40 protein-coding genes, 1 tRNA gene and 1 pseudogene (1 of these 42 only partly in view) are annotated in these 52,925 nt (G+C 43.5%); 15 read left to right on the top strand and 27 right to left on the bottom strand.

The features are described 5' to 3' along the window. The 5 genes and pseudogenes from MJ764_RS07905 to MJ764_RS07885 all read right to left on the bottom strand — a co-directional run. Positions 1–234, bottom strand: a pseudogene (locus tag MJ764_RS07905) (helix-turn-helix domain-containing protein); the annotation flags it as partial. 298 nt (positions 235–532) lie between these two features. Then, positions 533–964, bottom strand: a complete 432-nt coding sequence (locus MJ764_RS07900) for a M15 family metallopeptidase (protein ID WP_239326037.1) — start codon at positions 962–964, stop codon at positions 533–535. Positions 965–1,016: 52 nt separating this feature from the next. Further along, the gene (locus MJ764_RS07895) at positions 1,017–1,358 is read right to left on the bottom strand and encodes a hypothetical protein (RefSeq protein ID WP_174828468.1); all 342 of its coding nucleotides are present in this window, start codon (positions 1,356–1,358) and stop codon (positions 1,017–1,019) included. Positions 1,359–1,361: 3 nt separating this feature from the next. Continuing rightward, complete coding sequence (locus tag MJ764_RS07890) at positions 1,362–1,850, bottom strand: hypothetical protein (protein ID WP_239326036.1); 489 nt, start codon at positions 1,848–1,850, stop codon at positions 1,362–1,364. A 341-nt stretch (positions 1,851–2,191) separates the two neighbouring features. Beyond that, positions 2,192–3,094 carry a phage antirepressor N-terminal domain-containing protein gene (locus MJ764_RS07885; RefSeq protein WP_239326035.1) on the bottom strand — a complete coding sequence of 301 codons (903 nt, stop codon included), beginning with the start codon at positions 3,092–3,094 and terminating at the stop codon, positions 2,192–2,194. A gap of 366 nt (positions 3,095–3,460) precedes the next feature. On the opposite strand from MJ764_RS07885, the gene MJ764_RS07880 reads away from it, so the two are divergent. After that, positions 3,461–4,051, top strand: a complete 591-nt coding sequence (locus MJ764_RS07880; protein ID WP_239326034.1) for a helix-turn-helix domain-containing protein — start codon at positions 3,461–3,463, stop codon at positions 4,049–4,051. Positions 4,052–4,760: 709 nt separating this feature from the next. On the opposite strand, the gene MJ764_RS07875 is transcribed toward MJ764_RS07880, so the two are convergent. Continuing rightward, positions 4,761–5,189, bottom strand: a complete 429-nt coding sequence (locus MJ764_RS07875; RefSeq protein WP_239326033.1) for a hypothetical protein — start codon at positions 5,187–5,189, stop codon at positions 4,761–4,763. Between the two features lie 395 nt (positions 5,190–5,584). Here MJ764_RS07875 and MJ764_RS07870 point away from each other — a divergent pair, with 395 nt between their 5' ends. Beyond that, positions 5,585–6,202, top strand: coding sequence for a LexA family protein (locus MJ764_RS07870; protein ID WP_239326032.1), 618 nt, complete (start codon positions 5,585–5,587; stop codon positions 6,200–6,202). 258 nt (positions 6,203–6,460) lie between these two features. On the opposite strand, the gene narI is transcribed toward MJ764_RS07870, so the two are convergent. From narI to MJ764_RS07830, 8 genes are all read right to left on the bottom strand, one after another. Continuing rightward, the gene (gene narI, locus MJ764_RS07865) at positions 6,461–7,150 is read right to left on the bottom strand and encodes a respiratory nitrate reductase subunit gamma (RefSeq protein WP_239326031.1); all 690 of its coding nucleotides are present in this window, start codon (positions 7,148–7,150) and stop codon (positions 6,461–6,463) included. Between the two features lie 13 nt (positions 7,151–7,163). Next, positions 7,164–7,799 (bottom strand): nitrate reductase molybdenum cofactor assembly chaperone, encoded by a 636-nt coding sequence (gene narJ / locus MJ764_RS07860; protein WP_239326030.1) that lies wholly within the window; start codon positions 7,797–7,799, stop codon positions 7,164–7,166. 10 nt (positions 7,800–7,809) lie between these two features. Continuing rightward, on the bottom strand, positions 7,810–9,360 hold the full coding sequence (gene narH / locus MJ764_RS07855) for a nitrate reductase subunit beta (RefSeq protein WP_100089846.1): 1,551 nt from the start codon (positions 9,358–9,360) through the stop codon (positions 7,810–7,812). A gap of 15 nt (positions 9,361–9,375) precedes the next feature. Continuing rightward, positions 9,376–13,071, bottom strand: a complete 3,696-nt coding sequence (locus MJ764_RS07850; protein ID WP_239326029.1) for a nitrate reductase subunit alpha — start codon at positions 13,069–13,071, stop codon at positions 9,376–9,378. Between the two features lie 98 nt (positions 13,072–13,169). Next, complete coding sequence (locus MJ764_RS07845; RefSeq protein WP_239326028.1) at positions 13,170–14,540, bottom strand: MFS transporter; 1,371 nt, start codon at positions 14,538–14,540, stop codon at positions 13,170–13,172. 12 nt (positions 14,541–14,552) lie between these two features. Beyond that, a complete protein-coding gene (locus MJ764_RS07840; protein ID WP_239326027.1) occupies positions 14,553–15,776 on the bottom strand; it encodes an MFS transporter in 1,224 nt (407 codons plus the stop codon). A 188-nt stretch (positions 15,777–15,964) separates the two neighbouring features. Continuing rightward, positions 15,965–16,618, bottom strand: coding sequence for a response regulator (locus MJ764_RS07835; RefSeq protein ID WP_239326026.1), 654 nt, complete (start codon positions 16,616–16,618; stop codon positions 15,965–15,967). Positions 16,619–16,636: 18 nt separating this feature from the next. Continuing rightward, positions 16,637–18,568, bottom strand: a complete 1,932-nt coding sequence (locus MJ764_RS07830; RefSeq protein WP_239326025.1) for a histidine kinase — start codon at positions 18,566–18,568, stop codon at positions 16,637–16,639. 598 nt (positions 18,569–19,166) lie between these two features. Between MJ764_RS07830 and MJ764_RS07825 the strand changes: the two genes are divergently transcribed. After that, complete coding sequence (locus MJ764_RS07825) at positions 19,167–19,508, top strand: hypothetical protein (RefSeq protein ID WP_239326024.1); 342 nt, start codon at positions 19,167–19,169, stop codon at positions 19,506–19,508. A gap of 751 nt (positions 19,509–20,259) precedes the next feature. On the opposite strand, the gene MJ764_RS07820 is transcribed toward MJ764_RS07825, so the two are convergent. The 3 genes from MJ764_RS07820 to panC all read right to left on the bottom strand — a co-directional run bounded on the left by MJ764_RS07820 (position 20,260) and on the right by panC (position 25,735). Beyond that, positions 20,260–20,532, bottom strand: a complete 273-nt coding sequence (locus tag MJ764_RS07820) for a DUF805 domain-containing protein (protein ID WP_239326023.1) — start codon at positions 20,530–20,532, stop codon at positions 20,260–20,262. Between the two features lie 610 nt (positions 20,533–21,142). Beyond that, positions 21,143–24,841: a DNA translocase FtsK gene (locus MJ764_RS07815; protein WP_239326022.1), complete on the bottom strand. Its 3,699-nt coding sequence runs from the start codon at positions 24,839–24,841 to the stop codon at positions 21,143–21,145. Positions 24,842–24,895: 54 nt separating this feature from the next. Further along, the gene (panC, locus tag MJ764_RS07810; RefSeq protein WP_239326021.1) at positions 24,896–25,735 is read right to left on the bottom strand and encodes a pantoate--beta-alanine ligase; all 840 of its coding nucleotides are present in this window, start codon (positions 25,733–25,735) and stop codon (positions 24,896–24,898) included. A gap of 209 nt (positions 25,736–25,944) precedes the next feature. On the opposite strand from panC, the gene MJ764_RS07805 reads away from it, so the two are divergent. From MJ764_RS07805 to MJ764_RS07795, 3 genes are all read left to right on the top strand, one after another. Beyond that, complete coding sequence (locus MJ764_RS07805; protein ID WP_239326020.1) at positions 25,945–26,736, top strand: basic amino acid ABC transporter substrate-binding protein; 792 nt, start codon at positions 25,945–25,947, stop codon at positions 26,734–26,736. 180 nt (positions 26,737–26,916) lie between these two features. After that, positions 26,917–27,918, top strand: a complete 1,002-nt coding sequence (locus MJ764_RS07800) for a 2Fe-2S iron-sulfur cluster-binding protein (protein WP_239326019.1) — start codon at positions 26,917–26,919, stop codon at positions 27,916–27,918. Positions 27,919–27,925: 7 nt separating this feature from the next. After that, positions 27,926–29,509 carry a phosphoethanolamine transferase gene (locus MJ764_RS07795; protein WP_239326018.1) on the top strand — a complete coding sequence of 528 codons (1,584 nt, stop codon included), beginning with the start codon at positions 27,926–27,928 and terminating at the stop codon, positions 29,507–29,509. Between the two features lie 245 nt (positions 29,510–29,754). Here the strand turns inward: MJ764_RS07795 and clpA are convergent, their stop codons facing one another. Beyond that, entirely contained in the window at positions 29,755–32,049 is a 2,295-nt protein-coding gene (gene clpA, locus MJ764_RS07790) for an ATP-dependent Clp protease ATP-binding subunit ClpA (RefSeq protein ID WP_239326017.1), read from the bottom strand. A gap of 140 nt (positions 32,050–32,189) precedes the next feature. Further along, positions 32,190–32,495 carry an ATP-dependent Clp protease adapter ClpS gene (gene clpS / locus MJ764_RS07785; RefSeq protein WP_239326016.1) on the bottom strand — a complete coding sequence of 102 codons (306 nt, stop codon included), beginning with the start codon at positions 32,493–32,495 and terminating at the stop codon, positions 32,190–32,192. A 226-nt stretch (positions 32,496–32,721) separates the two neighbouring features. Between clpS and MJ764_RS07780 the strand changes: the two genes are divergently transcribed. Beyond that, on the top strand, positions 32,722–32,925 hold the full coding sequence (locus MJ764_RS07780) for a cold-shock protein (RefSeq protein ID WP_025330479.1): 204 nt from the start codon (positions 32,722–32,724) through the stop codon (positions 32,923–32,925). Positions 32,926–33,376: 451 nt separating this feature from the next. Here MJ764_RS07780 and MJ764_RS07775 read toward each other — a convergent pair whose 3' ends face one another. After that, positions 33,377–34,600 (bottom strand): uracil-xanthine permease family protein, encoded by a 1,224-nt coding sequence (locus MJ764_RS07775; RefSeq protein ID WP_275415288.1) that lies wholly within the window; start codon positions 34,598–34,600, stop codon positions 33,377–33,379. A 203-nt stretch (positions 34,601–34,803) separates the two neighbouring features. On the opposite strand from MJ764_RS07775, the gene MJ764_RS07770 reads away from it, so the two are divergent. The 7 genes from MJ764_RS07770 to MJ764_RS07740 all read left to right on the top strand — a co-directional run bounded on the left by MJ764_RS07770 (position 34,804) and on the right by MJ764_RS07740 (position 42,084). After that, positions 34,804–34,879, top strand: a tRNA-Thr gene (locus MJ764_RS07770). A 607-nt stretch (positions 34,880–35,486) separates the two neighbouring features. Next, on the top strand, positions 35,487–35,672 hold the full coding sequence (locus MJ764_RS07765; protein ID WP_239326015.1) for a hypothetical protein: 186 nt from the start codon (positions 35,487–35,489) through the stop codon (positions 35,670–35,672). A 547-nt stretch (positions 35,673–36,219) separates the two neighbouring features. Next, positions 36,220–37,899 (top strand): MFS transporter, encoded by a 1,680-nt coding sequence (locus MJ764_RS07760; protein ID WP_239326014.1) that lies wholly within the window; start codon positions 36,220–36,222, stop codon positions 37,897–37,899. Positions 37,900–37,913: 14 nt separating this feature from the next. Further along, positions 37,914–39,173 (top strand): HlyD family secretion protein, encoded by a 1,260-nt coding sequence (locus tag MJ764_RS07755; RefSeq protein WP_239326013.1) that lies wholly within the window; start codon positions 37,914–37,916, stop codon positions 39,171–39,173. Further along, on the top strand, positions 39,170–40,570 hold the full coding sequence (locus MJ764_RS07750) for an efflux transporter outer membrane subunit (protein WP_239326012.1): 1,401 nt from the start codon (positions 39,170–39,172) through the stop codon (positions 40,568–40,570). Before MJ764_RS07755 ends, MJ764_RS07750 begins: the two co-directional genes overlap by 4 nt. A 147-nt stretch (positions 40,571–40,717) precedes the next feature. Continuing rightward, positions 40,718–41,557 (top strand): RnfABCDGE type electron transport complex subunit B, encoded by an 840-nt coding sequence (locus MJ764_RS07745; protein ID WP_239326011.1) that lies wholly within the window; start codon positions 40,718–40,720, stop codon positions 41,555–41,557. An 83-nt stretch (positions 41,558–41,640) separates the two neighbouring features. After that, positions 41,641–42,084, top strand: coding sequence for an META domain-containing protein (locus MJ764_RS07740; RefSeq protein WP_239326010.1), 444 nt, complete (start codon positions 41,641–41,643; stop codon positions 42,082–42,084). A 128-nt stretch (positions 42,085–42,212) separates the two neighbouring features. Here the strand turns inward: MJ764_RS07740 and fumC are convergent, their stop codons facing one another. Further along, entirely contained in the window at positions 42,213–43,601 is a 1,389-nt protein-coding gene (gene fumC, locus MJ764_RS07735) for a class II fumarate hydratase (protein WP_239326009.1), read from the bottom strand. Positions 43,602–43,984: 383 nt separating this feature from the next. Here fumC and MJ764_RS07730 point away from each other — a divergent pair, with 383 nt between their 5' ends. Next, complete coding sequence (locus MJ764_RS07730; protein WP_239326008.1) at positions 43,985–45,751, top strand: cation:proton antiporter; 1,767 nt, start codon at positions 43,985–43,987, stop codon at positions 45,749–45,751. A gap of 341 nt (positions 45,752–46,092) precedes the next feature. On the opposite strand, the gene sbmA is transcribed toward MJ764_RS07730, so the two are convergent. From sbmA to MJ764_RS07700, 6 genes are all read right to left on the bottom strand, one after another. Continuing rightward, positions 46,093–47,295: a peptide antibiotic transporter SbmA gene (gene sbmA, locus MJ764_RS07725; protein WP_174828495.1), complete on the bottom strand. Its 1,203-nt coding sequence runs from the start codon at positions 47,293–47,295 to the stop codon at positions 46,093–46,095. Between the two features lie 160 nt (positions 47,296–47,455). After that, a complete protein-coding gene (locus MJ764_RS07720; RefSeq protein WP_239326007.1) occupies positions 47,456–49,048 on the bottom strand; it encodes a phosphoethanolamine transferase in 1,593 nt (530 codons plus the stop codon). 255 nt (positions 49,049–49,303) lie between these two features. Further along, positions 49,304–50,011, bottom strand: a complete 708-nt coding sequence (locus MJ764_RS07715; RefSeq protein ID WP_239326006.1) for a 5'-methylthioadenosine/adenosylhomocysteine nucleosidase — start codon at positions 50,009–50,011, stop codon at positions 49,304–49,306. Positions 50,012–50,157: 146 nt separating this feature from the next. After that, positions 50,158–51,942 (bottom strand): exodeoxyribonuclease V subunit alpha, encoded by a 1,785-nt coding sequence (gene recD / locus MJ764_RS07710; RefSeq protein ID WP_239326005.1) that lies wholly within the window; start codon positions 51,940–51,942, stop codon positions 50,158–50,160. 37 nt (positions 51,943–51,979) lie between these two features. Beyond that, on the bottom strand, positions 51,980–52,675 hold the full coding sequence (lolD, locus tag MJ764_RS07705) for a lipoprotein-releasing ABC transporter ATP-binding protein LolD (RefSeq protein WP_239326004.1): 696 nt from the start codon (positions 52,673–52,675) through the stop codon (positions 51,980–51,982). Further along, positions 52,668–52,925, bottom strand: the end of a protein-coding gene (locus MJ764_RS07700; protein WP_239326003.1) for a lipoprotein-releasing ABC transporter permease subunit. Its footprint extends 993 nt past the window's final position; only the last 258 of its 1,251 coding nucleotides appear in the window; the start codon falls outside the window, past its right edge — the gene reads right to left on this strand; the stop codon is at positions 52,668–52,670. Before MJ764_RS07700 ends, lolD begins: the two co-directional genes overlap by 8 nt.

Raw genomic sequence — 52,925 nt, 5'->3', positions numbered from 1 at the left:
CCATATTAACGACAGCCTGCTCAATATGAGGCTCTACGCGATTTTTCTCTATAGGTTTTTTACGACTTATTTCCTGAAGAGCTAATTCTCCGCCCTGTTCATAGAGTTTTTGAAGCGATAATAGCTGTCGCGACTATAACCCAAGACTTTACAGGCTTGCTGAACATTACCTAACTGTTTAGCGAGTTCTAAAAGTCCTAATTTTGGTTTAATTATTTTTGCAGATTGATTCATTACTGACACTCCATTATTGGTTTAAAATACACTAAATGTCAGATTAAATAAAGACTACTACAGATTAAATCAATTTTATAGCCATCTGAATATCATTCACTCCTTGCCACTTGTCCTATCAGAATCAACCTATTTAGAAAAACTCAGTTTACGGCCAGATTAACAAAATCTCATCCGACATTTATCAGAGTTCGAATCTATAGCAGATTCACGCAACGGACAATATAATAAACTTATATGTAGCAGATAATCTCAACAAGCTTGAAAACAGTGGCCAGATACAAGCTAAACCAACCTGTTATACCTCAAAATGCGGGTAATCCTTACTGCTTTTCCAGTCACCACCCCACATAATTCTCACTCCTAGCTCAGCAGCCGCCTGTTTCATGGCCGCGGCAATCAAGTGAAATTTTTTTAAATCATTCCAGTCAACCGGATATGGAATCAAATCAATAGCCCTGCCGGTAACATGTTTACTGGCAAACGGATTATTTAACCAGGTTACCTTACTCAAGTCTGGCTGCGCATATTTGGCTGGCACCCCTTTCAAACTGCATTGCTGTGCGGTTCGACCCTTGCCATAATTAATACAGCACTGTTCATGCGTGCGCAGACCTTCCGTCACCATAAAATCCTGTCTAGTCAACTCAATTGCCCGCTTGACTACCCTAACCAAACCAGCATCCACCCCATATAAACGTTGCAATGATCGATTACTCAATTTATACATTTTTTATAATCCAAAAAAAGCAGCCCTGAGGCTGCCAGACACTTATTTATAATTATTCTTTTGTTGACTCATCACTACCAACAAACTGCTCTGCTTTTTTGCTTACAATATTAATTATGCGCTGTGCCAGTTTCGGTGCAGCTGCCTTGAACGCATCTAAAAATGACGTCGTTGACATACCGGCAAACACCCCGACGCTGGCAAAAAGCCATGGATGATTTTGCGGGAAAAAATAATCGGTTACTGCCGCAGCAAATATCATTCCCAACAAAACAAACAAAATCGTCATAAACCAGCCATAACGTTTGTAATCTGTAACCAGTAAAGAACCAGCCAGCCCACCCATTAGCGCAAATAAAATACAGACCGAAAAAGCATCTTTCACTAACTCCATACTTTATCGTCCTTTATGTTTCAAATCTTCAACCCGTTTTGTGTAGTTGATCAAATTACGCCCCGCCAGAGCACACACCACAGTTAATACAGGATACGTAGTCATGCCCGTTGTCAACGGCGGGTATGATGCCCAGAATGTAGCTGATATTACAGCCCATATCAGTGCAGATAAAATCAGTAAATAGCCAGAAAGCACACTACAACGATTGGATTTAAATATCGCTATAATGAGCTGTAACAATGCCACCCCAATCAGTAACATCGATAAAGTATAAGGATGTAATAACAAAAAACCTTTATACAGTTTAAGATTAAAAACTTCACTGCCACCCAGTAGAAACATCCCAGCAAAACCGATCATAATCAGTGCACTGGTAACTGTAATTACCCGTGTACCTGTACAAAATAACCATTTTTGCAATTTATCCGGCAAAAATCTTAAGTCTAGCAGTGAATGAAGTAACTGCAATGCCAATTCCACATTTTTCATAAATCAACCATCAAATCCTCAAAAACAAAAAAACTGGCTCAAAAACCAGTTTCAATACCCATTAATATTTAAAATATTCATTTATTAATTCTTCAAAAATTTAAATTTTCTTTTCTTCCCTTACTCTGATATAAAAAATCGTTTCTTAGCAAATAATCATCACTAACTTATAAGTAATTTAATAATTTTTTAATATGAAACACAGGCTAAACTTTATAGTTATAGCAATTTACAACTAAGTTTCAGCCAAATATTAGCCACACCGTAAACAGCCAGATTTCCAGATACTTTCAAGATGTGGCTAAAGCTTACAACTACTTTTATCCAAACCAACCAGATTTTTACATCAGTTTGGCCAGATAATTACGTGCTGATTCTTTGGCCTCAGATTCTGGCATTTTTTCGAACAATGGTAAAAAAGCCTTGTGACATTTATTGAATATCCGATCCATCTCATACGCAAATTCATGAATCTGCGCTTCATATTTACTACCCAAAATACGAAAAGTCGGAAATAAATGCTCATACATCAGACGCATCTTCTGCGAACAGGCAAATGATTCATACAGGCTAACCAGCACTGTAGATGGAACATTAAGTTTATCACTACAATCTTTATCTGATTCCAAGTTACAGATACTGGCTTTCTTAACTGCAACGCGGCTTAACAGGCAGATCACATCTACGAACTTGGATGAAGGTACTTTCTCATAACTGACACCATAACGTGCTTGCACAGCCTGCCATAAGGTCATCGCCAGCTCAGCCTGTTTTTCTTTGGCAACAGCTAACACCAACTGCCTATGCAAGGCCTTGATTATAGAAATCTGGTTAGGCAACAAACCAGTACAACCATTCTTATCAGCCACATCAGCATAACGCGGCTTTTTCACAGTTCGAGGCTTACGCCAGTGAGCCTGAATAGCCTCAGCACATTCGCGCTGATAAACCAGCACCAGCTCTTTCACGCTATCCTTAACTTTTTTCGGATTGATACTTTGTAGCCAATTAGTCAACTTTTTTAATGGAGTCACCAGAATTTTTTTAGTACCGTTTTTACCCGGGATAGACAAAAATCCGCATCCATATTTTTGATAACATCCTCTTAATTTACGATGTTGGGTTGACCAGTCCAGACCAATCCCATTAATCACCGATTTCATACATACGTAAACCGTATTTTTAACTTTAACTGTAGCGAGGCTACTCCCATAAAAAGAAACAAATGTGATACTATTATTCATTCAAAACTCCTTTTTCAATCTTGGGATTTTTGTTTACTTAATACCTCAAAGGTGGCAGCCTTTGAGGTATTTCCATTTCAGATACTAATATTGTTAAATATATTTAAAAAATTTTATTTTTACCTTGCATCGATCAATCGTTAATTTAAGTTGAATTTATTTACAAATACTTTCAGTTAAAATTTAGTAACAGTTTTGACTCTATATAATTTAAGGTAATATACCCCTAACTGGTTATCAGCTATAGCCATATCTGGCTATATTAAAATCTATAAAAGATAATTACAAGCATTTTATGGCCAATTATGACCAATTCTTTATCATTTATGAATTAAATTTTATTTCTTAACATCTTATTTTTCTACCATGAAATTTGCTAATCAACTCAAAGCAGCCAGACTGGCGGCCGGACTCTCCCAGAAAGAACTAGCTCAGAAAACCAATATCACCCCATCACTAATATCCAGATATGAATTGGGTAAAATCACCCCCAGATTAGAAACAGTTAATAAAATCATGAAAATACTTAATTTTCAGCAAACTGTTACTACATCCCAAATTAATAGCAACGACGATGCTTTCATTAATATTCCTCCACTCGTTAATCAGAGTAGCACTCTGTGGAATACCCAATTATCTATTTTAAAAGCAGAACTAAATCTACATAATTTGCAAATAGATAACCTAGTTTGTGCCACCATGAGTGGCAATTCCATGCAAAACCTGTTGAATGATGGAGATAAATTCATTATTGATATTTCCAAGAAAAATCCGGTAGATGGCAATATCTATGCCTTTAATCAGGGAGAACTGTTCAGAATCAAAATCCTACAAAATTTACCAAATCAGCAAATACGCATGAAAAGTTATAACAACTATGAATACCCCGATGAAACTGCGGCATTAAGTGATATAGAAATTATCGGACAAATCGTTTACAAAGCTGGATTTTTATAAGTACATTAATGGCTACTAGTAATCTTAATAGGCATCATTTTATTGCAGATGATTAGCTGGATACAAAACAAAGTATCCAGCCCAATACTTAAATATTCTTAGCTTTAAAAATCATTGTAAAATAACCTATTATCATTTCATATTTAACAATTTATTTTGCAATATATCTATATCTAAACGTAGCAGGCAGTTCACCTTAGTATAACCACCGGCTATAGCTAGCAGTAGGGTTAAATAGTAAATCTCACTATTTAGAGTACGAATATACATTGAAGCTTTTAATTACCATTAACGCTGTGTCTTTATGTGATTAAAATGATTCCATCCGCTATTCAATCACAAGCAGCATGAGTTCACAGATTTAAATATGCACTAATAATCAGACCAAAATTGAAACACATCTCGTTTAAAAGATGAATTTTATCATTAAATATTTGTAAAATAAATTTAAACAATATCCTTCACCTTATGGATGTAAGTTTCCGTAATTTGCAAAAAGAAAGTTCTTAATAAAAACCGGCTTCATGGAAACAGAATCCGGTTAAAAAAATAGTCACTTACTTCTAATAATCAAAATGATATTCAACATTCACATACGAAGTATTTATTAAGACGCAAAAAAGCTCCCTTTCGGGAACTTTTTAATCAGCTGTTTAAGGTGAAGCATACCTGTAATTTATAAATTATTATAATTTTTGTACAGAATTTGTCAAGTAGTATAACGAAAATATTTTTCAAACTGAGGTTGAAGTTTCATTTCCTGCCAGAAAAGCCACAGGCTTTGTTCAATGGCCTGATTCCAGTCTTTACTGGAATAGCGCCGGCGCTGGTTACGTTTAACACTATGCTGGTTCTGACGCTTATATAAAGGACTTATTTTGCAATATTTACTCGATAATGTAGCAAATGCTTCACGATTTTTGTAAAACAGGTTTCCCAGCGTGATTTTTACCATATCATACACTTCTGGCTGATAAGTCGGATAAAGTGCCTGCTGATTATTTTTGGCAGGTGTAGTAGCCTGATATTTCCATTCAATACTGCGGCAATGCCCTTTTTTAATGGTATCTCTCATACAGTATTCATAAGCACGCAATACATTTTCTGCCAAATCAACTTCTACTTTATAGTCTGTCATAGATACACCTTAACTAAGTGATGTGCTAAAAACATTTAAGTTATACTTAACAATTTCATGAAGTATTTAACCAAATGTGGATTTATCTTCGATTCGTTAATACCTTAGATATATAATAAGATTAAATGCTTATTTAACAGATATTTAGCAAAATCATACTCTTCCCTTTTCTTAGATTGCCATTGATATATTTTTAAATTAAAATTTGTAATAGGTATTGTATTGTAGCTTAGTAAATATATTTGCTACTTGCCTAACAAAAATTGGATATTAATTAATAAAAGTACAGTTACACATTAAAATAAGCGCAATAATAAGCTAATAGCTAATAAATTGCAATTCACTGCCTAATCAAATAGCCACTAAATAAGATTAGGCAAAAACTAAGGATAATTATGTATACGGGTAAAAAATTAGGTGAAGCGATTAAAACCGCAATTGAGCTTAAAGGCGTACGCAAAGCTGATGTAGCCCGCGCTTTCGCAATTAAACCACCTTCTGTAACTAGCTGGATTCAGACCGGCCGTGTAGATAAAGCACATATTGACAAGCTGGTTTCATATTTTGCAGATGTAGTAAAGCCAGAACATTTTGGTATAGGTTCATTTGAAGCAAATGAAATTTTATTCAACGGTTACAAAGTACCCTTGCTATCGTGGATAGATGCAGCCAAACAACTCGACAGGGCTACTTTAACTGCGGCCAACAATATCTGGGTGCCCACATTACGCCAGCCGGGAACACAAGCATTTGCACTGGAAATCAAAGGTGACAGTATGGAGCCTGAATTTACGGCTGGAGACAAAATTATTGTTGAACCAGAACAGCCTGTACACCACGGCTGTTTTGTTGTAGTGCGTGAAAATGGCAGCGAAGCCATGTTTAAGCAGTATATCAACGAGGGTAGCCACCACTATTTGAAACCACTGAATAATCGCTATCCAATTATCGAAATGTCTCAACGTTTCGAGATATGCGGCGTGGTGATAGAAAAATTTAAAATATATATTTAATCCGCTATATACGGTTTTGATTAAATGTCGGCCTGATATAAAGAGATTGCAATACTGGTTAAATATTATGGCCATCTGGCTGAGATTAGCATCATGAATGCAATAAGATTGGTGTAATTATGCTTTATTAAGCTATACAAAATCAATAGTGATTAAAGCAATATGCATTCAATTACTTAAGTGCTTTATGCGGATTACAAATATTTTAAAGGCAGTACTGAATATCAGTACTGCCTTTCTGATCGTTAGCAGTGTATATCAATAACGTCTGCTTCTAACCAGTTGTGCCTTGCGTTTCAGATACACTAAGGTACCGAAACCACTCCAGATATGCACCAGACGGGTAAATGGGAAAATCACAAATACACTCATCCCCATAAACAGGTGTAATTTGAATATCGGATCAACATGGGCAATGATGGTTGCTGCACCACTTCTAAAAGTAACAATGTGCTGCGCCCACTGCATCAGGCTAATCATCTCCTCCCCATCCAAATGATGAGCGGAAACATGAATTGTGCCCAACCCCAAACAAAGCGTAATCAGCAGCCAGATTAAAACCAGCTTGTCACGCCAGCTGCTATTGGCCAGCAGGCGCGCACAACTGAAACGGCGATAGATAAGCATCAGCAGGCCAATCAGAGCCAGAGTACCCATAGTACCACCTGCAATCATGGCGGTAAGCTGTTTGGTTTCATGGCTGATTCCAAGAGTATCCCAGACGATAACCGGTGTCAGCAATCCAACCAGATGGCCGAAAAACAGCCCCAGTACACCGATGTGAAACAAAATGTTACCAACGCGCAACAGACGTGGATACAGTAGCTGGCTGGATTCGGATTTCCATGAATATTGATTGGTATCAAAACGAATCAGACTGCCCAGAAAAAAAATACTGGCGGCAATATACGGATAAATGCCGAAAATAAATTGATTGAGATAATACATGCTGTCTCCCGGCTTAACTAAGTTTTTTATTGCGGAAAAATTGCACTTCCTGCACTGATGGCTGGTTCAACAAGGGTTCCAGTCCTTCTGCGGTGGGGCCAAATTTTTCCAGTGCTTCATCCATATTGCGCACCGGTGCTGCCTGTAACGGTTCTGGAGCCACAGGGGACAGTGCCACTACAGCATCCATTACCGGTGCATAAACAGACTGGCTTTTATGCAAATTTTCTGCAATATAGCCAATCACATGTACAGCATCAGCAAGCAGATTCTCAGCCTCCTGAATGTCAATATTGGACAAAAACTCTAGAAATAAGGGCAGATAATCCGGCAATTCATTATTTTCCGGTTCCAGTCCGCGTGCCTGATATTCAGCCAGCAGATCTACCATTGCCTGTCCGCGGGCACGGTCTTCGCCATGCAGATGTTCAAACAGATGCAGGGCATGGCTGCGACTGCGATCAAAGGTATCGACATACACTTCCTGCAGACTGATTTCATCATGAGCACGCAAATGAGCAAAGAATGGCTGCATGGCCGCAGCCTGCTCAGCCGTAGCCTGCCTGCTGACAGCGTCAGACAGCTCTTCAGTATGGTTGAGCCATTCCTGCCGCGGATAGCTAAGTAAAATGGATAAAATCTTGTACATTTCTATCCTCTTAAATTGACTGGCGGTCATTTTTCTTGCGTAGACCATGAAAAACAATCGGCGCAGCTTTGCGGGTACCAAACAGACTTTCCTTGCTGTGGCCATTGTGGCAGCCATCACCAAAAGAGAAGCCGCAACTGGCTTTTTCTTCGAAGGTGTTGCTCACCAGTTCTTTATGCGCACTCGGAATGACGAAACGGTCTTCATAATTGGCAATGGCCATAATCTGATACATTTCTTCAATCTGTGTGGCACTGAGCCGATGGCCAGATAATTCCTGTAGTGCCTGCTCATCTGAGTAAATGGATTTACTGCGCATGTATTTACGCATATCAATCATGGTTTGTAGCGCATTCACAATTGGTTCAGTTTTACCGGCAGTCAGCAGGTTGGCCAGATACTCTAGCGGAATACGCATATCCTTGATTTCCGGAATCAAACCATTTTGCCCAATTACACCTGATTCAACTGCTGATTGTATGGGTGATAACGGCGGTATATACCATACCATCGGCAAGGTTCGGTATTCAGGATGCAGCGGAAACGCTACTTTCCACTCAACTGCCATTTTGTAAACCGGTGAATTTTGCGCAGCCTGTATCCAGTCGGCCGGAATACCTTGTGCCAGTGCTTCCTTAGCAATTTCTGGGTCGTTCGGGTCGAGGAAAATATCCAGTTGCTGCTCATATAAATCTTGCGGATTTTCTACTGCTGCGCTCTCACTGATACGATCGGCATCATAAAGCAGTACTCCAAGATAGCGGATTCGGCCAACACAGGTTTCCGAGCAGATGGTTGGCTGTCCGCCTTCAATGCGCGGATAGCAGAAAATACATTTTTCTGCTTTGCCAGCTACCCAATTGTAATATATCTTTTTATACGGACAACCGGATACACACATGCGCCAGCCACGGCATTTATCCTGATCAATCAGCACAATGCCATCTTCTTCACGCTTATAAATCGAACCAGACGGACAGCTAGCCACGCAGGCTGGATTCAAACAATGCTCACACAAACGTGGCAGATACATCATAAAGGTGTTTTCAAAAGCGGCATAAATGTCCTTTTGAATCCCATCGAAGAGTTTGTCTTTCGAACGTTTGGCAAACTCACCACCCAGATCATCTTCCCAGTTTGGCCCCCACTCGATTTTGTCCATTTTCTGGCCGGTCAATACCGAAACTGGCCGCGCCGTGGGCGGCGTCTGCATCAATGGTGCTTTTTGCAAATGCTCATAATCATAAGTGAATGGTTCGTAATACTGGTCAATAGCCGGCATATTCGGATTGGCAAAAATATTAGCCAATATTTTCAGTCTATTACCCTGTTTCAGCTTCAGCTTGCCAGATCGTTCGCGTACCCAGCCCCCTTTATACTGTTCCTGATCTTCCCAATTTTTCGGATAACCTATACCCGGCTTGGTTTCAACGTTGTTAAACCAGGCATATTCCACCCCATCACGACTGGTCCAAACATTTTTACAGGTAACAGAACAGGTATGGCAGCCAATACACTTGTCCAGATTTAACACCATTCCAATTTGTGCACGTATTTTCATGATTGTGTTCCTTACTTATTCTGCTACCGGTGTTTTGGCCGGTTGATCGAGCCAGTCCACCTTGTTCATTTTGCGTACCACTACTAATTCGTCACGATTAGTGCCTACCGTGCCATAGTAGTTAAAGCCCCATGAAAGTTGCGCATAGCCGCCAATCATATGGGTTGGCTTCATTACCACTTTAGTGACGGAATTATGAATACCGCCACGTTTGCCAGACAGCTCCGAACCAGGCACATTAACGATTTTTTCCTGCGCGTGATACATCAAAATCATAGTTTCCGGTACGCGCTGGCTCACTACCACACGAGCGGTTAAAGTACCGTTTACATTGAATACTTCTACCCAGTCGTTATCCTGTAAACCTGCACGTTTGGCATCAATTTCAGATACCCAGACATGCGGCCCACCGCGAGACAAAGTCAGCATACGCAGATTGTCAGAATAAGTACTGTGAATACCCCATTTCTGGTGTGGAGTAATGAAATTGAGCACAATTTCCGGATTGCCATTGCTGTGATGGCCTTGCACATTCAGCGTGGTTTTCAGATCAACCGCCGGACGATAGGAAACCAATCCCTCACCAAACAGCCGCATCCATTTATGATCCTGATAGAACTGCTGGCGGCCGGTAAGCGTGCGCCACGGTATCAATTCGTGCACGTTGGTATAACCGGCGTTGTAGCTGACTTTTTCACTTTCCAGACCAGACCATGTAGGCGAAGAAATAATCTTGCGTGGCTGTGCCTGCACATCGCGGAAGCGAATGGCATCATCTTCACGCGCAATTGCCAGATGAGTATGATCGATACCGGTATTTTTGGATAAAGCCTCCCATGCTTTAACCGCCACATGGCCATTAGTTTCCGGTGCCAGCGTCAAAATCATTTCTGCGGCATCAATAGCACTGTGCAGTTTCGGCTGCCCTTTGGCCACACCCTCAAGCTGGGTGTGGTTTAGCTTGCGCAACAAATCAACTTCCGCAGCAGTCTGCCAGCTAATGCCTTTACCGCCATTACCGATTTTTTCCAGTAATGGGCCAACAGAAGTAAACTTGTCGTAAATCGCACCATAATCGCGTTCCACTACCGTCATTTTCGGCATGGTTTTACCCGGCACCGGTTCACACTCACCCAATTTCCAGTCTTTCGGATCAAACGGTTGTGCCAGTTCTTCCGGGCTATCGTGCATCAATGGTGTTAATACCAAATCCTTACGTACGCCCAGATAATCTTTGGCGGTTTCCGAAAAAGCCTTGGCCAGACCACGGTAAATATCCCAATCAGTCCTGCTTTCCCATAATGGCTTCACCGCCTCGCTCAAAGGATGAATAAACGGATGCATATCCGAAGTATTCAAATCATCCTTTTCATACCAAGTAGCTGTTGGCAGCACAATATCGGCATACAAACAGGTTGTAGACATACGGAAATCCAGCACGGTAAGCAAATCCAGCTTGCCTTCAGCAGCCGGGCGTACCTTCACATCAATTGGCTTGATAGCAGTGCTTTCATCACTCATCAGCGCATTTTGAGTACCAAGCAGATATTTAAGGAAATATTCATGTCCCTTACCGGATGAACCAAGAATATTCGAGCGCCATACAAACAGATTGCGCGGGAAATTCTGCGGATTATCCGGATCGTTACACGCCATATCCAGCGTGCCAGCTTTCATCTGCTCAACAGCAAAAGCGATCGGGTCTTTACCTTGCGCTTCCGCATCACGGGTCACATCCAGCGGATTGCGTGCCAGCTGTGGAGCCGAGGGCAGCCAGCCCATACGTTCAGCTTTTACGTTAAAATCCAACTGACTCATATTCGCCATCTGGCCGGCATGAGTGGGCGCAATCACTTCCGCCATACTCAGCTTTTCATGTCGCCACTGACTGGTGTGCGCGTAAAAGAATGACGTACCATTCATCTGCCGTGATGGCCGGTTCCAGTCGGCTGCAAAAGCCAGTGGTGCCCAGCCGGTTTGCGGACGCAGTTTTTCCTGACCTACATAGTGACACCAGCCACCACCACTCTGACCGATACAGCCACACATCATCAGCATATTGATAATGCCGCGGTAAGCCATATCCATGTGATACCAGTGATTTAGACCGGCACCCACAATCACCATACTGCGACCGTGAGTTTCATGCGCATTCTGTGCAAACTCGCGTGCAACCTGAATCACCAGCTCAGGCTTCACGCCCGTGTGTTTCTGCTGCCACAACGGGGTATACGGCACATCGGCCATATAATCATCAGTAACACCATCACCACCAAAACCACGGTCAATACCATAATTGGCGCACATCAGATCAAATACCGTTGTCACCAGCATTTGTTCGCCATTGGCATTAATAATCCGTTTAACCGGAATATTTTTTACAAGCACTTCTGCCGCATCTTCACCACCAAAGTAGTCAAAAGACACGCCCATAATCTCATCATGATTCTTTTCAAGTGAAATCAGTGCTTTAATTTCCGCATTATCGGATTTTTCCGCGCGCAGATTCCATTTACCCTGTTCACCCCAGCGGAAACCAATCGAACCTTTCGGTGCCACGATATCACCAGTGTTTTCATCAATGACCAGTGTTTTCCATTCCGGATGATTGTCCTCATCCAGACCGCCGGCAATCTGGCTAGCTCGCAGGAAATAACCGGGCAACAAACGACCCTTATCCTGATTCAGTACCACCAGATTGGGCATATCAGTCAAACGGCGGCAGTAATCGATAAAATAAGCCGATGGATTTTGCAGATGGAATTCTTTCAAAATCACATGCCCCATTGCCATCGCCAGTGCTGCATCCGTACCCTGCTTCGGTGCCATCCAGATATCACTGAATTTCACCATTTCACCATAATCGGAAGACACCGCTACTGTTTTTGTCCCCTTATAGCGTACTTCAGTATAAAAGTGCGCATCGGGTGTACGCGTCATCGGTACATTCGAACCCCAGACCATCAGATAATTAGCGTTATACCAGTCGGCTGATTCTGCTACGTCAGTCTGCTCACCCCATGTTTGCGGACTAGATGGCGGCAAATCACAATACCAGTCATAAAACGACAGCGGTACACCACCAATCAAACTCAGATAGCGCGAACCAGCAGCATAACTCACCATCGACATTGCCGGAATCGGTGAGAAGCCCATCACTCGGTCAGGGCCAAATTCCTTAATCGTAAATGCATTGGCGGCAGCAATAATTTCATAAGCCTCACGCCAGTCCAGACGGACAAAACCACCCAGACCACGTTGAGATTTATATTTCTTCGCTGACTCCGGATTCTGAGTAATGCTTTGCCATGCCTCAATTGCCCCCATACTCTGGCGCTTTTCGCGCCACATACGCAGCAAAGATGCACGAATCATCGGATATTTCACCCGCTGTGCTGAATACACATACCAGCTATAAGATGCCCCGCGCGGACAACCGCGTGGTTCATGATTAGGCAAATCAGCACGAGTACGCGGATAATCCGTCTGCTGCATTTCCCATGTAATCAGCCCGTTTTTCACAAAAACGCGCCAGCTACATGAACCAGTACAGTTCACCCCATGAGTAGAACGTACTATCTTGTCATGCTGCCAACGCTGGCGGTAAGCATCTTCCCATTCACGCCCTTCTGCCACCACTGCACCATGTCCGGCAGAAAAAGTCTCTTTGGTTTTACGTAAAAAATTCAGTCTGTCTAAAAAATGGCTCATGAATTTGTGCTCCATAGAGGCCGCAGCCTCAAACAGTTTCTTATTGATTTATATTTTTTCAGCGCCATCATCAGCGATAATGGCGTAACTACAGCAAACTAGCAGCGTGTCACCGATTGTTTACGTACATAAAACCAGTAATTAATCAGCAGACAGCTCACATAGAAAATGATAAAGCCCCACAACGCCATGGATACACTACCCGTAGCCTCAATCGAAGAGCCAAAACTTTTCGGAATCAGAAAACCGCCATAAGCACCGATTGCTCCCATAAAGCCCAGCACCGTGGCCGACTCCTTGGTTGCATGCATTTCAGCCGCTTTGACATCATCCTGATGCAGCTCACGGTGAAATAGCGAAAAAATCCGTGGCGCCTGCGCATAAGTCGAACCATTACCAATACCACTGAACGCAAACAACAGCATAAAGCTACAGAAGAAGCCAACAAAATTGCCTGCATTACCGCCCATTGGCTGAAACACCAGCACACCAATCACCCCGACAATCATCATTGCATAGCTGATTTCCGTTAACTTCGCAGCCGACATACGGTCAGACAGCCAGCCACCCACCACACGCAGCACCGCGCCCACAAACGGCCCCAAAAAAGCCAGCTTGATTGCATCAATATGCGGGAAAGATCGAGTAATCAGCAAAGGAAAAGCAGCAGAAAAACCAATAAATGAGCCAAACGTACCCACATACAGCCAGCACAGAATCCAGTTGTGCAAACGTTTAAAAATAACTGACTGCTCTTTCAGCGAAGAATGCAGGCTGCCAATGTCATCCATACCAAACCACGCAGCCAGCGTGCTCAGCACAATAAACGGCACCCAGATAAAGCCAGCATTTTGCAGCCACACCTGCGTACTGCCCTGTGGCGTAGTAATCGTCTGCGCCTCACCGCCCAGCGCACCAAATAAACAGGTAGTAATTGCCAGCGGCACCGCAATCTGCACCGCAGAAACACCCAAATTACCCAAACCAGCATTAACACCCATCGCCTGTCCTTTTTCTGCTCTCGGGAAAAACAGACTGATATTCGACATAGACGAACTAAAATTCGCGCCACCAAAACCGCACAACAGTGCCAGCACAAACATCGTGCTATAAGAAGTATTTGGATTCTGTACCGCAAAACCCAATCCCAGCGCCGGAATCAGCAAACTGGCCGTAGAAATTGTCGTCCACTTACGTCCGCCAAAAATTGGTATCACAAACGAATAGAAAATCCGCAAAGTTGCTCCAGATAATGCCGGTAACGCTGCCAGCCAGAACAGCTCATTACTGCTGTATTTAAAGCCTACCAACGGCAGCTTCACCACCGTCACACTCCACACCTGCCAGATAGCAAATGCCAGCAACAGTGCAGGAACCGAAATCCACAAATTCCTGCGAGCCACCGCATGACCGCCGGCCTGCCAGAACTGCTTGTCTTCCGGCCGCCAGTCTTTCAAAACCTTACCCATACTAACCTCACATTATTGATGCTTCTGTTTTTTTAATGAAAAATGCATCCAGATTAAACTGATACATACCGTACCAAACATCAGCATAAACGAACTGGAACGTATCCCTGTCCAGTCAACCAATACCCCGAACATAATCGGCAGCAGAAAACCGCCCAGACCACCGGCCAGACCCACTACACCAGATACTGTGCCCATATCCTCTGGAAACTCATCGGAAATAAACTTGAATACCGAAGCCTTACCAATCGCCAGCGCCACCCCTACTACAAACAGCAACACCGTAAATACTGTCGCACTTAAACCAATATGCATATTCAGATGGCCATTTACCGTGCGAATAGTCATCTGCGTCTGCGGATAGGACAGCAGAAAAAATGCCACCCAACATACCCACATCACCGCCCAAGTCACCTTATAGGCTCCATACTTATCCGACAGCCAGCCACCAAAGGCGCGCAGCACACCACCGGGCAACGAAAAACACGCGGCCAGCAACGCCGCCTGTGTCATACCAAACTGATATTCATTAACGTAATAGCTCACCATCCACAGCGAAATACCCACATAGCCGCCAAACACCACCGAATATAGCTGGCTATATTTCAACACCTGCGGATTTTTCATCAGCAACAACTGTGCTTTCAGACTTGGCTGTTTAACATTAGCTGCCTTAGGCTCCGGATAGCTGAAAAACCAGAACATCACCGCAATCACCAGCAGAATCACCGCATACACCCGCGGTACAGCCTGCCAGCCATAAGCTGCCATCAGCGCCGGTGCCAGAAACTTGTTCAGTGCCGCACCTGCATTACCGGCACCAAAAATCCCCATTGCCATCCCCTGCCGCTCCTTGCGAAACCATTTGGCCACATACGGCGTACCCACTGAAAACGAACCGCCTACCAAGCCCAGCCACAATGCAATCCACAAAAACTGACTATAAGTATGCGCATATTCCAGTAACCATACCGCAGGCACACACACCAGCATCAATAGGAAAAACACAATACGGCTACCAAAGCGGTCAGCCCAAATACCTAGTGGCACCCGAATCAGCGAACCCGACAGCACCGGCATTGCCGTCAGCAAACCAAACTCCGTTTCATTCAGATGCAGTTGCTGCTTGATAGGTAAACCCAGTACCGCAAACACCATCCAGATCATGAAACAAGTCACAAACGCAATCGTGCTGGATGTAAGCACAGTTACAGACTTCCTGACTCCAGAATCCATCCCGCCACTCCCAAAAATAACTTTGCCTAGTGTACGGAATCATCCCTGCATATCCCATTAGTCATCAGATGCAGAAGCAGTAACCCAAAAGAACAAGCTAACATAAGCAAAATGGCCTATTGACAAAATCAACAGGCCATATACAAACTCAAAAATACTACAACTACCACACAGCAACTACCCCATAGCTACTTATCCATACCGTGCTCAACCGCATACACCGCAGCCTGCACCCTGCTTACCACATTCAGCTTGCGCAGAATATTCTGCACATGCACCTTCACCGTACTTTCCGTAACCTCTAGATTACGGGCAATCAGCTTATTACTGCTGCCGCGCGCCAGCCAGCGCAGAATCTCTCGCTCCCGCGGCGTTAACGGTTCTTTCACCTCATCAGCTACTTGCTCCTGCTGGCGCAACTGCGTAACCAGTTTACTGGTCATCTCCGGCGACAACACACTGTCCCCATTAATCGCTTTCTCAATACTGTCCAGCAGAAATTCAGTATCAATATTTTTCAGCAGATAGCCCCGCGCGCCTAGTCGCATGCATTCCACTAAATCACTACCATCCTCCGATACCGTCAGCATCAGTACTACCTGCTGCGGATTGTGATTTATCATCTGCGGTAGTGCTTCCAGCCCGCGCATCACCGGCATATCCAAATCCAGCAGCACCGCGTCTGGCTGCAACTGCTGCTGCATCTTCACACCCTCCAGCCCGTCTGTAGCCTCACCCACCACCTCAAACCGCGCACAACTGTTAATCAGCGCACGCAAACCACGCCGAAACAACGTATGGTCATCCACAATCAGAATCCGGTACTTTTTCCCGTCAAGCATCAACATCCCCCAAAAAAATTACTCCTGCGTATGAATATACTGACGTGGCACCATCAGCTCCACACACGCCCCATTGCCTGCCCGTGCAAAAATCCTTAATTGCCCGTTAATCTTGCCGGCACGCTCTTTCATAATATGAATACCCACATGCCCCTGCTGCTCCTTCTGCACCAGCGTATCCTCAGCAAAGCCCACACCATTATCCTCAATCCACAGATTCAAACGATCAGCCATATACGCCAGCCGCACCCGTACAGCATTGGCATGCGCATGTTTACGCACATTCGACAAAGCCTCCTGCACAATAAACACCACCTGCAACTGCACATCCGATTCCACCTCATACACATCCCCCTCTACCGACCAATCCACCGCAATATCGGTTTGCCGCTCAAAGCGCTTCATCACCCCCTGCAATGAACTGATCAGCCCCTCCGACACCAGTCGCACCCGAAAATTCGACAACAACTCACGCACATCATCATAACACTGCTGAATGCCCTCATGGATAAAATCCAGCGTCTGTGCCGCCTGCTGCTCCTTCTGCTCCGAAAGTGCCTTTTCCAGCACCTGCACCTGCATATTCAAAAACGACAACGACTGCGCAATACTGTCATGCAAACCCTGCGCCATCAGATTGCGCTCCTCCAGAATCGCCATCTGCTTGTCCAGCTCATTCAAGCGCATACTCTCAATCGCAATCCCAAACTGGCTGCACACCGTTGAAATCAAACGCTGATTTTCCTCACTCAGCGTAAACGGCATCTGCGCAAACAAATGTAACATACCGATTTCATCTTCCACCGATTTCACCGCAAACGTCAAACAAAAAGGCAAAGTCTGCCTCATCTGGCAGCAACCATCATTTGCAGCATGAATCCGTAGCTGCTCATTCGTAATCATCTGCCCCGATTGCAGCAACTGCGTGCAGTGCCCGCCATCACAGCGATAATCGCGAAACCTGTCCACCTGCTCTTCCGTCAGCCCGTCCGAACCGGCTACCTCCAGCATCTGCGAATGACGATTTTTCAACTGCACCACACACGCATCCGCACCACTAAAGGCTTTCATCTTGTGCATAAACACCTGCACCAGCACAGCCAGATCATGCTGCTCCTGAAACAGCGACGTCATCGCATACAGCACGGCCAGCTCACGATTGCGTTTCACCACTGCCTGAGTCTGCTCTGCCACCCGGTTTTCCAGCGTGTCATATACCTCATACAACTTTGCTGCCATCAGATTAAAACCATCAGCAACCTGCCCGAACTCATTAGCCGTGCCAAGCTGCAAACGCGTATCAAAATAGCCTTTCCCAATCTGACTAATCCCCTGATTCAGACGCAGCAACGGCACAATCACCAAATGATGTAGCAGCACCAGCGACACAATCGCCGAAACCACCGCCATCACAAGCAACAGCGCCTGCAACCAGCGCAGCAGCTGAATATTATGCGTATTATCCTGCTCAATCAGCAGCACCAGCTGATCAATTACCGCTGTAAACTTCTGCGCCTGCGCCAGAAATGCCGCATCGCCCAACCTGCCCTGCAAATATGCCTCACGGTCGCTGAAAAAAACCTGCAACTGAGCCTCAACCTTAACCACCTGTGCCCGTAACTGCCGATGACGCCAGCCATTAACAAATCCGGCCTCATGCAACTGACGCAAATGACCAAGAATCGCCTCAAACTGGCGCTGCTCATGTACAAACTGCTGTTCTGCACCCGGCGTTTTCGTCACCAGCACCATATAAAACACCCGTTTGCGCAGACTACCGGCTTCATTAATCGCCATCCCCAGCTCCTCCAGCCGCCACGATGTATTCAACGACAGCCCTACCAGACTGGTAGCCAGAAACAGCCAAATCGTAATCATGACCACCAATACTTTTGAAAGCTTTTGCCCACGTAAAAATGACCGGTCAAATTTTTGCCACAAATTTTTCATAACACCTAATCTCATTTATTAACGGCAATATAACTGAAAAGTTAGAATGCAGTATTGATAATTATTTAAATTATTCGCTAATTTTTGTTGTAAACGCATTAAGAAAACTGATATATTTATATTAGGTCTTAAGTAACAAAAATATATTTAATTCAGTATCAATAATCATTAAGTAGTCCAGCTTTAAAAGCTCAAAAGTAAGATTTCAAACCTTAAGTAAGGTAGTAATATTATGATTTAGACATACAATAAAAAAACAGGTATATTGAAACATAATGTGCAATTCGTAGCAAAAGAATATGTAAGTAGAGGTATTGGTTTAAACAACTTCAAAATGGAAAATGTACCAAGCATTTAGACCAACTCCTAAAGGCAAATATAAAATGCCAGAATTAACTCGGCATCATCCTCATACAGGGTTACATTCAATTAGATTACTACCTACGCCTAATAATAAAATGTATGGTAGAGCTGTTTTTTTAATTTAGGATAATAGTAGAAAAATCCCGGTACAGCTTCTTAATGGATGCATTATTCTAAAATTTGTATATAGAAAACAGATATGGGAAAGTAATGATAGACAACTAGAGGTGATAAAATGAAAAAAAACTTATTAGCAATATTATTAGGCATTTTTCCTGTAGTATGTTTAGCAAAAGCGCCTGATTGTCATAATTGGCCCATGAATATGACTAAAGGTTGGTTAAAAAATGCTAATATTACTGATATCTATAATTTAGATGAATCTAAAACAAAAATAACTTTATTGGCCTCTGAAAAAAAGAAAAAAGATTTATATATACAGATTTACCATTTTGTCTTTTTTGATAAACAAGGAAACACTTACGAGGTAATTACTCAAAATGAAGCTTCACACGAAGAATGTTCAATGAGTAGTGTTAATAGCTATTTAATATCCAATAGACGTATTCTGTACTAAAAATATAAATACCGATATTGATAGAGTTGAATAAGTTTTTAAAAATTATTTTAGGAAGCTTCATAGCAAGAATGTTCCAATAAGTAATCTTGATAACTATTTAATATCTAAAAGCTATATTCATAAATAAATTCGATATTGATCTTTCCAACTGAAAAATTTAAACTGTTATATATTTTATGGATAAGACAAAGTTGAATTTTAGTTTCTGGATAAACGACAGTATTCTGGCATAAGTCTACCCCAACTATGATGAAATAAAAAATTTTGGCCGTGAACCCACCATCTGCAATGATTAGCTAATAAATATATTTTTCAACTAGAAACGCCATAAGCAAAAATAATTTATTATAAATTTGACTCAATTCAATGGCGATTCTGGAAACCCTATCCGCTTACACACTCATCCCATTAGGTTGAATTAGCTAAAATATTCAAACTATTATATTTTCACTATCAATATGCAATTGGTAAATAAACATTATTCTGGAAAAACACACAAGCGTTTTCTATCAGTTTCTGACAAGCTATTTTAACCAGTCAATTAGTTATGTTAGTTTGGTATTATAGCTGAAACAATGTTCTAATGCTCAGACTACACACAATTTTTTTACGCTTCTCTGCCCAGCAGAACCTTTTCACTAAGTGAAATATGGCTGCTGAAGCAAGACTGGTTATAAACAGATAATGCAACACAGCAATTGGAGGCTTAGCTATTCTTTGCTATCTGTGAACCAGTCACAAATACAGATTAGAAAAATCCTTGCTGAAAGCGATTCGGTCTGCTTGGTAGCAGCGTCAGGATAATAAGCCATATTTGCCCGATTAACGGTATTAGAAAAATCAGAATCCACCATGCGGAGCGATTTGTGTCATGCAGGCGTCTGAACAGCAATGACAAGGTAGCAATCAAAACCAAACCAAGAATATTATTTATTACAATAGGCCACCAGCAATCGGCCCGATTGGATGTGCCAGAAAAATTCAGAATGTTACGCCAGAACCGTCTGTAAGATTCAATCATAAATTCGTCTCCAGAAAATTAATATATTGATATTTACTGAGTTAAAGATTCAAATTTACATTTCAAATATAGCCAATTCATCTTAAGACCAATTTAGAATCAAAACAAACTATTTAATATTCAAAACAATTACTTACAAAGTTTATTTTTCTTATAAAACTTAATGGAAATTTTATTTTTCTTTATCTATGGTATAAAAATTTATACACGTATTAATAAATTATCAGCAATATTTTGCATATATTTTTATACAGGTTTTTAATTTCTAGCCTGGGCTGATACTAAATCAAGCTAAACAGCACTAATTTATTTAGTAAAATCTGACCAAATGTTGATATTTTTCAAAAAAACATGCTATTAAAGCAACAAAATCACCACAGATTTATTTTATCTATACAAATAAATACATTGTTTTAACTATAATCACTACTTGTGATATCAGCGGTTATAATATTTCAGCATTGCTAATAACTGCAATAATAACCATCTATTAGGGTCACTACTCCGCAACATGGTATTAGGAATAAAACAAAAACGCATACAATGTGTATGCGTTTTAAAAGATTCTGATAAATGAACAGATACAGGCACAAGCTTCTGTTATGCGCAGCTAATTATCCAGATGGCTATTTTGTGGTGCCAGTACAGTACGATTACCGTTACCTTCAGCTGCTGAAACAATGCCTTCTGTTTCCATCTGTTCTACCAGACGAGCTGCACGGTTATAGCCTATGCGCAACTGACGCTGCACAGAAGAAATACTTGCTTTACGGGTTTTTACTACCAGCGCAACCGCTTCATCGTACAAAGGATCCAGTTCATTCTCATTGCTGCGTGTGGATGCATTACTGAACATATCATCGTCACTAACACCAGCAGTTAAAATATCATCAATATACTTTGGTTCGCCAAACTGTTTGAGATAATGTACCACACGATGTACTTCCTCATCGGCCACAAATGCACCATGTACGCGCTCAGGATAAGCTATGCCCGGCGGTAAAAACAACATATCCCCTTGCCCAAGCAGATTTTCAGCACCCATTTGGTCAAGGATGGTACGGCTGTCAACTTTGCTGGATACTTGAAAGGCAATGCGTGTCGGGATATTGGCTTTAATCAGGCCGGTAATAACATCCACACTGGGGCGCTGGGTTGCTAATATCAGATGGATACCGGCAGCACGGGCTTTTTGCGCCAGCCGTGCAATCAATTCTTCTATTTTCTTGCCAGCCGTCATCATCAGGTCAGCAAATTCATCTACAACCACTACTATATAAGGCAGTTTTTCCAAAGGTTCTGGATCGCTTGGATTGAGGGAGAATGGATTAAACAGTTTTTTGTTATGCGCAGCCAGTTCGGCAATTTTCTGGTTGAAGCCGGCAAGATTACGCACGCCAGCATGGCTCATCAGTCTGTAGCGTTTTTCCATTTCGTTTACGCACCAAGTTAGTGCATTGGCTGCCAATTTCATATCGGTTACCACCGGCGCGAGCAAATGCGGGATGCCCTCATAAATGCTTAATTCAAGCATTTTCGGGTCAATCATAATCAGGCGCACATCTTCAGGTGTGGCTTTAAACAGCATCGACAGTATCATGGCATTGACGCCCACTGATTTACCTGAACCAGTTGTACCGGCAACCAGTAAATGTGGCGCTTTAGCCAGATCGGTGACAACGGGCTGGCCGGTAATCCCCTGACCAAGAGCCAATGTCAGTTTGGAGCGGGACTGCTGAAATACCGGTGCTGAGAAAATTTCACTCAAACGGATAATCTGCCGTTTAGGGTTGGGTAATTCCAGACCCATACAGGTTTTGCCCGGAATGGTTTCCACCACGCGAATAGATGCAAAGCCCAGACTGCGCGCCAAATCTTTTTCCAGATTAACTACCTGATTACCACGCACTCCTTGTGCTGGTTCAATTTCATAACGAGTGATAACTGGTCCGGCAAAAGCATCGATTACCCGAACTTTAACTTTGAATTCTGCCAGTTTTTCTTCGATGGTGATGCCATTTTCAAGTAAGGTTTCTTCACTTTGCTGTGCTGCCGGATCGTAATGTGGTGGCAATAATAAGTCCATGCCCGGTAATAATAGTTTTAACTGCGGCTTGGGCGCAGGTTTCGCCACCCCAGTCTGATGCAATGCTTTTTGTAATGCCATACCGATGGCTGTTTGCTGTGACTGTGTATCAGAATTTTTTTTCTGCTCAGTAGGTAACTGTGGTTGGTTTAAACGGTTAACCGCACTCACGCTTTTAACCGTTGGTACCGAGTCAATCTGGCTAACAGAGAGTTTTTCAGCCACCAATTCATCAGCTTCGATTTCAGTGCTGTTAGCGAGCGGCTTTTCCACTTGTGGCCAGTATTTGGATATATCTATATCTGTTTCGTCTCCCTCGGACGCCTCTTGCGCTGGAAAATAAGCGGGCGTGCCGGCCTCTTCATCACTATCGGCAAAATAAGGGTCTTCAGTTGCTAATACTGGTGCTTCTACTATGGCAACATCGCCATCGCTTTCATCCGGCATATACGAAGCTATGCCATCATTTCCAGGTACAGAATGAACAGCAGCATGATAATAAGGACTAGAACTTACTGTGCTGGTATCTGCTGATATAGCCTGTGGTACTACTGACTGTATGTCTGGCTTGTAATGAAACTGGTGCCTTCTCGAACGCACATTATCGGTCATGGCGTTATCCACCTCTATTGCTTCGAGACTGGCTGGTGTACCATAGGTTGTATCTTCACTGGTGTCGTCATCTGCTGGTGACACTGCCACATCTGATGCCGCAGTAATACCCGCTGGTATCGACTGAAATGGAGTAAAGCGTGTTGACAGTGGTGCGCGTTCACTAGCAGCAATACCTGTGTAACCCGTTTCTACGGACATATCTGCCACTGGTGCCGTCATTTTAACAGCATGGCGTTTACTGATGCGCGCTGCTGCCGGAATAACACTTTCGCGTACTACTGGCCGTTGGAATTTCTGTTTATTAACCGGCGAATCGGTTTTAGCCAGATTAGCATAGATTTCATCCTCTGCTATTACCGGTACGCTATAGCCTGAATTAATGTGATGAGCAGTCTGCTGATGACGCTGGCGAGCCAGTCGCTGGCGCAGCAGGTTTAAACGGATATCTTCTTCATCAATAACTTGCACGCTATTATGTTCATGTCTGAGGCTATACTCAAGGGAGGGATGGCTTGGGCTTGACAATGGTAACACTGGATGAGCCAGATGTGATGGTGCACCTACTGAACTGCCCAGTGTGCGCTGTGTCGCCTGCTGCAAATCATCCAGATCAAAATTTTTCAATGCTCGTGCTTTTAATAAGGCAGCCTGTTCGGCTTTGGTGCGTGAACGAATCTTATTTAATATCGGATCATCTGCTGTTATTTCTTTTGCGTTACGGTGACGCTGCTGATTCTGGCTACTCACTGGTTTGTGCTGCCAGTTGAGCTGGATAACTTCAAGTACAGGAGCTGATTCGGTTACTGCATCAGCCAGCGGGTGCGTAGCCACTTTGCGGGTAGCTTCAGCCAGAGTAATTACTTCCAGATTTTTATCCGGAGTAAATACCACTGCTGACTCAACAGCTTCTTCACTGGTAAGCAGTATTTTTTCCTCTGTCAAAGCTTCGTCTTCATCATCAGCTACATTATCTGGATTTGGGTAGTCTTCTGCTTCCGGTTCAATCTTGATATGGACATCACTGCTGGCCACAGTAGTTTGTGTTTTCATCAGCGTCAATAATTCTGCCTGAGGCTGCTGGCTGCTTTCCAGTACCTGCAATTGATAGTCGGTATCTGCTTTATACCCAGAAACTTCTGGCGCTGTACTGGTAGCACTGGCTTTTACGGGTTTGGGGCTGGATTCAGTAACGGTAATCTGCTTCGGAACCGGCGGTTCTGCCGGTGTCAGTGACTGGCTGATTTCTATTGGTTGTGAATCCTGCTCTGACCGCTCACAAACATGTGTGGGTACTACTGGTGCATGGATGGGTTCAGGTATAAGCTCAGGTTCAGTCGGTACCGGTTCTGTAGCAGATAGCTGCTGTTCTGGTGATGATGATTGTGCTGCCTGATTATGCTGCGCACGCTGTGGCATTACATTGGACATAATGTAATCTAACAGTGACGCTTTAACCGCCTTTGGTGCGGTAATCTGGCCAGGCTGTAACCGATCTTCATATCGAGATAAGTAGGTCATCTCAAGCTGCCATTTGCGTTCCTGAATATTACGCCACCAGAGTAATGCGCCTATAGCAATAATTAACAGTATTAATACAATCCACCACATACGTATTCACGCTGCCTTTTGGTTAATATCTAGTTAACAAACCATGTTTAATTATTAATTTGATAAATGCACTTCTATATTATCAATCAAACGGGTGGTTCCCAGTATTGCGGCTGCTACAATCACCAGATTAGTATCAGAATTCTGTGCTTTTGTCAGCATTTGAGCTTGCCGAACCTCGATATAATCCACCTGCCAGCCATGCTGTTGTAAATATGTTGCTGCACTGTTTTCCAGAACTGCAAAATCTCTGTTTCCCTGTGCAATTGCCTTGGCCATGACTTGCAACTGCTCAGATAACTGCGCTGCCTGTGCACGCTCAGTGTCCGTAAGATAACTATTGCGGCTGGACAAAGCCAAACCAGTTTTTGCACGCTCAATTCCTACGGGAATGATTTCTACATTCATGTTCAAATCCTGTACCATGCCTTTTATTACGACAAGCTGCTGGTAATCTTTTTTGCCGAAGCAGGCCACATCAGGTTGCACGATATTGAACAATTTGGTTACCACTGTAGCCACACCGCGAAAATGGCCGGGACGGCTACGGCCACACAGTTCATTCTGGATAACTGGCGGTTCTACAAAATAATTCTGTATACCATTAGGATACAACTCACTTTCAACTGGCGCAAACACCACATCGACACCTGCGGCAGCCAGCTTTTTCACGTCCTGCTCCAGAGTACGCGGGTACTGATCAAAATCTTCACCGGCACCAAACTGAATCCGATTTACAAATATGCTCACCACTACTGCATCGGCATGGGCTCTGGCCGTACGCACCAATGATAAATGGCCTTCATGCAGATTACCCATTGTGGGCACTAAAGCCACACGTTTGGCCTGCTGCCGCCACGAACGCAGTTCTGTAATGGTATGTATTATATGCATTGTCTATCCTGTAAAGCTGAATCATACATGACCTGTTTACTGTTAAATACTGTCATGTATTGGTGAAAACAGGATTATAACATTGCTAACCAGTTAAATATGTTACTATCAAGTCAGACATGGCAGTAAGGATGCATATTTTGCGGTACAAACTATTGTATAGTTTACAACCTTCAGCCAATTAATCTATCGGAATTCAAGGAGTCATCATGAAAATCAAACACTGGCTGGCCGCCGCGGCCATGGGCTCTACCCTGATTTTAACTGCCTGTGGTGGCAGCAATAACGATTCAGCTTCGGCGCCTGCCCAATCTGCCGCTGAAAAAACTTATATTGTCGGCACAAATGCCGAATTTGCACCATTTGAATCACGTACTGCGGACGGTTCATTAACAGGTTTTGATGTTGACCTGATGAATGCAATGGCTAAAGCCGGAAATTTCAAGGTGCAGTTTAAAGATCAACCATGGGACGGCTTGTTTGCCAGTTTGAATAATGGCGATCTGGATATCGTGGCCTCAGGTGTGACCATCACTGATGAGCGTAAACAGAGTATGACTTTCACTGATCCGTACTTTGATATTTCCATGATGGTATTGACACCGAAAGCAAAGACTTTCCATTCGCTTGCTGAATTAAACAACATGCACCGCGTAGCTGTGGCAACAGGTCAGACTGGTGATCTGGCTGTTCAGAAAGTACTCGGCGCACAAAGCACCAAAATTGCCCGGTTTGATAGCGTGCCTTTAGCCATCAAGGAACTGGAAAACGGCGGGGTTGAAGCGATGGTATCAGATGGCGCGGTAATCAGCAATTATATTAAGGCCAATGGTGCCGATAAATTTACTATTAATAAAGTACCTGAATTCGGAGTAGACCAATATGGCTTTGTTGTACGCAAGGGCGATACAGCCACGGCGGAAAAGCTGAACGAAGCCTTGAAAAAAATTCGTGCCAGTGGCGAATATGACAAAATTCACGCCAAGTATTTCTCGGATTAAGCTATTTAGTTAGTGTCAATTCAAGCCCGTTATCCTGCATAACGGGCTTTTGTGTTGCGATACAGTTTTCAATATCCTTTTTCTTACTCACTCTGGCCTACAAGGCAGTTAGCGCCCGATTTGGCTTTTGTTTTACTGCGCTCTAAAATAGCCACTTTGTTCAAATAATCTAAAACAGAGATGAGTTATCAGATAACTGTTTTACCAGCTGGTGAAACCTATTGTGCAGAAAAGGGAGAATCGCTGCTTAATGCGGCAATTGAAAACGGCATCATGCTACCGCATGCTTGTAAAAGCGGCTGCTGCGGAGCCTGTAAGGCACGCTTAGTCAACGGCCAAACTACCGAGGTTAATGCTCAGGCTGCCCTGAATAGTAAAGATAATAATCAGCAGGATATTTTATTATGCTGTCAGAGTGCAGAAAGTGATATTACTTTTTATCTGCCGGGCTATCAGGGTAAGAATAACCAGCCGGCGCAAACTCTGGCAGCACGAATAGATGATATCCGCTATTGTGCTAATGTTGCCATTGTCAGCCTGAAACTGGCACCCAAAAAGCATTTCAATTTTACTGCCGGACAATATATTGACATTGTGCTGCCTAATAATCTTCGCCGCAGTTACTCCATTGCCCGTTTTAATGCTGATACCCGGCAACTGGTTATTCATGTTCGCCGTCATTCGGGGGGTGTATTTTCGGAACAGTTGTTTGATGGCCGTCTCCAGCCAAAAGATATCATTCACATTCATGGCCCGCTGGGCTGCTTCCAGTTAAACTGGCGGCATCAACCACTAATTATGCTCGCTTCCGGCACTGGTATTGCTCCGATTGAAGCGATGCTGACTGCACTGACGCAGCAGCAATACCAGCAGGCTGTATATGTTTACTGGGGCGTGGCCGCTGAAGAAAATTTATATGATAGTGCTTTACTAGATGAACTCTGTGGCAGCCTAGCACAGGCGCAGTGGACGGCGGTATTATCGCGGGCATCAACAACATGGCAAGGTGCTCAGGGATATATACAGGATATCGCCTTAGCCAAACATCCTGACATGAGCAACTATGCAGTCTATGCATGCGGAAATCCACAGATGATAGCCCACGCACAAAATTTATTTACCAGCCAAGCCAGCCTGGCAGAAGATGCATTCTTTGCCGATAATTTTACTCCTGCTGCCTGAGTTATTTATGAAACTGACACCCCGTAAACATTACCAGCTAACTGTAGTGCTCTTACTCATTTACAGCATTGTAATGATTTATGCGCTAGCCTATCCACCTAATCCAAACCGGATTATTGAAACATGGCTGCTTAATCTGCTGTTACAGCGTTTCTGCCCGCGACTATGGCACGGCCTCATGTGGTTAAGTGCCATTATTATTCTGCTATATCACCCCACCGCTGCTTTATATGGACGGCCAAGTTTTGGTATTGTTGCCTCACTATTAAGTACCACCGCCAGTGAAGCAAGTGAATATATCAGTGCTATTTCATGGCAGACTTATCTTGCTACCTTTCTGCTGGCATCCATACCATTATTTGTTGTACGCTTAAGTCGCAGTCTAGTTGTCCCACGCTGGCGCGGCTACTGGGGCTTTTTGCTTGTCCTTATCCTTGTGCTGATGACAGCCCAGACAGCCCGCAAAGGCTATACTACCGGCGGTTTTGCCTTGCGCGCGCAGCCAATAGAATTTCTGGCCGATGCCTATCTGCAACCACGTGCCTACTTCGCCGAGCTGGCCAAAATGAAAGCAGACCTAGCCAAACCGGACAACTGGCAAATCAGCAGCAGCCAGCAGATTTACCGTAACTATGTATTGATTATTGGCGAGAGTGCACGTGCAGACTATATGCACCTGTACGGATTTAAATACACAAACACACCATTTCTGGATAAACATGCCAATATTGTTATGGATAATATGCTGTCTGCCGGGCCTAATACCCCTATCTCTTTGTTACATGGCCTGACACTGAGCCACGGTAAACCATTCAGTATTCAGAATAATGTGATTACGCTGGCCAAAAAGGCTGGCATGGATACTGTCTGGCTATCGAATCAGGGTGCACTGGGGCAATATGATACTTCAATTTCTACCATTGCCCATCAGGCAAATCAAGTTACCTTTCTGAAAACCACCGGCTACGATTTTGGTGAGCGCAGCTTCGACTATCAGCTTGTTGCGCCCTTACAAAAAATCCTTGCCCAGCCACTGGCTGTCTCGCAATCGCGCCTGATTGTGCTACACATTATGGGTTCACATCCCAATCCTTGTGATCGTCTACCCCAACCGCCACATCTTTATGTGGAAAATAACAACAGTAACTGTTATATCGACAGTATCCGGCAAACAGATAGTCTGTTAGGCCAGATCTATGCAACATTACAATCCAGTGGCCAGCCGTTCAGTATGCTGTACTTCAGCGACCACGGCTTAAGTCATGATAAAAATAGTTATGAGAAAAATAGTATTGTGCGCTCTGCCAGCATTCTGCGCCACAACGACCATTTCTATCAAAACTATCATGTGCCGTTAGTGGTCATAAATAGCGACCAGTCTGGACAATTACGCAATAAAGCACAACGCAGTGGTCTTGAACTTTTGGATGGAATCGCGCAGTGGCTGGGTATCCGTTCACCGCAATTACCTTATGGCGAGCAGTTTTTTAGTACGGTTGACAGCACACAGCTTCAGGTTCTGGATTTCAATCAGCGCTTACAGTCTGTAAACCAGCTGCAAAGCGATCCATTACCCGCTAACTTGCGTTAAATTATTTTATTATCCTGTCCATTTTCATTAATAAGGCAAATGCCATTATTACATTTATAAACAGGAATATTTGCTTTTCGCCGGGTAATATCTGATTAAACATTCTCATTTGATTTGTATCAAAACATTTATAATCAAAAGCATTATAATGAATTTACTTTGATTGGTTTCCTCTTGATGTGTGTGTTTAAGTGTGGCATTCAGCCACACTTTTTTTTATCTGTAATTTAGGTTTTTTAACATAATTATTCAATAGTTACCGATTCAAGATTTTTCCAGTCGGATAACTGCGAAGTTGAAAAATCTAATATCACTTCATCTGACTGTGGCAGATAATCAATAATCACATCACCACCTTCACTTAAGCGTCCGAACAGTAATTCATCCGCCAGCAATTTACGAATCCGCTCCTGAATCAAACGATGCATCGGGCGTGCGCCCAGCGCAGCATCAAAACCATATTTGGCCAGATAAATACGTAGAGCCGGCGTAAATTCGGCCACCACCTGTTTTGCCAGTAATTGCTGTTCCAACGCCAACAGAAATTTATCCACTACTTTGGCAATTATCTCTTTATTCAGTGCTTTAAACGGTACAATGGCATCAAGCCGATTACGAAATTCCGGAGTAAAGGTTTTTTCTATTGCGACCAGACTATCCGTCTGCTCGCGTATCCCGGTAAAGCCTAGATTGGGTTTGGCCAATTCGGCGGCGCCTGCATTGGTAGTCATAATTACAATTACATTGCGAAAATCTGCACTACGCCCATTATTATCGGTTAGCTTGGCATAATCCATCACTTGCAATAACACATTGAACACATCTGGATGTGCTTTTTCAATTTCATCCAGCAACAGCACACAATAAGGCTGTTTATTGACCGCATCTGTCAAAAGGCCACCCTGCTCATAACCAACATAGCCCGGTGGCGAACCTATCAGGCGCGAAACAGCATGTCGCTCCATATATTCCGACATATCAAAACGCAGTAATGGCAAATCCAGCAACTGAGCCAACTGCGTGGCTACCTCGGTTTTACCTACACCGGTCGGACCTGCAAACAGAAAACTACCAATTGGTTTATCTGCCTGTTTCAGGCCGGAACGTGCCATTTTTATCGAAGCAGCCAGCGCCTCAATAGCCTGATCTTGCCCGAATACCTTGGCTTTCAGATTATCAGCCAGAAAACGCAATACCTGTTTATCGTCATGTGAAACTGTGGTTTCCGGAATACGTGCCACTTTAGCAACAATTGCCTCAATCTCTGCCCGCCCGATAACCTTGCGCTGTCTAGATTTAGGCTGAATTTTCTGTGCCGCTGCTGCTTCATCAATAATATCGATGGCCTTGTCAGGCAAAAACCGCTCATTAATATAACGTGCAGACAATTCAGCTGCAGCCTGCAACGCAGCACGGGTATATCGCACCTGATGAAAATGCTCAAACGCCGGCCGTAATCCCTGCAATATTTTTACAGTTTCCGATACAGAAGGTTCCACTACATCTATTTTCTGAAAACGTCGGCTCAAAGCATGATCTTTATCAAAAATGGTACGATATTCCTGATAGGTCGTTGCGCCAATGCAACGCATACTTCCCTTGGCCAGCGCTGGTTTGAGCAGATTAGAGGCATCCATCGTACCGCCAGACACACTACCGGCACCAATAATGGTATGAATCTCGTCAATGAATAAGACAGCCTTGTCCAGTTCACTTAATTCCTTGATAACTGACTTTAGTCGAGCCTCAAAATCCCCGCGGTATTTGGTGCCAGCCAGTAAAGCCCCCATATCCAGCGAAAAAACCACCGAACCCTTGATGGATTCAGGCACCTTTTCATGTACCAGCAAATAAGCCAGTCCTTCCGCCAAAGCTGTTTTACCTACACCAGCTTCCCCCACCAGCAAAGGATTATTCTTGCGTCGCCGGCATAAAGTCTGAATCAGGCGTTGCATTTCCTCATTGCGGCCAATCAGTGGATCAATCCGGCCAGCCAGCACCTCCATATTCAGATTTACCGTATAGTGCTCTAAAGCTTTTATTTCCGGCTTGGCTGCTTCATTTTCACTGCTCTGTTCAGTATCTTGATCCTGAGTAACATTAGGATTGCCCAGAGTCAGATAGCGCAATACATCCAAACGGTTTACCGACTGCGATTCAAGAAAATACACCGCATTACTATCCTTTTCCGACATAATGGCCACCAGAACATCTATCGGCGTCACTTCCCCTTTAGTCTGAGCTGCACGAACATGCACAATAGCCTGTTGCAAAACACGCTGAAAACCAAGTGTTGGTTGCAATTCTGACTTTTCCAACTCACTTTGCGACAACACTGGTGTATTTTCATGAATGCTTTGCTGTAACTGTTTGACCAGCAGGTTGTTGTCCACGCCAACAGCCTGCAATACTTCACTTACGTCTTTACTTTGCTGTAACAGGCCGAGCAGTAATTGTTCAATACCAATAAATTCAAAAGCATGGCCACGAGCCTCGGCATAAACATACTGCAGAATTTTTTCAAGCTGTGCCGAAATCATACTCGACCTCCTGACAAAGTAACGTTATCAATTACGACTGTGATCAAATTTATTTATTTGCTTAAACATGAAGCATACACACTAAAATTCAAGTGACACCTATAGAGTATTTCATTTCACACATACACCAATCAGTAATTTCAGGCTTCTTCAACTAGACATTGCAGCGGAAAGCCGGCCGCCTCAGCCCGCGCCAAAACCTGATTGCATCTGGTTTCGGCGATGTCTTTCTGAAACACACCACACACGCCACGCCCGGATTCATGCACCATCAGCATGATGGCAATGGCCTGCGTATGTGGTAAATGGAATACATCTATCAACACCGCCACCACAAAATCCATTGGTGTGTAGTCATCATTCAACAATACCACCTTATAGCGCTTTGGCGGCTTTAACATGGTTTCCTGATTCTGGCTAACAGTTTGTGTCTTCGTATTTGACATTGTGCATAAATCTACATGTATCTGTGGGTTTTTAGTAACGGTTTTAATAATTTTATCATTTTTCAGTAAGCTTGCTTGACGTTGCTTCTTAACCTATGTAAAAAGACTACTTAACAAGTCAGACATAGACTGCCAGACAAACTATTGTACAGTCGTTCACTACTTTGTTTGCCTTACTGTGTCGCAAACTTGTTCTTTATTTTGTTTTTTATGTATAGGAAGTTTCATGGCAACTGGTATTGTTAAGTGGTTTAACGACGCTAAAGGTTTTGGTTTTATTACACCAGATGAAGGTGGCGAAGATTTGTTTGCACATTTCTCTGCAATCAACATGAATGGGTTCAAAACCTTGAAAGAAGGTCAACGCGTATCCTTTGATGTGACCACCGGTCCAAAAGGTAAACAAGCGGCCAACATTCAGGCAGCTTAATCTTAGCCGGTTGTCCGGTTAGTATAAAGATAGCGGCAAATGCCGCTATTTTCTGTTTGGTACTGAAAATACATTTATACTACCACCAGTAGCTTGTTATTTATCAATATCTTCTGTGCCTAATAGGTGCAATTGGCCAGCCATGAATTTTCTGGCAAATCTGATTCAATCGGAATTCGAAACATCATCTAATTGTATCAATTGTCTCTTGCTGGCCTTTTTCCACTCTTCATCTTGCACACAATTCAAATTCATAGCTCTGCTTGCCTCTGCTCCAGATAAACCGATTATTTGGTAATAAAAATACACAGGCTGATACTTTTAAGTATCAAAGCGATCTTATTATTTCGCAATTCCCCCAAAGCAAAATATATCTGTCAATCTCAAGATACAAAAAAAATCGCAGCGCTCTGGCAGCTGCGATTTTGCAATGAATCCAAGAAGTGACCAATCAGCCCTGAGAAGAAGACGATTTAGCTGGCAACAGTAAATTCAGCACTATCGCCAGCAAGGCACATAAACCTACACCGGCAAATGCCATGGTGCCAATTTTCACCACCATGCCACCGACACCCACAATCAGTACCGAACTCACAATAACCAGATTACGTGGTTCCATCAAATCCACTTTGGCATCAATCAGCGTTTTCAAACCCAGTGAAGCAATCGTACCAAACAGCAGCAACATAATACCACCCATTACCGGCAACGGAATGGAGCTGAGAAACGCATTAAACTTGCCAAAGAAAGCCATAAAAATCGCAAATACAGCCGCCCACGTCATAATTACCGGATTGCTGTTTTTTGTAATCATCACCGCACCAGTTACTTCACCATAGGTAGTCACAGGGGGGCCACCAATCAAACCAGCAATACATACACCCAAACCATCACCTGCCAAAGTACGATGCAAACCAGGGTCTTTTACATAATCATGGCCAGTTACCTTACCAATGGCCATAATCCCGCCAATATGCTCAATAGCTGGTGCAATGGCCACGGGCAGCATAAACAGCGCTGCCTGCCAGTTAACTTCGGGTGTAGCAAAATGCGGTATTGCAAACCATGGCGCCGCCGCCATCGCACTGGTATCCACCATTCCAGTTAACCACGCCATAATATAGCCTGCAGCCACACCAATCAGGATGGGAATCAAGCGCATCATCTTGCTGCCGAATACCGTTACAATTACCGTTACAGCAAAAGTAAAACCCGATAAAAACAGCGAATGTGCATAATCAACTACCTGTTCGTCACCCGATCTGCCCATGGCCATATTACTGGCTACTACCGCTACTGATAGTCCAATCACCATAATGACCGGCCCAATTACTACCGGTGGCAGCAAACGGTGTACCGAAGCCAGCCCACGCCATTTAATCAGTGCGGCAAAAACAAAATACATAAAGCCGGCAGCAAACAGACCAAACATGGTAGAAGCCAGTCCCCATTCCTGCATGGCGTAAATAATCGGAGCAATAAATGCAAACGAAGAACCCAGATAAATTGGCACCTTGCGTTTAGTACAGATTTGAAACAATAAAGTACCAATACCCGCTCCCATCAACGCCAGCGCGGGGTTCAGCCCTGTCAGCAGCGGTACCAAAACCATGGCACCAAATGCAACAAATAGGATTTGTGCGCCTGCAAGCGCAAGTTTGAAATGGTGTCTCACCCAGACACTCCCCATTAAAAATAAATAAAACTCTTTATTATAATATAGAGCGATATAAAAAATAGTTATAGTTTGTCGCCCACAAGCCAAAGCTTGAATATTTTAATTAACCAAAAAAACAGCAGCTTATTTAAAAAATAAAAAATAAATCTCAAAAGGTCTTGCACAATTTAATTTTATTGCGCATAATGCGCATCTCTTTCGCCGGCATAGCTCAGTTGGTAGAGCAGCTGACTTGTAATCAGAAGGTCCCGAGTTCGACTCTTGGTGCCGGCACCAATTAATAAATATAGCGTAACCAGTGGTTACGCTATATTTTTTTAGCTAAAGATACTGTACTCAATCAAGAGGTATCTTTTTTGTTATGGCGCATAAATTTTAGTTGATTACTTAGCTGGTCAGCCTAGATGAAGTAGAAAAATTCAATTCACAGCCTATTTTAAAAATATCCTCACCATTTTATCTTATTAATAATAAATAAAAAAGCAGGCAGAAACCCTAAAAATTAGCTTGCTTTATTACTAAATAAAATTTACATTGTACAAACTCAAATTTCAATCAGATGTAATTAAGAATCATTATGTTAAAAAATTACCTTAATCACGCTGGCTGTTTTAAGTTTCCAATACTAAATACAAATGCAGCCAACAAAATTCTAATCAGAATAATAATATAAACAGCTATTTAAAAAAGAAAAAAGATAATGAACCACATTGATTTATATCTGGCATCTAACTCTAATATTGGACATCTCAATATGTATTGTGTCCCGAAAAGAAAATTCTGAATATAGCATTTCATCAAAGTGGGACTACATACAATATTGTCGAGGACAAAGTATTTTTGACTTATCTGGCGGTGCAATTAATCATCATTGGTAAACTAAATGGATGAAACAGAAATTCAACTGGAACATTTAGCTGAAATCAATACGCGCGCAAATGAGCTGTTTGCTAATATTGATCAATTTGCTCAGGATCTTCAGCAAAAATACAACTTTTATCCAGATCTGACTGTATATGCATGTGCTTGCACATTAGGGCATATATCAGACATTAACATGTTAATTTAATCATTGAATCCCCAACTGGCACCGGCATATTTACAAGGAACTGACTACAACGCCGTTGTTGAACGAATCAGAAAGGAAAAAAAGAATTTGATGAATCCATTGCCCGAGATGTAGAAGAAAATTAATTTTTAAAAAGCTCTGTCAGGAGCTTTTCTCTTTGCCAAATTTTCTATACCACTCAGATACAATATGTTATTTATTCATATAATTTAAATAAGATACTAACACATACTCTTGGTTACACATGAATAAATCAGATAAATCGTTGTAATACATAAAATTATCAAAATTTTCTTAACGCAATTATCAATAACCTGAAACAGACTGGATTATAAAACCATTATAAAAACAGTAATTTAATCTACACTTTGCTAATATCAGGTTATTATTACATTAGCTAAATCATTGTTCGCAGAAATCAATATTTTGTTTTAAAATGATTCAGGCAATACCTAAACTGTCCATCCATCTGGATTTATTCAGGATTAATGGATGGCATTTTTAATTGTAGCTGCTAAAACAAATCATATATGGCAGTAAAAATTCCATGTCTCATACTACTTATCAGTTAAAACCGCATGAACGCCCCATGATGGCAGGTTCGCCCTCGTTCCCAGACCATCCGTGGCAACGGCGTGTTTGCTATGGCATCATCGGTGTACTTGTCGGTTTAACTGCCGGATTTACCAATGGCATGATGCTGGCCAATATTCCGCAGATGCAAGGTTATCTAGGGCTGACGCCTGAACAGGGCGGCTGGATACAAGTATCCTATTACATGTTCAGTGCCATTATTAGCGTATTATTATTCAAAATCCGCCAGAATTTCGGCCTGCCGCGTTATGTAAGTTACATTATTCTGGGGCTGATACTGACCAATAGCCTACAATTTTTTTTCCATAGCTATCATATGGAATTATTCGCCCGCGGTATGAGCGGGCTTGTAGGCGGCAGTTTAAACAGCATGGCCATGTATTATATGATGCAGGCCATGCCAACCATTCATCGCGCTAAAGGCATCATACTTGGTCTGGGGCTAACCCAGCTTAGTCAGCCGCTGACAAGATTCATCTCTCCCCTACTGTTACAGCACGAACAGTTTCAGCTTGTATTCAGCTTTCAGTTAGGAATGGCACTGCTGGTATGCGCAGCAGTATGGCTATTGCCCATTCCCTCCGGCTATCTGGAAAAATCATTTGAAAAAACTGACCTCATCAGCTTTCCCTTAATGGCAGCCGGTATTGCGTTTATTTCTGCCGGAGCCGTACAGGGAAGAATTGTGTGGTGGGACAAAGACTGGATTGGCTGGCTATTTGTAGCCGGTGTCGTGTGCTGTATGCTTTCCGTTATCATTGAATACAATCGTAAACGGCCGATGCTTGATATCAAATGGATGATGCACACCAACGGAATGCTTCAAATCCTGATTTTTGGCTCACTGATTCGAGTTGCCCTATCTGAGCAAAATATGGGTGCTGCCGGTTTAATGACTGTATTAGGTTTGAGTAACGACCAAATGATGCATTTTTATGCTGTTACTTCCTGTGGTGCGGCACTGGGGCTGATTACCAGCGTATTCACATTCAAACCTACCGATATTAAATTACCTCTGGTTATTTCATTTGCCATTATTGCCATGGCCAGTTTTATGGAAGTCGGGCAAAATCAGTGGTCACGACCGGTCAATTTCTATATTCCGGAATTTATGATTGCCTTCGCCTCCCTGTTTTTCTTCGGTCCAGTAATGATGGAGGGGCTGATTCGGGCTATTTCAAAAGACTCGGTATACATTATGAGTTTCTCCGCAGTATTCGGTTTTTCCCAGACAGTTGGCGGACTGATTGGTTCAGCCTTGCTTAATGCATTTATCACTATCCGGACACGGGTACATTTAATCAATAGTGCCGATGGTTCGTATCTTACAGACCCGCAGGTTAACCACCTAATCCAGCAAAATGCACTTGCCAGCGAGCGTTTCAGCTTCGACAGCACATGGAATCATGCGTATGGTGTCAGCAAACTGATTCAGCAGGATAGCATGCTGGCACAGGTAGCGGCCTACAATGATTTATTTGTGACAGTCGGTATCGGTTCGTTAATCTGTTTTCTGGTTGTCGGCGCGCATCGCTGGTGGCATCAGGTGCATGGCACCAATCCAATTGGACTTGAGCTGAAAAATTTTGCAGCAGCCCGCCAGCGTGCGATGCAGGAACCGCCAAAACAATAATATAGAGGATTATAATGACTAACACACCGCCAAACAAACCTGACCAAATCCCAGAAACTGACCAAAACCAGACTGAAAAACCGTTATCATCCGCCAGCAGTACTGGTAGCGGGCAAACATCCGCACAGGTAGCCGGTAGTCAGGCTGGGTCGAATCAGTCAGCAGGTAGTTCTACAGCAGCAGACAAAAGTAATCCACAGCCTGCCCAGCCAGTAGCCAGCCAGTGGCAACCACCACAACGTAAATGGTTTGTTACTGCCATGCTGGTACTGATACTGATGCTGGGTGTCCTGATGATTCTACGCGCCTGGCAATTACCACCATTTCGCAATTCCATGGTCTCTACCGATAATGCCTACGTACGCGGCCAAACCACAATCATCAGCCCGCAGGTTACTGGATACGTGACTAAAGTATATGTACAGGATTTTGACGACGTTAAAGCCGGCCAGCCATTAATCCAGATTGATGACCGTATCTACAAACAAAAAGTTGCAGCTGCTGAAGCCGGAATTGGCCTGCAAGACAGTAGTCTGGCCAATTATGAGCAAAATCGCCGCAGTAAAGAAGCCACACTGGCGGCACGTGCAGCGGATATTGCCAACGCACAGGCACAGCTGGAAAAAGCACAGGCAGACATGGCTCGTGTAAACATACTGGTAGCCGATGGCTCGTTGTCTTTACGCGAGCGTGACCAGACACGTGCTGCATTGAAACAGGCTCAAACCGGCGTAGCCCAAGCCAAAGCACAATATCGTGTGGCTCAGGAAGACTTGAAAAGTACTCATGTCAATAAAAGTGGCCTGAAAGCGAACGTAGATAATGCACACGCTCAACTGGGGCTGGCACAGATCGACCTGTCCAATACAGTCGTGCGCGCACCGGAAAATGGCCGCTTGAGTGAAATTAGCGTTAAAAACGGTCAGCTAGTCAATGCAGGCACACAATTAATGTTTCTGGTACCGGAACGCAAATGGGTAGTAGCCAACTTCAAGGAAGCACAGACAGCCCATATTCGCGTTGGCCAGCCAGCATGGTTTACCGTAGATGCACTTAATGGTGCCAAAATCAGTGGTACCGTAGAAAAAATTTCTCCTGCTGCCGGTAGTGAATTTTCTGTCATCAAACCGGACACCACCACAGGTAACTTTGTTAAAGTACCGCAGCGTATTGCCGTACGTATCCGCATTGATAACCATAATGAATTTTTCGAACGCTTGCGCCCGGGCATGTCAGTGGTGGTGAGTATTGACACAACCAGAGTGAAAGCATGAAAGCATCTTTAGTCCAACTTTTTGCACTAACAGCACTCTCCATCTGTGTAAGTGGCTGTATTCCCCGGATTCCGAGTATTCCGGCAACAGCACGAGTAGAAGCACCGGCACAATGGCACGAACAATATACTCAAACAACACAAAATGCGGATGCACAGTGGTGGACACAACTGAATGATCCGGTTTTAGATCAACTCATCAACGAGGCTCTTGCCAACAACGTCGATATTGCTCTGGCACAAACGCGGATACAGGAAGCACTGGCTCAGGAACATGCCTCGCGCGCTTCATTATTACCCAGTCTCGATGCCAGTGGTGGTACTACCCGGCAAAAAAGCCTGAATGCCTTTGGCGTGGCTACCATTACCAGAGTTGAACAGCCGGTTTTTCAGGCAGCCTATGAACTAGATATATTTGGTAAAAACCGTAATGCGTTTAAAGCTGGCCGCCTAAGCCGGCAGGCTACCGAAATTGCTGCAGCAGCTATCCGCCTCAGTGTCATTGCTACCACAGTTAAATCCTATATTACCCTGCGTGCACTGGACGAAAAGCTGAATCTTCTGCAAAAAACATTGGATGCACGTCAGCGTGAACTCAAAATTGCCCAGTCCAAGGCCAATGTCGGCTATACCTCACAACTGGAACTTAATCAGGCACAAGCAGAGTATGCGGCCACGCTGCAACAGATTCCAGTGATTCAATCCAGCATCAGCCAGCAGGAACATGCACTGAGTATGCTGGCAGGCAGTAACAGCCGCACTATCGAACGTGGCTTATCACTATCTGAGCTGCATGCACCAACCATTCCTGCCATACTGCCATCCGATCTGATGAAAAACCGCCCGGATATCGTGCAGTCATCATTATTACTGGCCGCCAGTGACGCCAATCTGGCTTCGGCACAGGCAGAATTTTTACCATCAGTAAAAATCAGTGCCACACTTGGCCGTGTGTTTTCTACTGCCCCCATTAAAGAACCAGTTAATATATGGAGCATAGGCGGCAGTATACTGGCACCTATCTTCGAAGGAGGCAAAATTCAGGCCAATTTTGACCTGAAAGTGGCCAAACGGAACGAAGCGGCTTGGAATTATCGCAAAACCGTGCTGACTGCACTAAAAGAAGTCGAAGACCAGCTATCTGCCAGCTATCGCTTGCAGCAACAGGAGCAGGCTCTGGGGATGGAGCATGATGCACTGGCCAATGCCTTGCACCACGCAACCAATCGCTACCGCGCCGGTTATTCTCCCTATCTGGATGTGCTGGATAGCCAGCGTAATCTGCTTAGTGTACAAAGCCAGCTTATTCAGAGTAAGGCCGATTATCTGAACGCACAGGTTTCACTGTATCAGGCTTTGGGTGGAGGCTGGACAATAAACACAAGGCCTAACTATTAATCAGCATAAATTCAAATATCATCACGGTATGTACAGGCAACGGGTACATCTGTCTTCAGAAAAAAGGCCTGAATATGTCTGCAAATTTGCTGCTTGGCCTGTATGTTAGAATAGCTGTTTTCCAGTATTCAGCTTCGCAGTTTTATCATGTCTATTGCTTCAGAACACATTGACCGGCTCCTACCCCAAACACAATGCAGGCAATGTGGTTATCAGGGATGTTCTCCATATGCACAAGCGTTAAGCCGAGGTGAGGCTGCCATTAACTTGTGCACCCCGGGTGGTGTTACGGTCATCAGGGATTTGGCGCAATTACTGAATGTGCCAGTACAGCCTCCTGCCGACCTGCTCAAAGCGGAGCAGCCCAAAGCAATAGCTGTGATTGATGAAGCAGAATGCATTGGTTGTACTGCCTGCATCAAAGCTTGTCCGGTTGATGCCATTCTGGGCGCTACCAAACAAATGCACACCGTTATCAGCAATGAATGCAGCGGATGTGAATTATGCATTGAGCCCTGTCCGGTAGACTGTATCAGCATGCAGCCAGTACCAGAACATTGGCTGCCCCGAGCTCGGCAATTGGCCGAAAACCTGCAGGACGAGCGTTTTGCCGCTGCCACACAAGCCAATGCACGTTTTCAGCACCGCACAGCCCGCCTGCAACGCTTACAACGCGAGAAAGAACAGCAATTGCATGCACGCCAGCAAAAAACAGCAATTACAGCCACACCGGCAACCAAATCAGCCAGTAGCATCGATCCGGCCGCACTGATTGCCAAAGCCATGGCCAAAGCACAAACCCAGCAATTACAACGGCGTGTTCCCGATAATCAGGACTCATTCCAGCAACAGCAAATCGCCAAGGCTCAGGAGCAAGCCAGTTATCGCCGTGCGATGCGTGATTTACAATACGGCAGTGAACAGCAGAAAGCTGATGCACTTGCTTGGTTACGTTTATATAAGCAGCAGCGCGAATCCCAGCAATAATGCACCTAGTCGGATAAAATTAAAAAAATGATAAACTTACAAGTTATAATCAATATTAATTAACAACCTAACGAAATTCTAAAATGAAGAAGCTAAAATCGATTCTGGCCTGTGTAGCCACTCTGCTTGTGCTTAATGCCTGTGCTTTTACATACAAGCCCAATACCAGATATTTATCCGGTAACTGGCAAATTCGTACCCTGAATGGCGAACCTACGCCTGATGCGTCTGCACGCATCCGTTTTGACCCTCATACCCATCAATACTTCGCTTATTTTGGCTGTAACCAGATAAATGGTACTTATCACGATTTTCACCATACCCTGCACTTAAGCCGGCCGTCTGGTATCAACAAGTTGTGTTCTAATATTGAAGATGAGCGCACCGGCACGGGCACGCTGGGTTTCGTTGACTCATGGCGCATTATTAATGACCCTAATGGCGTACGCTTACAATTACTGGATAAAAACCGCTATGTTCGGGTAGAGGCACGTTTACTACCAGAAACTGACAATAAAAAGAAATAAAGTCTGGTGATAGCAGTAACTCATTACACAAAACAAAGCAGTCCAATTCCATATTACCGAAAAGCGTCGCAACAAAAAAGCCACATTGAATATTCATCACAATGTGGCTTTTAAGCTAGCTTACAACATTAATGCGGAGCAATCATATCTTCAGGAACTACCCATTTATCAAATTCTTCCGCAGTCAGAAAGCCAAGCTCAATCGCAGCCTGTTTCAGGCTGGTATTTTGTGCATAAGCGGTTTTGGCAATCTTGGCGGCCTTTTCATAGCCAATATGGCGATTCAGTGCAGTAACCAGCATCAGTGAATGATGCAAATTGGCATCAATTTTTTCACGTACCGGTTCTATTCCTTCTGCACAGCGCAGATTAAAGCTATTGCATGCATCTGCCAGTAAACGCACTGATTGCAGAATGTTAAACACCAGCACCGGCATGAACACATTCAGTTCAAAATTACCGGAAGCACCTGCTACAGTAATTGTCGCATCGTTACCCATCACCTGTGCAGCCACCATAGTCATCGCTTCGCACTGTGTTGGATTTACTTTACCCGGCATAATACTTGAGCCTGGCTCATTGGCCGGAATGGTGATTTCACCAATACCACAGCGCGGGCCACTGGCCAGCCAGCGGATATCATTGGCAATCTTATTCAGACTTACAGCCAGCGTTTTCAGGCTGCCTGAAGCAAATACCACAGCATCCCGCCCAGCGAGGGCTTCAAATTTATTGGGTGCAGTAACAAATGGTAAACCTGTCAGTTCTGCCAGTTTTGCCGCAGCCTTTTCAGCATATTGAGGATGGCTATTCAAGCCAGTACCCACTGCTGTACCGCCCAATGGCAATTCATACAACCAATGCAATGCCTGCTGCAAACGTGCCAAGCCATGATCTAGCTGGCTGACATAACCACTGAATTCCTGCCCTAGTGTTAACGGTGTTGCATCCTGCAAATGAGTACGGCCAATTTTAACAATATCGTTAAAAGCTTCAGCTTTAGCAGCTAGCGTATCCCGTAAAGCCTGCACAGCAGGAATCAGATGCTGGTTAATCTGAATGGCTGTAGCAACATGAATAGCAGTCGGAAATGAATCATTGGTAGACTGGGCATGATTCACATGATCATTCGGATGCACCGGTTTATAGCTGCCGCGTGGCTGGCCGGCGATTTCATTGGCCACATTGGCCAGAACTTCATTCATATTCATATTGCTCTGAGTACCAGAACCGGTTTGCCATACTACTAATGGAAACTGGTCAGCCAGTTCGCCTGCGAGAATACGTTCAGCAGCCTGCACAATCAGACCGGCACATTCATCGCTGATGCGTCCAAGCTGCTGATTGGTTAATGCGGCTGCCTTTTTAACCAGAGCCATTGCCTGAATCATTGCTGGTGGCAAAGTTTCACCGCCAATGTCAAAATTCTGTAGGCTACGCTGAGTTTGCGCACCCCAATAAACATTTTCAGATACAGCGATTTCACCCATGCTGTCATGTTCAATACGTGTATTCATATCATCTCCATGATTGCGCGCTTATTATTATATGAATCAAAACAATAATTTGCGCACCAGTCAGGTATTAATTACATTCCCACACCCTCTAGAATATACTTAATCCCCATTTCCATTATAAACAGGCTTAATTGTGCAGCGATTCAACCAACTTAGCCACCAATTTATTGCATTTATAAACATATATTAATATAAAAACAGGATTTTATTATTAATTTTTATGATAATTTACTAATATATATCAAAGTAGATTTTACTGGGCAGCCTGAATACTTACTCAGCAGGAAAATGATCAAATCGTCAATATCCATAAAACCAAAATAACAATACTTTAACCAGTTTGTGGCAGAATAGAAATCTGGGAAACAACAAAAGCATAAGCAATGGATATAGCCTTTCAGTTTTCAGCATTACTGGCACTGGGCATGGGCGCACAATGGCTGGCTTGGTATCTGAAACAACCATCCGTACTATTTCTGCTGTTTACCGGCATCATCATTGGCCCTGTACTGGGCTGGTTTCAACCTGATATCGTGATGGGCAACCTACTTTTTCCCTGCATTTCACTTGGTGTAGCCATTATTCTGTTTGAAGGTGCCCTCACCCTGCAATTTCATGAAATCAGCCAGCATGGACGCGTTGTTCAGAATCTAGTGACGCTGGGCGCACTGCTAACCATCGCCGTGTTATCACTGGCTGCATACTGGCTATTTAAACTGGATTTGCGCGTGGCCATACTGTTTGGTGCTCTTGTCTGCGTTACAGGCCCAACAGTTATTGCACCAATGCTGCGCAGTGTGCGTCCACGTAATCAAATTGCCAATATTCTGCGCTGGGAAGGAATTATTATTGATCCGATTGGCGCCATTGCGGTAGTGCTCGTATACGAATACATCGTTTCCAATGGACACGAAAACTCACTGCTACTTTTCAGCAAAATTGTGCTTGTAGCCATCATCTGCGGTGGTTTGGGTGCCGTGTTTCTGGCCAATGCCATCAAGCGCTACTGGCTGCCTGAATACATGCGCAATGTAGTGACCTTTGCATTTGTGCTCACTGTATTTTCCCTATCCAATTATCTGGAAAGCCAGTCTGGTCTGTTAACCGTTACCATCTTGGGGCTGGCACTGGCCAACTGGCCACAATTCCCCCGACAAAGCATACTGGCCTTTAACGAATCCCTCACCCTATTATTTATTCCTACCTTATTTATTATTCTGGCTGCACGTATGGATGTGGCTGCACTGCTGGGACTGGGGTGGCATGGTGTGGCCTTGTTATTCATCGCCATGTTTGTTGCCCGCCCCCTAGCCGTATGGTTTTCATCTATTCATTCCGGCTTAAGCGTACAGGAAAAGCTGATGATAAGCTGGATTGGACCACGCGGTATTGTAGCCGCATCCATTGCTTCACTGTTTGCGCTACGCCTGCAAAATCAGCATTTAGCCGGAACCGAACTGCTGGCACCGATGGTTTTTCTGATTATTATCGGTACAGTACTGATTCAGGGCTTGGGTGCAAAAACCATTGCCAGCCTACTCAAGGTACGCGAGCCGAGCAATAATGGCGTACTGATTGTTGGCAGCAATGAAGTAGCCCTCATGCTGGCTAACACTCTCAAACAACTGAATATTGATGTTTTAGTGGCCGATTATCACTATGTCCAGATTGCCCGCGCACGCATGCAGGGGCTGCGAACCTATTTTGGCAATCCCGTTTCAGAAAACGCACAAACCCAACTTGACCTGATGGGCATTGGCCATCTGTTTGCCGTGAGCCGTGATAAAGAACTGAATACCTTATGTGAGCTACAGTTTCGGCATGAATTTGGTGAACAGAATATTTACCGCATCCGTTTTGCCGAAGAGCAGGATTTAACTTCCCGCGCACAAAAACAGCATCAATACGTATTCCGCCAACTGTTTGAAAAGGATGTTACTTTCAGCAGACTGGAAAACATGCTCAACAAACAGGCACGGATTAAAATTACCAATATCACGGCTGCCTATGATTATCAACAGTACTGCCACGATCATCCGCAGGCAATACCGCTATTTCTTCAGGATAAAAACAATACCCTATCTATCATCAGTACTGAATTTCAGCCTGCTACGGCGATTGGCAAAAGACTGATTGCGCTGGATTACTAGATGCATCAACAGCCTGTGCTCTAAAACACGGTTGTAATTCATCATCAGCAAACTTAAATCCAAAGTGATAATGAATAAACAACGTTTAAATTGAATCGTACAAAATAACCATATCTGGCCAGAATATTGCTTATTTATTTCATTAAATCGGCCAATTTTGAGGCTATTAGCAACATCAGATAGCTAAAACAGATTTGGCCAAACAGCTTACTGCAAACCACAACAAGTATGGATGGATTCATAATTGTTGATTCTCGCGACCGATATTTTTATTTATTCAGGTTAGCCAGTTTACGCAAAAATCATTTTCGCCATACAAATATAAGTATAATTAGGTACTATTAATTCTTCTCATGTAATATCGATTCGAAAGCTTTCAGGCGTTTATGAATGGATAAAAGCTCAATAATGGTTTTCCATGAATTAATCAGATACTGAAATGATTCACGCACATTATTAAACACATTAATAATCTGGTTAATCAATCCGAGTGTCATCGTACCCGCAGCGATAGACGGTGATAACATAACCAGACCAAACAGCCCGTCTAGCTGTAAATACCAAGTACTCACCATATTGAAATAAGCATAGTGGAAATACAAACGATAGTAATTAATCCGCACCCGCTCAAAAAGCTGTTTCAGGGTAGCAGGCTGGGCACGTTCACCATGATCTTCTCCATACACTAACTCCTTGCGGTAGGCTGCTTCCACTTTCTGATTATTGTATTGAAGACCGGGCAACTTAATGCCCACTACCATCAGCAATACCGTACCGAACAATGACCAGCCCAATGCCGCCCAAACCAGCGAGTATTTAACTTCACCAATCAGAGGTAATACTGGTACATGGCTGGATAGCTGAAACAGAATCGGTAAAAACGCAATCAGTACCATAACAGCCCGTACCAGACTCACACTCAGCTCTTCCACAATCGTGGCAAAGCGCATGGTATCTTCCTGAACGCGTTGAGAGGCACCCTCAACAGTACGTAGTTTTGGCCAGTGATCAATGTAATACTGATTCATGGCTGTACGCCAGCGAAATACATAATGGCTGACAAAAAAAGCATTCAGCATAATTACGGTTACCGCTACCATCGCAATCAGCAGAAAAGTGAGCATATTCTGATAAATATGATTGATTGGCCCGCCACCACTACCGAGCATCTTTTGGATCATGTCCCAGAACGGGCCATACCAGGCATTGATGGTTACATTTACCTGCACATTAAACCAGATATTGAACAGGATTAAGGCCGAACCCCATATTGACCAACGCTGCCACGGATGCCGTGCCACCACTGACCAGAAAACAGCAAAAATGGTTGTAGCCAGTACAAACCAGATATAAAACCACAAAAATCCAGGCGACCAGAAACGCGACAGACCAATAGCCAGAGGTTTATCCGCATAGCCCTGCGGCCAGCCAAACCATTCACCTGCTGCTTTACCACCCGCATACCAAAGAGCAATATTCAGACCAATCCACAAGATAGCAGACAGGAAAAACCAACGGGGCTTCGGGAAAAATGACTGAAACACAATTTCATCCTGATAAAATAACTGCCGGTTGAGAGACAAAATATTTATGGTTTTAAACTATGTTAGCTAGCGCTTTCTTCTGCCACAATGCTTACACAACCAAACTGATTGTAAAGCAGCTATTAAATAGTGACTTTTATACAAAGTCAATTAATATAATCTAGTTTTGGTAAGGTCTGATTTCGTCAAGGGGCAAATCCCGATAGTCAAAAATATTCAAATCTGTATCCATCACCTGAATTTTTTTACGTGGGATGAAATCTGTTGATAAAACAGAATGTGTATTTAACTCATCAATTTTCTCAATACCCATCCAGTCATAAATTAAATAATAATTATCCTCAGTAGGATATATCTCCCTATATTCACCGATCCGTCTACTATTGGCTGGCACATTTGGGCTATACCAGATAAATTGCGGTACATCTATCCCCTCTTTAGTCGGATGCACAACAGCATGTGTGTAGTCTATCTGCCCCCGTTTAATCTTAATAGTTTGCCCATGATCTGAAAAATACAATAATGAAGCTTTTTTGCTGCGCAAATGACTAAAAATTTCTCCTAATATTTTATCTGTAAAATGAATGGAATTATCATAACAGTCCTCTACTGGAGAACGCCCATTCTTAAATACCTGTTCACTTTCTGGGTATTTATTACATGCATTTTTATGGCTACCATTAATGTGCAGAATAATCAGTTTTTTTTCAGCACTATTATCATTCAATATTTTTATAAATCTGGGCAATAAAGTATTGTCATAACCACCGCTCAACCACTCCTTAGTTTCTGCTGCATTTGCAATGGTTGTAATTAATGTATCATATTTATTAATTTTACCCTGCTTACTTAACCAGTAAGTTTTAAAGCCAGCCTGACCAGCCATATTTACTATGTTATCGCCCAGTTTATCAATACCTCTGTCATTTATCGTTCGTCTACTTAAAACATTTGGTACTACCATCAATGTAACCGGAGCCGGAGCTACTGCCTGATTAAAAATGAATAGATTTGCCCGCTCTCTGTCGACATTAGGTGTCGTTAATCTGGAATAGCCATAAAGACTTAAATTAGCGCGTCTGGCTGATTCACCTATCACGACTACATAAGTATCTATATCAGTTTCTTTACGCTGTAATTTATATACAGTTTGCTGCCTAGCTACGGTTTTAAGAATATTCATATCCTTATAAGCACGCGAAAGTATGGCAAAATTATTCAATCCAGTATAAGGCCATACTTTTTCACCTAAATCAAAATTTTCCTGACTGAGTCGACCTTTAGCAATCTGCTCTAATGCCTTAAGCGGTATAGCCACCATAAATAGCATTACAATAACTTTAAGAACCCGCAAAGACAAAACTTGTGCTGTAGTTTTAATCAGTACAATTAAAATAGCAAATATGACCATTAAGCAAAAGATTATATGCCAGTAAGCGTGCAAAAACTCTATCGCTTCACTGGCATTAGAAGCCAACATAGTAATAGCTAGCTCCGCATTAAACTGACAATGATATATCTGCAATATTATCAGCGATATACTAGTATTAAAACACCAGACAAATAACAACAAAATTGAAAAAATACGCGTAAGCCTGCTTTTCCATAACAGAATTAACAGACAAAAATAACCTATTGTCGCAAAATATAGACCAATTTGATAAATTACAGAGTAATTCGATGCGCCGAGAATAGGTAAGCCACAAAAAACAAGCAATAATAAAATTGCATACTTATTAATAACTAACTTCAATGCTACATCCCCTACAATACAAAAATAAAGAAGTAAATTTTTATATAAATAGCATATAAATTTAGTAATTGACTACCGGCTACCATAATAGCCTAAATTATGTTTAAATCTATATTAAGCAGTAGCCATCACTCAAATTTATAAAAACTTTTGGGTTTTGTACACGCTCTATATAAAAAAACCTAATTGATTTTCATACCAGACAATAATTAAATCCTTATAAATCGAATTTCACCCGATAATCATGCTAAAACTCTACGGCTTGTATATAGATATCAGATTGAGTACCATCTTTGCTGAATGAATAGCAGCCCGTTGCAAAAACTGATCAAAGCTAATTGAAGCATTGGCGTCGCCATTGTCAGAAATAGCACGAATAATCACAAAAGGAACATTAAGCTGATGGCAGGTTTGGGCAATTGCAGCAGCTTCCATTTCCACGGCTACCACATCAGCAAAATTTTCTTTGATCAAACGGTTTTGTTCAGCGGTGCCGATAAACTGATCACCACTCACGATTAAACCAGTATGGATTTCAGCACCAGTAAACACTTGTGCAGCTTGTTTGGCCGCATCAATAAGATGCTGGTTAGCAAAGAATCTTGGTGGCAATTGTGGTACCTGACCGGGCACATAGCCAAAAACAGTGGCATCAACATCGTGATGAGCCACCTCATTACCAACCACCACATCCCCAATCTGAATACCAGCTTTCAGACCACCAGCACTGCCCGTATTAATAACATAATCAGGTGCAAACCGTTCAATGATCACTGAGGTAGTAAGCGCTGCGTTAACTTTACCTATGCCGCTCAAGGCAAGTATCACCCGTACACCTTTAATTTCACCCTGATGAAAATGTACTGCGCCTGCTACACTATCCTGCCGGTTATCCAACTGTTCAAGTAAATAATCCAGTTCGGGCTGCATTGCAGCAATAATTGCAATTAAAGGTTTATGCATGATTCAGTCTTTGTGATATTTTCTGATAAAGCAGAATAGCATAAAATTATTCCACCAACCAGAATATTATATATACATAAAATTAAGTTTCACAGCATGGATTGCCAAAGTAAGCAGGCAAAATTAAAGCCAGTAAATAGGCAGAATTAAAATAAAGACAACTGTGATTGTTTTTTAGCCAGTTGAGCCAAGGCTGCACTTAATCCGCTACGCCGCTGCTGGTTATTTTTTATGCCTTGTGCCAACTGTTTGGCCGTACCACAAAAAGTAAACTGCTGTCTGGCGCGGGTAAGTGCGGTATACAAAAGTGAGCGATTAAACAGAGGATCGTCTGCCGCAGCCTGCGCCTGTGGAGCTAGTAACCACACACTATCGTATTCCGAACCCTGACTTTTGTGCACTGTAATCGCAAATGCAGCCTCATGCTGAGGCAAACGGCTAAGGGAAATGGCACGATAATTCTCACCGTCGGCAAAATAGGCAAGCAGGTGTCCTGAATTATCCCGATCTGGGAGAATGACACCGATATCACCATTAAACAAACCAACTCCATAATCATTCTGGGTAATCAGAATCGGCAGCCCTGCAAACCAGCTATCAGTATTCAGATGTAACTGCTGGCGTAAATAACGCCGGTACTGCTGGTTAAATGCTTCTGCATCAGCGCGCCATGCTGTCAATACCATAATATCTGTCAGATGGCTGAAAACCGCTGCGATATTATTTTCAGCCACTGCCTGCCACCACATCTGCTGCTGTGAATATAAATCGCGGCTCAATCGCTGCATATCAGCCTGCTGCAATTGCAACTGTGCCGGGAAATTGGTTACAGCATTAAGTGCCGCACTATCGTCACCATTGATACAGGCCGTTGCCAACGCACCAATACCCTGCGTAGCATCAAAGCGATAACTGTGACTCAAGGTAGCAATATGTGCAGCCATACTGACTTCATTGCTGGACGGGGGTAAAGGCTGCTCCGGCAAAAGCGCTGCGAGTTGCTGTTTCAGCACAGGTGACAATACTGTCGGCTGAGATAATTCTGCCAGCACATTACCGGCACCTACCGCCGGCAACTGGTTGGCATCTCCGAGCAATATCAAGCGCACATCAGGTTTTAACGCGCGCAACAGTGCCCGAAACAGGGATAAATCCAACATGGAAGATTCATCAACCACCAGAATATCCACCGGCAAAGGATGTTCCGCATCATATGGACCCGTTAACAGTGGCGGCTGTAGCTGTAGCAACCGGTGCACTGTCTGACCTGTTAAACGTTCTAGTAATTGCATGCTACTGTCCGGCAGAGGCAGTTTACTCAGGGCACGTTGCAAAGCATTAGCCATATGAGCAGCCGCTTTACCGGTAGGCGCCACCAACGCAATCTGTGGTGGACGCGACAACGGCCAAGCGTGTTTGAGTAATAATCCCAGAATTTTGGCAACCGTAGTTGTTTTCCCCGTGCCCGGTCCGCCATTGATCACCACAAAATGCTGGATTAAGGCCAGTGCAGCCGCAAAACGCTGCTGGGCACTATCTGCTTCAGGAAACCAGCCGGCCAGATCGGCAGCCACAGCCGCCTCATTTATCCTTGCAGGCGCAATATTAGCCAACTGCCACAGGCTCTCAGCAATATCCTGCTCCAGCTGCCACATCCGCCCTAAAAATAAATGATTGTTTTGCAGAATAAAAGGAGTATACGCTCCGGCAGCACCCACCAAAACACGACACTTTCGGATTGCCGCCAGATGTTCGCGGGGTACAACAATATGGCTGTCTCCCCGATTGAAAGCCCATAATAGGGCATCTGCCCATGGCTGCATAACAGCCCACTCAGTGTGTGCAGCCACACCAAGCACTTGAGTCATTGCATGTAGTGCCGGATGAGTAGCCTGTGTGGAAACCTCAACCAAATTGACATTATCAGCCATGCTCAATCAACCATGATGAAAAAATACGATTTCAGTATCAGTTAGCAATAAATGGCGCTAATCTGCCGTCTTTTACCGTTAAAACCTCATCAAAACGGCCGGCCAACTCATCATCATGAGTCACTACAACCAGACTGGTATCCAGCTCATGCTGTAAATCCAGCATTATATCCAGTACATTACTGGCGTTTTTTCGATCCAGATTGCCAGTTGGCTCGTCGGCCAATATACAGGCGGGATGAGTAACCATAGCCCGTGCAATTGCAGCCCGTTGCCGCTCCCCGCCAGACAGCTCACCCGGACGGTGAGCCATACGCTGTTTCAACCCCACTTTATCCAGTATTGTTTTCGCCTGTTCTTCAGCCTGAGCTTTAGACATGCGCCCTATCAGCAAAGGCATCATCACATTTTCTAATGCTGAAAACTCTGGCAACAAATGATGAAACTGATAAACAAAACCCAGATACTGATTACGCAACTGACCTATGGCCTTCTGACTCAACTGGGTTATATCCTGCCCCATCAGACGTATTGCGCCACCACTGGGGGTATCCAGCCCCCCAAGCAGATGCAGCAAAGTGGATTTTCCGCTACCGGAAGCACCAACAATACTGATACTCTGGCCGCGCCTCACATTAAAATGCAAATCATCCAGCACCGATACCTGTAAATACCCGTCATCATAGGTTTTACTGACATGCTCACATTCAATAACATACTCAGGTTTATTCATAGCGCAAAGCCTCTGCCGGTTGCGTTTTGGCGGCACGCCAGCTTGGATACAGTGTGGCGACAAAAGCCAGCAATAAAGAAATCACGGCAATCATACATACATCAGAAAATTTGACATCCGTAGGCAAATAATTCACAAAATAAATCTGGGATGTAATTAAGTGTTTGCCAGTCATTTGCTCAAAAAAAGCAACGATGCGACCGATACTCAATCCGAGCGACACCCCGAAAAGCACCCCAAAAAAGGTACC

The sequence above is a fragment of the Snodgrassella gandavensis genome (genome assembly GCF_914768025.1).
Classification (GTDB): Bacteria; Pseudomonadota; Gammaproteobacteria; order Burkholderiales; family Neisseriaceae; genus Snodgrassella; species Snodgrassella gandavensis.
This window is presented reverse-complemented; position numbering and strand designations above follow the sequence as displayed.

Excerpts from the sequence above, each read along its gene's own strand:
- MJ764_RS07900 (WP_239326037.1), bottom strand. The coding sequence starts at position 964 with ATGTATAAATTGAGTAATCGATCATTGCAACGTTTATATGGGGTGGAT.
- MJ764_RS07895 (WP_174828468.1), bottom strand. The coding sequence starts at position 1,358 with ATGGAGTTAGTGAAAGATGCTTTTTCGGTCTGTATTTTATTTGCGCTA.
- MJ764_RS07890 (WP_239326036.1), bottom strand. The coding sequence starts at position 1,850 with ATGAAAAATGTGGAATTGGCATTGCAGTTACTTCATTCACTGCTAGAC.
- MJ764_RS07885 (WP_239326035.1), bottom strand. The coding sequence starts at position 3,094 with ATGAATAATAGTATCACATTTGTTTCTTTTTATGGGAGTAGCCTCGCT.
- MJ764_RS07880 (WP_239326034.1), top strand. The coding sequence starts at position 3,461 with ATGAAATTTGCTAATCAACTCAAAGCAGCCAGACTGGCGGCCGGACTC.
- MJ764_RS07875 (WP_239326033.1), bottom strand. The coding sequence starts at position 5,189 with ATGACAGACTATAAAGTAGAAGTTGATTTGGCAGAAAATGTATTGCGT.
- MJ764_RS07870 (WP_239326032.1), top strand. The coding sequence starts at position 5,585 with ATGTATACGGGTAAAAAATTAGGTGAAGCGATTAAAACCGCAATTGAG.
- narI (WP_239326031.1), bottom strand. The coding sequence starts at position 7,150 with ATGTATTATCTCAATCAATTTATTTTCGGCATTTATCCGTATATTGCC.
- narJ (WP_239326030.1), bottom strand. The coding sequence starts at position 7,799 with ATGTACAAGATTTTATCCATTTTACTTAGCTATCCGCGGCAGGAATGG.
- narH (WP_100089846.1), bottom strand. The coding sequence starts at position 9,360 with ATGAAAATACGTGCACAAATTGGAATGGTGTTAAATCTGGACAAGTGT.
- MJ764_RS07850 (WP_239326029.1), bottom strand. The coding sequence starts at position 13,071 with ATGAGCCATTTTTTAGACAGACTGAATTTTTTACGTAAAACCAAAGAG.
- MJ764_RS07845 (WP_239326028.1), bottom strand. The coding sequence starts at position 14,540 with ATGGGTAAGGTTTTGAAAGACTGGCGGCCGGAAGACAAGCAGTTCTGG.
- MJ764_RS07840 (WP_239326027.1), bottom strand. The coding sequence starts at position 15,776 with ATGGATTCTGGAGTCAGGAAGTCTGTAACTGTGCTTACATCCAGCACG.
- MJ764_RS07835 (WP_239326026.1), bottom strand. The coding sequence starts at position 16,618 with ATGCTTGACGGGAAAAAGTACCGGATTCTGATTGTGGATGACCATACG.
- MJ764_RS07830 (WP_239326025.1), bottom strand. The coding sequence starts at position 18,568 with ATGAAAAATTTGTGGCAAAAATTTGACCGGTCATTTTTACGTGGGCAA.
- MJ764_RS07825 (WP_239326024.1), top strand. The coding sequence starts at position 19,167 with ATGAAAAAAAACTTATTAGCAATATTATTAGGCATTTTTCCTGTAGTA.
- MJ764_RS07820 (WP_239326023.1), bottom strand. The coding sequence starts at position 20,532 with ATGATTGAATCTTACAGACGGTTCTGGCGTAACATTCTGAATTTTTCT.
- MJ764_RS07815 (WP_239326022.1), bottom strand. The coding sequence starts at position 24,841 with ATGTGGTGGATTGTATTAATACTGTTAATTATTGCTATAGGCGCATTA.
- panC (WP_239326021.1), bottom strand. The coding sequence starts at position 25,735 with ATGCATATAATACATACCATTACAGAACTGCGTTCGTGGCGGCAGCAG.
- MJ764_RS07805 (WP_239326020.1), top strand. The coding sequence starts at position 25,945 with ATGAAAATCAAACACTGGCTGGCCGCCGCGGCCATGGGCTCTACCCTG.
- MJ764_RS07800 (WP_239326019.1), top strand. The coding sequence starts at position 26,917 with ATGAGTTATCAGATAACTGTTTTACCAGCTGGTGAAACCTATTGTGCA.
- MJ764_RS07795 (WP_239326018.1), top strand. The coding sequence starts at position 27,926 with ATGAAACTGACACCCCGTAAACATTACCAGCTAACTGTAGTGCTCTTA.
- clpA (WP_239326017.1), bottom strand. The coding sequence starts at position 32,049 with ATGATTTCGGCACAGCTTGAAAAAATTCTGCAGTATGTTTATGCCGAG.
- clpS (WP_239326016.1), bottom strand. The coding sequence starts at position 32,495 with ATGTCAAATACGAAGACACAAACTGTTAGCCAGAATCAGGAAACCATG.
- MJ764_RS07780 (WP_025330479.1), top strand. The coding sequence starts at position 32,722 with ATGGCAACTGGTATTGTTAAGTGGTTTAACGACGCTAAAGGTTTTGGT.
- MJ764_RS07765 (WP_239326015.1), top strand. The coding sequence starts at position 35,487 with ATGGATGAAACAGAAATTCAACTGGAACATTTAGCTGAAATCAATACG.
- MJ764_RS07760 (WP_239326014.1), top strand. The coding sequence starts at position 36,220 with ATGTCTCATACTACTTATCAGTTAAAACCGCATGAACGCCCCATGATG.
- MJ764_RS07755 (WP_239326013.1), top strand. The coding sequence starts at position 37,914 with ATGACTAACACACCGCCAAACAAACCTGACCAAATCCCAGAAACTGAC.
- MJ764_RS07750 (WP_239326012.1), top strand. The coding sequence starts at position 39,170 with ATGAAAGCATCTTTAGTCCAACTTTTTGCACTAACAGCACTCTCCATC.
- MJ764_RS07745 (WP_239326011.1), top strand. The coding sequence starts at position 40,718 with ATGTCTATTGCTTCAGAACACATTGACCGGCTCCTACCCCAAACACAA.
- MJ764_RS07740 (WP_239326010.1), top strand. The coding sequence starts at position 41,641 with ATGAAGAAGCTAAAATCGATTCTGGCCTGTGTAGCCACTCTGCTTGTG.
- fumC (WP_239326009.1), bottom strand. The coding sequence starts at position 43,601 with ATGAATACACGTATTGAACATGACAGCATGGGTGAAATCGCTGTATCT.
- MJ764_RS07730 (WP_239326008.1), top strand. The coding sequence starts at position 43,985 with ATGGATATAGCCTTTCAGTTTTCAGCATTACTGGCACTGGGCATGGGC.
- MJ764_RS07715 (WP_239326006.1), bottom strand. The coding sequence starts at position 50,011 with ATGCATAAACCTTTAATTGCAATTATTGCTGCAATGCAGCCCGAACTG.
- recD (WP_239326005.1), bottom strand. The coding sequence starts at position 51,942 with ATGGCTGATAATGTCAATTTGGTTGAGGTTTCCACACAGGCTACTCAT.
- lolD (WP_239326004.1), bottom strand. The coding sequence starts at position 52,675 with ATGAATAAACCTGAGTATGTTATTGAATGTGAGCATGTCAGTAAAACC.